The sequence below is a fragment of the Arthrobacter sp. MDT1-48-3 genome (genome assembly GCF_054511015.1).
The window spans coordinates 448,267-505,937 of record NZ_JBTNDL010000001.1 but is presented as its reverse complement, the minus strand read 5'-3'; the positions used below and the strand labels follow the sequence as shown (position 1 = coordinate 505,937).

Below are 57,671 nucleotides of genomic sequence, written 5' to 3'. Positions count from 1 at the left end.
GTGTCGTCGAGGTCCCAGACGTAGTCGAGCGTCGCGGTCGCGCTGTCCTCGCCGGTCTCCTCGACGCCTGCGACCGTCACCTTCGGCGCTCCGGGCCCGAACCCCTCGGTGATCGTGGCGAGCTCGCCGGTCACCTCGGACGCCTCCACCGACGTGAACGCGGACTGCCCCACGTCGAGCCGGGCCAGTCCCTCGGCGAGCGTGCGCGCCGCGTCCTCCGCGGTCGGGCGGTCATCCGTGCAGGCCGCGAGCGCGAGGGTGAGGGCGGCGGTGGTCAGGACGGCGGTGACGCGGCGGAATTTCCCCATAGGGGCCATTATGTCCGAGATAACAGCGGGCTCCGGAAGCCGCACTGTGCCGGGCGGCCCCGGCGCCGCCGCAGTCGTCCCTTCCCGCTCTGCCAGGGGCGAAGCGGGGAAATATCTTTCCTGGCTCGAAAGTTGAGTCGAGTACACTCAATGCAAGACCTACGTCAGGACGGAAAGGAACCGCGCGTGGACACGAATTTCACCACCAAGAGCCGCGAGGTGCTGTCAGCTGCCGCCATGAACGCCTCCACGGCGGGGAATGCGCAGATCGATACGCCGCACTTCCTCAAGGCCCTCCTGGACCAGCGGGACGGCATCGCCGTCGCGCTCCTCAAGGCGGCCGGCGCCGATCCCGACACCGTGAGCGTGCAGGCGAGCACGGCGATCAAGGCCCTGCCGTCGTCGTCGGGCTCCTCGGTGGCGCAGCCGCAGTTCTCCCGCGGTGCCCTCCAGATGATCAACGCGGCCCAGCAGGAAGCGGAGACCCTCGGTGACCAGTTCGTGTCCACCGAGCACATCCTGCTCGCCCTGGCGGCGGACAACGGAGCGGCCGGCGGCATCCTGCGCTCCGTCGGGCTCACGCGCGAGGCACTCGCGTCGGCCCTGCCGGGCGTGCGCGGTGACCGGCGCGTGACCACGCCCGATCCGGAGAACACCTTCCAGGCGCTCGAGAAGTTCGGGGTGGACCTCACCGAGGTGGCGCGGAGCGGCAAGCTGGACCCGGTCATCGGGCGCGATGCGGAGATCCGCCGCGTGGTGCAGGTGCTCAGCCGCCGCACCAAGAACAACCCGGTGCTCATCGGCGAGCCCGGCGTGGGCAAGACGGCCGTCGTCGAGGGGCTCGCCCAGCGCATGGTCGCGGGTGACGTGCCCGAGTCGCTGCGGGGGAAGACCCTCATCAGCCTCGACCTCGGGTCGATGATCGCCGGCGCCAAGTACCGCGGCGAGTTCGAGGAACGGCTGAAGGCCGTGCTCGACGAGATCCGCTCGTCCGGCGGCCAGGTGGTGACCTTCATCGACGAACTCCACACCGTCGTCGGAGCGGGTGCCTCGGAGGGGTCGATGGACGCCGGCAACATGCTCAAGCCCATGCTGGCGCGCGGTGAGCTCCGGCTCATCGGTGCGACGACGCTCGACGAGTACCGGGAGAACGTCGAGAAGGACCCGGCGCTGGAGCGCAGGTTCCAGCAGGTCTACGTGGGCGAGCCGTCCGTGAACGATACCGTCGGCATCCTCCGCGGGCTGAAGCAGCGCTACGAGGCGCACCACAAGGTCTCGATCGCGGACTCCGCCCTGGTCGCCGCGGCCACCCTGTCCCACCGCTACATCCCGGGCCGCCAGCTCCCGGACAAGGCGATCGACCTCGTGGACGAGGCCGCCTCGCGCCTGCGCATGGAGATCGACTCCGCACCGGTGGAGATCGACGAGCTGCGCCGTTCCCTCGAGCGGATGCACATGGAGGAGATGGCACTCTCCCGGGAGAAGGACGAGGCATCGCTGGAGCGGCTGGACGCCCTGCGTGCCGAGATGGCCGACCGCCAGGAGGAGCTCGACGGGCTCAACGCCCGGTGGGAGGCCGAGAAGGCCGGCCTCAACCGCGTGGGCGACCTGAAGGCCTCCCTCGACGACCTGCGCTCGCAGGCCGATCGCGCCCAGCGCGAGGGTGATCTCGAGGCGGCGTCGCGCATCCTCTACGGGGACATCCCGCAGCTGGAGCGCGAGCTGCGGGAGGCCCAGGCCGCCGAGGAGCAGACCACCAATGCTCCCGACCTGATGGTCGCGGAGGAGGTGACCGCGAACGACATCGCCGAGGTCATCTCCGCCTGGACGGGTATCCCCGCCGGGCGCATGCTGCAGGGTGAGAGCGAGAAGCTGCTCGCCATGGAGGACGTCATCGGCGCGCGCCTGATCGGACAGCAGCGGGCCGTGTCCGCGGTGTCCGACGCCGTCCGCCGTGCCCGCGCCGGGGTGTCCGACCCGAACCGCCCCACCGGTTCCTTCCTGTTCCTCGGACCCACGGGCGTGGGCAAGACCGAGCTCGCGAAGGCGCTCGCGGACTTCCTGTTCGACGACGAGCGCGCCATGATCCGGATCGACATGTCGGAGTACTCGGAGAAGCACTCGGTGGCGCGCCTCGTCGGCGCCCCGCCGGGATACGTGGGCTACGAGGAGGGCGGCCAGCTCACCGAGGCGGTGCGGCGCCGGCCCTACAGCGTGGTGCTGTTCGACGAGGTGGAGAAGGCGCACCCCGAGGTGTTCGACCTGCTCCTGCAGGTGCTCGACGACGGGCGGCTCACCGACGGGCAGGGCCGCACGGTGGACTTCCGCAACGTCATCCTCGTGCTGACGTCGAACCTCGGGTCCCAGTTCCTCGTGGATCCGTCGCTCGACGACGCGGCGAAGCGCTCCGCCGTGATGGCCGCCGTCAACGCGAACTTCCGGCCGGAGTTCCTGAACCGGCTCGACGACGTCGTCGTCTTCGACCCGCTGAGCCTCGACGAGCTCTCGAGGATCGTGGACCTGCAGGTTCGGGCGCTCGGGGACCGGCTCCGCGACCGCCGCCTCGAACTCGAGGTCAGCGCTGCGGCCAGCGAATGGCTCGCCCTCACCGGCTTCGACCCGGCATACGGCGCACGTCCGCTGCGCAGGCTCGTCCAGCGTGAGATCGGCGACCGGCTGGCGAAAGGCATCCTGGCCGGTGAGATCGTCGACGGCGACACCGTGGTCGTCGACCGCCAGGAGCCGGACGCCGCCGCGCTGGCCGACGGCAGCCTCGACGCGGGGGGCCTGCTGGTGCACGCCGCGCGGTAGCCGGGCCCGGCACACGAGAGGAATCGCAGGTTGCTTCCTCTCCCGCCTGCGGGCCCGGGTCCGTCAGGAGGTGAGCAGGCTCCGGCTCATCGTGTCGCCGTCCTCGACGACGGCGAAGCAGTCCACCCGGCGGTCGCCGTCGGCCCAGGTCTGGCTGGTCGGGGTCGCGCGGAGCAGCGTGATCCGGAGGTCGTCCGTCACCGCGTCCGGGTCGATGGCCGCGGAGGCCGCCGCGCAGGCCTCCTCGGCCCGCAGCCCGAGCTGCTCGCGTCCGGGGAACTCCGCGTCCTCCGGGTAGTTCTCGCTCGCCACCAGTTGTGCGTTGTGGGCTTCGCCGCAGTCCACCGGGACCGCGTCCTCGGTGATGCCCGTGAAGTCGGCGAGGCAGTCGCCGGCGGCGACCGACGACGGATCCACCCGCTCCTCGTCCTCCGCCCCGCCGAAGAGCGAGACGAGCAGCCAGACGAGCAGGCCGAGCAGGACGACGACGCCGCCGACGATCAGCAGCAGCGGCAGGTTGCTGCTGCGGGCCCTCGACCGGTCCCGCTTCGGCTCCGGGTCCGTCGCCTCCGGGTCGGTTCCGGCTGCCCCCGGGGCCCACGCGGCCGCGGTCGCGCCGCGCGACCCCGGGGAAGGGTCCACCGGGGAAGCCGGTGCTGCCGGGCCGATCGACGCCGGATCCGTGCCGGGGTAGAGGCCCGGGTGGCCGAGGCCCTGCTCGCCGCCCTCGGGCGGGAAGGCGTACGGACCGCCGGCAGGAACGTCGTCGCCGGTGCCCGCCGCCGGCACGCCGGCCCCGTCGGCCGTGTCCGCGGCCGTGTCCGCGGCTGGGTCCGCGTCCGCCGCCGCGTCCCCTGCGACACCTCCGGCGGGAGCCGTGCCGTCCGGGGCCGCCTGGACGACCGGGGCGCCCGCCGGCAGGGGACCACCTACCAGTGTCCCTGCCTTCTCCGCTTCGGCGGCCACGGCGCGGGCCTCCGCCGCGGCGTCCTCGAGGGAGGCCGCTTCCGCCGTGTCCCTGCTGATCTCCGCCGGCCCGAGGGCGGGCTCGGGCAGGTCGAGGCTGTCCGGCGACACCGACAGCTCGGGTTCCAGCGCCCCGGGAGGTAGCGTGCCGTCGTCGAGCACGACGCCGTCGGGATCGACCACGTCGGGGCCGTCGGGCCGGTCGGGTTCGTTCCCGCCCGGACCGTGCCCGGGATCCCTGGGTGCCTGCTCCTCGTTGCTCATGGTGGGCCGCTGTCTCCTTGCATTCCTGGTGTCTCGTGGCCGGCGCTCCGACGTGATTTCGACTCTAGCCAAGATCGTCGCCGGAAGGGTCGGGACGCGGCTGGAGCAGGCTCGGGCACCGGGGGCGGCTTCGCGTCCATGCTTTGCAGGAGGCGGGGACACCCGCGCTCGGATGCACCCGAAAGCATGTAACCTGTACATACGACAAACTGACCAAATACTCCGGGGCCTCGCTGCAGCCTTGGGCCTCGTGCCCCAGTGACCACCTCCGGATCGACGCACAAAGGGGGTCACGCCATGGGGCGCGGCCGTCAAAAGGCAAAAGCTACCAAGCAGGCCAGGGACATGAAGTACTTCAGCCCGGCCACTGATTATTCGGCACTGCAGCGAGAGCTCACAGGCCCGGGTAGTCGTGCTTCCACTCGACGTACCGAACCTCTCGAGCCGGTCGAACCCGACTACTCGGAGTACGCGGACAAGTACGCCGACGAACTCGACGACGACGGCGAGGAGAGCGGCTCCCGCCGCACCGGCTGACCTCCCGGTCCGCCGTCCTCCGGGACACCACAACCGGCGCATCAGGCCCCTTGCGGGACGATGCGCCGTTTCGTGTGCCCGGATCCCGGAACCGGCGAGCCGCCGCGCTCGCGACGCCCCGACTCGCGCGGTGGACAGGTCGGGACTGCCCGTCCGCGGTCGGTCCGTTCCTAGTGTGGGGAGGCGAGGAGTGGCTGCAGGGCGAGTTCTGCCGCCCCGACCAGCAGGAGCTCCGGCCCGAGCGTCGCCCGCCGCACGTCGACGCCCCCCGCCAGGGATCCGGTGTTCACGGCATGGGTCAGCCGGTCACCGTGGAAGCCGAACAGGGAGCCGAGGAAACCGCCGAGCACGATCCGCGTGGGATCGAAGATGTTGACGAAGTTCACCAGTGCCACGGCCAGGAGGTCGAGCTGGCGCTCGGCCTCCTGCTGGACAGCGGGCCCGGGATCGTCGGACAGCACGTCCTCGAGTGCCTCGATCCCGCCGCCCGCGAGGCCGGCCGCGTCGAGCAGGCGCTCCAGGCGGACCTCCGCGTCCAGGCATCCGGACCGGCCGCAGTGGCAGGGCGACCCGCCGGCACGGACGAGGGTGTGGCCCAGTTCCCCGGCGTAGCCGCGACTGCCGACCAGTTGGGCGCCTCCTGTCACGATGCCGCCACCGATACCGCTCGCGCTGCCGTTCAGGTACACGGCGTCCTCCACACCGAGCGCCGCACCGAAGATGCTCTCGGCCATCGAGCCGAGTGAGGCATCGTTCGCGGCGACCGCAGGCAGCCCGAGCGCCCTGCTGAAGGGCCCGGTGAGGTCGGCCGCGCGCCAGCCGAGGTGCGGTGCCACGAGGACGCGGCCCGTCCCGGCGTTGACGAGTCCCGGCAGCGCGATCCCGACACCGAGCACCCGGTCGAGCCCGGCCAGGACGGGGTGGAGGTCGGCCACGATGTCGCGGGTGAGCCGCACGGCGTCGTCGAGGGAGGGCACCCCGTCGGTCTCGCGGCGCACCCGCCGGTGGACGTGGCCGCCGAGTCCGACGACGCCGGCCGTCAGCGCGTCGATGTCGGGATTCACCGCGATCACGGCGACGCCGGGGTTGGCATGCACGATCGGGCTGGGGCGCCCCACCTTGCCCCCGACCGCCGGTTCCGTCTCGTGGACGAGCTGCTTCTCGGCGAGGGCGGACACGAGGGCCCCGACGGTCGAGCGGTTGAAGCCGCTGCGCCGCGTGAGCTCCGAACGGGACAGCGGTCCGTCCCGGTGCACCATCGTCAGGATCTGGGAGAGGTTCTGTGCGCGAAGGCCTTCGGTGCCGTTGACCGCTCCGGGTAGTGTGCGCACGGCCCTGGGTTCTCCTTCGTCCTGCAGGAGCCCTCTGTGCGCCTGGTGTGGCCCTATCGTATCCAGAAGCGCAGGGTGGGCCCGGCGGCCGCTCAGGCCCGCTGCCCTGCGGGACTCGGCGCAGTCTCGGCGGGGACGGGCGGTGCGGACGTGCTCTGGCGCACCACCAGGCTGGTGGCGAGGTCGAGCCGGAGGATGTTGGGCCGCTCGCCGTCGCGCAGGCGCAGGACCATGCGCGTGGCCTCTTCCGCCATCTGGATGAGCGGCTGGTGGACGGTGGTCAGGGCGGGGCTCGACCACTGCGCGAGCTGGAGGTCGTCGTATCCCACGATCGAGAGTTCGTCGGGGACGCGCAGCCCGATCTGGCGGGCGGCGTCGAGGACGCCGAGCGCCTGCAGGTCGCTGCCCGCGAAGATCGCCGTCGGAGGCTCGGCGCTGCGCAGGAGCGAGAAGGCGTGGTCGCGCCCGCCGTCGACGTGGAAGTTGCCGTAGCGGATGAACTCCGGGTCGATGGACAGGTTCGCCATGCTCATCGCCGATCGGTAGCCATCGATGCGCGCGAGGGAACACATCATGTCCTCGGGTCCGCTGATGGCTGCGATGCGGGTGTGGCCGAGGTCGATCAGGTGCCGCGTGGCCATCATGCCGCCCGACCAGTTCGCGGACCCGACGGACGGGACGTCGGGCGCGGGATCCCCGGCGGGATCGATGATGACGAACGGGATGGCGCGCGCGTCGAGTTTCTGGCGGAAGTCCTGCGGCATGTCCGAGAAGACCAGGACCACTCCGGCGGGCCGCCTGGCCATGACGCCTTCGATCCACTCCGAGCCCGGGGCATGCCGCGTGCCGGTCTCGGTCAGCACGACGCTCATCCCGTGCTCGCGCGCCACGTTCTCGACCCCGCGGATGAGCTCGAGCGCCCAAGCGCTCTCCAGTTCATGGAAGACGAGTTCCACGAGGGCCGCCCGGGCCGCCGACACCTTGCGCCGGCGGTACCCGTGCTCCTCCAGGAGCTCCTCAACTTTCGCCCGGGTTTTCGGAGACACGTCGGCGCGGCCGTTGAGCACCTTGGATATCGTTGAGAGGGATACGCCCGCCGCCGTCGCGAGCTGGGCGAGGGTGACGCGCGGTTCGTCCGCCGAAATCGACATGCGGCCAGCTTACATGCGGGCTCCAGTGCGGCCCGGCGGGCGTCGGACACGATTTGTGACCGCCCACACATCGGATGTTGCAAAAGCGGGCGAGCGCTACATACACTCATCCCACTACATAACTTTCGATATTATTATCGAAACTTTCGAGAGGCGTTCAACGATGAACAACCGAACCTGGATGTCCCGCAGTCTTGCAGGCACCGCGGTCATGATGCTGGGCCTCACCCTGGCAGGGTGCGGCGGAGGCGGCGGCGACGCGTCGAGCCGGCCCGAGAACGAGCTGCACCTGGCCGTCTACGGCGATGCCAGCAACAAGGTCGAGCAGGCCATGGTGGACAAGTTCAACGAGACCTCCGACGTCAAGATCGTGCTCGACACGATCCCCGGCGCGGACTACCAGACCAAGCTGCAGACCATCATCGACACCGATTCCGCTCCGGACATCTTCTTCAACTGGGGCGGTGGCAGCATCGCGAACTTCGTGAAGGCCGATCTGCTGATGCCCCTCGACGACTTCATCGAGGAGGACCCGCAGCTGAAGGACGCCTTCCTGCCCTCGGTGTTCGAGACGGCCGTCATCGACGACAAGAGCTACGGCATCCCGATGCGCGGCACGCAGCCCGTCATGCTCTTCAACAACTCCGAGGTGCTCAAGCAGGCCGGCATCGATGCTCCTCCCGCCACCTGGGACGAACTGCTGGAGGCCGTCGAGAAGCTGAAGGCGGCCGGCGTCACCCCGATCGCTCTCGGCGGCGCCGACCAGTGGCCCACCCAGATGTGGTTCCAGTACGTCTTCGACCGCGTCGCCGGCGAGGACCTGTTCCAGTCGGCGCTCGACGGCGACACGGAGGTGTGGGACTCCGAGGAGAGCCGTGAGGCCCTCGGCAAGCTGCGCGAACTGATCGACGCGGGTGCCTTCGGCACCAACTTCGACTCGGTCAAGTTCACCGACGGCGGGTCCCCCACGCTGCTCTCCAGCGGCCGGGCAGGCTTCGAGCTCATGGGCTCGTGGGCCTACGCGACGCACCTGGATGCCAATCCCGAGTTCGCGGAGAACGTGCTCGGCTACAGCGAGTTCCCCGCGATCGAGGGCGGCGAGGGCGATCCCGACAACCTCGCCGGCAACACGAACAACTTCTACTCGGTCCACAAGGACACCCGCTACCCCGAAGAGGCCGGCGAGTTCCTGAAGCTCATGTACTCGGACGAGTTCGTGCAGGAGCAGATCGCCATCGGCAACCTGCCCACCACCACCAACACGGAGGAGTTCCTCGGCGAGGCCTCCAACCCCGAGTACGCGAAGTACCAGTTCGACCTCGTGAAGGAAGCGCCCCACTTCCAGCTCTCCTGGGACCAGGCGTACCCGCCCGAGGCGACGGTGACCATCCACACCGCCGTGGCCCAGTTCTTCAGCGGCCAGATCGATGAAGACGGCTTCATCAAGGCCATGCAGAGTCTCTAGGACATTCCCATGACAACGCTTGCAACGCGCAGGCAGGCAGCGCCGGGCGGCTCCACTCCGAGCCGCCCGGCCCGCTCGGGCGCCTCCTCCGTGGGGCGTCCGGGCTTCGCCTGGGCCCTGCCCGCCACCATCTTCTTCGCGCTCTTCGCCCTCGTGCCGCTGGCCGCGGTCGCCGTCCTGTCCTTCACCTCGTGGAGTGGCCTCGGTGACCCGGAGTTCGTGGGACTCGAGAACTGGGAGACGCTCGTCTCCGATCCGGTGATGGTCAAGAGCCTCTGGCTCAGCCTGCTCTTCATCGTCCTCGGGGTGGTCACCCAGACACCGCTGAGCATCCTGCTCGGCGTCTGGGCCGCGGGCAACCAGCGCAACCGCGCCGTCCTCAGTGCCATCTACTTCATCCCCCTGCTGCTGTCCTCGGCCGCCATCTCCGTGCTGTGGCGTGCCCTGCTCGATCCGAACTTCGGTATTCCGGGACAGCTCTCGTGGCTCTTCGGTGACGGGAACCTGCTCGGCACCCAGTCCGGTGCGATCGGTGTCCTCATCTTCGTGGGCATGTGGCAGTTCACCCCGTTCCACACCCTGATCTACCAGGGCGCGGCGAAGGGCATCCCCAACGTCCTGTACCAGGCGGCGTCGATCGACGGTGCCGGCATGGTGCGCCAGTTCTTCTCCATCACGCTGCCCCAGCTGCGCAACACGGCCATCACCTCGATCATCCTGATGGTGGTCGGCGGCCTGACGACGTTCGAGACGGTGCTCATCCTGACCAACGGCGGGCCCGGCACCGACACCACCATCACCGCCTTCTACATGTACCAGGAGGCGTTCCAGAGCTTCGACTTCGGCGTCGGCAGCGCGATCGCCCTGGTGCTCGTCGTCGTCGCCACCCTGATCTCCCTCGTGGTGGTCAAGGTGTCCGGCTACGACAAGATGAACAGCTCGCTGGAAGGACTCTGATGAAGACCCGCCCCAACTACTTCGCCGGCATCGGCTCCTTCGTCTGGCTGCTGATCGTCGCGATCCCGCTGTACGTGATGCTGTCGGGTACCTTCCAGACGCGTGAGGAGTTCGGGGACAACGGCCCGCTGTCCTTCCCCACGAGCTTCACGCTGCAGAACTACGTCGATGCGATCACGAGCGGCTTCGGCCGATACTTCCTCAACACCGTCGTCGTGACGGTCGGAGTCGTCGTGATCGTGCTCCTGCTCGTGCCCCCGCTCAGCTATGCGATCGTGCGCAGCCAGAGCCGGGCGGCGTCGTTCGTGTTCCGCTTCTTCCTGCTGGGCCTCGCGATCCCGGCGCAGGCCGTGATCGTGCCCGTGTTCTACCTGATCAACACCGTCGGCCTGTACGACAACCTGATCGGCGTCATCCTGCCCACCGCGGCCTTCGCGCTGCCCATCTGCACGCTGATCCTCAGCGGCACCATGCGCGACATCACGGGGGAGCTGTACGAGGCCATGGCCATGGACGGAGCGAGCCCGGCGCGGGCCTTCTTCCGGCTGGTCCTGCCGCTGTCCAAGGGTGGCATCTCCACGATCGCCGTCTTCTCCGCCCTCCAGGCGTGGAACGGATTCCTCTTCCCTCTCATCCTCACGCAGTCCGAGAGCACCCGCGTGGTGACCCTCGGCCTCTTCAACTTCCAGACGCAGTACGGCATCAACATCCCGGGCCTGCTCGCCGCGGTCACCCTGTCGATGGTGCCCGTCCTGCTCGTCTACCTGTTCGCGCGCCGCGCGCTTGTCCAGGGCCTCATGGGCGCTGGCGGAAAGTAACCATGACTGAGACAACACTGAACGACGCCCCCTGGCGGGACACCGCCGCCGCACCCGAGGACCGGGTGGAGACCCTCATCCAGGCGATGACGCCGCGCGAGAAGGTCGCCCAGCTGGTCGGCGTCTGGGTCGGCGCCAACACCGAGGGCGGCGAGGTGGCCCCCCACCAGCACGAGATGAACGAGGCCGTGGACCTCGACGAACTCCTGCCGCACGGACTCGGCCAGCTCACCCGCCCCTTCGGCACCGCCCCCGTGGAACCGGGACTCGGAGCCCTGTCGCTGCAGCGCACCCAGGAGCGCATCACGGCGGCGAACCGCTTCGGCATCCCCGCCCTCGTCCACGAGGAATGCCTCGCCGGGTTCGCGGCGTGGAAGGCCACGGCCTACCCGGTCCCCCTCGCCTGGGGCGCCACCTTCAACCCCGACCTCGTCCGGACCATGTCCTCGGCCATCGGCGCGGACCTCCGCTCCGTCGGCGTCCACCAGGGGCTCGCCCCGGTGCTCGACGTCGTGCGCGACGCCCGCTGGGGCCGCGTGGAGGAGACCATCGGCGAGGATCCGTACCTGATCGGGACCATCGCGACGGCATACGTGCAGGGACTCGAGCGCGGTGGGATCGTCGCCACGCTCAAGCACTTCGTCGGCTACTCGGCGTCGAAGGCCGGCCGCAACCTCGCGCCCGTCTCCATCGGGGAACGCGAGCGGGCGGACGTCCTCCTGCCGCCGTTCGAGATGGCGATCCGGGAATCCGGCGTCCGGTCGGTCATGCACGCCTACACCGACATCGACGGCGTACCGACGGCAGCGGACGCCTCGCTCCTCACCGCGCTCCTGCGGGACACCTGGGGCTTCGACGGCACCGTGGTGGCCGACTACTTCGGCATCGCCTTCCTCAAGGAGCTGCACCGCGTGGCCGCGACCCTCGGTGAGGCGGCGGCCGCGGCGCTGACCGCAGGGGTCGACGTCGAACTGCCGACCGTGCACACCTTCGGCGAGCACCTCCTCGCCGAGATCGACGGCGGGCGGCTGGACGAAGGGCTCGTCGACCGCGCGCTCCGGCGCGTCCTCCGGCAGAAGCTGGACCTGGGCCTGCTGGACCCCGAGTGGTCGCCGATCCCACCGGCCCTCGAACGGGCCGACGCCGGGACACCCGTCGTCGACCTCGATTCCCCGGGCAACCGGGACATCGCCCGCGAACTCGCGGAGCAGTCCATCGTCCTCGTCAGGAACAGCGGGATCCTGCCGCTCGCCGCCGCGCCGCGCATCGCCCTCATCGGCCCCAACGCGGACACGCACCGCGCGTTCCTCGGCTGCTACTCCTTCCCCGCGCACGTCGGCGAGCAGCACCCCGACGTTGAGATCGGCCTCGCCATCCCGACGGTCGCCGAAGCACTCCAGCGCGAGTTCGGCGCGAGCGACATCACGATCGCGGCCGGGTGCACGATCGACGGCTCCGCGACCACCGGGTTCGACGAGGCCCTCGCGGTCGCCGGCGGAGCCGACGTCGTCGTCGCGGTCCTCGGTGACCGGGCGGGGCTCTTCGGGCGCGGCACCAGCGGCGAGGGATGCGACGCCGAATCACTGGCCCTCCCGGGCGTGCAGCAGCAGCTCCTCGACGAACTGCTCGCCACCGGCAAGCCCGTCGTCGTCGTGCTGCTGACCGGCCGCCCGTACGCCCTCGGGTCCGCGATCACCGACGCCGCCGCGATCGTCCAGGGGTTCTTCCCCGGCGAGGAGGGTGCGGCCGCCGTGGCCGGCGTCCTCAGCGGACGGATCAACCCCGCCGGGCGACTGCCCGTCAGCATCCCCGGGACGCCGGGCGCCCAGCCGTCCACCTACCTGGCCGCACCGCTGGCGCAGTCGAACGGCGTCTCGAACATCGATCCGACAGCGGCCTTCGCCTTCGGCCACGGACTCGGCTACACCGAGTTCCAGTGGCAGGGCGCGGGAGCGACGGCGGGAACGGCACCGACCGACGGCGAGGTCGCCGTGCACGTGACGGTGACCAACGCGGGGGAGCGCGACGGCGTCGAGGTGGTGCAGCTCTACCTGCACGACCCGGTGGCATCCGTCGTCCGCCCGGTCCAGCGTCTCATCGGGTACGCGCGCGTCTCCCTGGCGGCGGGGTCCTCCGCGAGGGTCGCGTTCACCGTGCCCGCCGACGTCACCTCCTTCACGGGGCGGGACGGGCAGCGCATCGTCGAACCCGGGGAGCTGGAGCTGCGCCTCGGCGCATCGAGCAGTGACATCCGGGCGACCGTGCCCCTCACCCTCACGGGCGAGGTGCGGCGCGTGGACCACACCCGGCGGCTCCACTGCGACGTGCGGGTGCACGCCGTCTAGCACCCGCCCGCAGGCCGTCGGAACCCGTCGCAACCCGTCCCCGCTCAGCAGGGGGCGGGTTGCGTCGTTCCCGGGACCACCCGGTCGGGACCGTCCGCGGCCGTGGCTGGTGCATTCCCTGTCGGCAGCTGCCTCGGGGAGCCGGGATCCCTGCAGGGACCGTCCCTGCACGCCGGAAGATGCATGCCGGGGATGCACGCCGGAAGATGCACGCCGTGCAGAAGAACGTGCTTGCGCGCGGAGCCCCCGCGCGTCACGGTAGTAAGCAGACTGATCTTCCGGTTACGGAGCCTCCCGCAGTCCGGACCCGGCAGGATCAACCATCCCTACCGAGGAGGCACCAGCATCATGGCACGAGACGACACATCAGGCGCGAGCACCCCGAGGAGCCGGCGCAACGACGTCGTCGCCGCGGAGAAGGAGCGGTTCGGCGGCATCAAGTGGGGGTCGGCGTTCTTCGGGTGGCTGACGGCGATCGGCCTCACCGTCATCCTCAGTGCGCTGGCGACGGCGATCGGCGTCGGCATCGGAGCGGCCAACACGGGCACCGCGTCCGACGCCGCCGACCAGGCACAGGAGAACGCCCAGACCATCGGCATCGCCAGCGGTATCGTCCTGGCCGTCATCCTGTTCGTCGCCTACTACTGCGGCGGGTACGTCGCCGGTCGCATGGCACGCTTCGACGGCGTCAAGCAGGGCGTCGCCGTCTGGCTGTGGGGCATCGTCGTCGCGATCGTCCTGGCGATCCTCGCCGCCGTCGCGGGCAGCCAGTTCAACGTCCTCGCGCAGGTGCAGGGCCAGCCCAACATCCCCGTCGACGGCAGTGCCCTGACGGCCGGCGGACTCATCGGACTGGCCATAGCGATCCTCGTGCCCCTTCTCGGCGCGATCCTCGGGGGCAAGGCCGGGATGCGCTTCCACCGCAAGGTGGACCAGGTGGGCATCGACCACCAGGCAGGCCTCTGACCGGGCGACGCCGCACCACCCACGACGACGAGAGGCACCACCCCGCGGGGTGGTGCCTCTCGTCGTGGGTGCGGGACCGGCTAGAACGCCACGGACGCCACCGCGGCCCGGTACTGCGTCCGGATGACGGGCCGGTGGTCGGACGCGCGATCCTCGAGCGTCTCCACCGACCACTGCGGCCGGGAGCCGGCCAGGACCCACGCGGCCTGTACGGCGGCCCCCCGCGCGACGTACTCGCCCGGAGCGGGGATGCGCACGGGCAGGTCGAACACCTGGGCGGCGACCTCCTGGACCGCCGCGTTCTGTGCGGCCCCGCCGATCAGCAGCAGGTGGCGCGGCGTGACACCGGCGGCCCGCACCGCGTCGAGGGCGTCGGCCAGTCCGCACAGCATGCCCTCGATCGCCGCACGGGCGATGTTGGCGCGCGTCGAGGAGGCGATGCTGAGGTTGTGGAAGCTGGCCTTCGCCGTCGGCAGGTTGGGCGTGCGCTCACCCTCGAAGTAGGGCACCAGGACCACACCGTCCGACCCCGGGGCTGCATCGCGGGCCAGGTCGGCGAAGCCGTCGTGGTCCACGCCGAGGATGCCGGCCACCGATGACAGCACGCGGGCGGCGTTGAGGGTCGCCACCAGCGGCAGGAACAGTCCGCTGGCATCGGCGAACCCCGCCACCGTTCCGGAGCGGTCGGCCACCGCCTGCGGGGCGACGGCGAAGACCGTACCGCTCGTCCCGAGGGACACGACGACGTCCCCCTCCTCCGCGCCCAGTCCGAGGGCGGCACCCGCATTGTCGCCGGCACCGGATCCCAGGACGATCCGGCGGTCTCCCGACAGGAACGAGGGATGCACGGTCCCTGCGGAGGACTCCGCAGGGAGGACCCGGGGGAGCACGACCTGGTCCGGCTCGCCCTCCGGCTGTCCGGCTTCACGCGCCGGGCGGCCGAGGATGTCCTCGAAGAGGGCGAGGTCGTACGCGTTCGTGGCAGGGTTCCAGTAGCCCGTGCCGCTCGCATCGGAGCGGTCCGTGACGAGTTCCTCCAGCACCGGCCCGAGCGGGGCATCCCCCTCGGGCCCGAAGCCGCGCAGGCGCCACGTCAGCCAGTCGTGCGGCAGCGCCACGGCCGCGATGGCCGGGACGACGTCCGGTTCGGCGTCGCGCACCCAGCGCACCTTGGTGCTGGTGAAGGACGCCACGGGGGCGGAGCCCGTCCGCTCCACGAGGCCGTCGACGCCCAGTTCACCGATCAGGTCCCGGGCGGCACCGGCGGACCGGGTGTCGTTCCAGAGCAGGGCGTCGCGGAGGACCCGCCCCTCGCGGTCCAGCAGCACCATTCCGTGCTGCTGGCCCGCGACGGCGAGCCCGTCGACGTCGTCGCCGAGTCCGTCAGCGGCGTCGAGCGCTGACAGCAGGGCCTTCCACCAGGCGCCGGGGTCGACCTCCGTGCCCTCCGGGTGGAGGGCACGGCCGGTCCGGACTTCCGCGCCCGTCCCGGTGTCGACGACGACGACCTTGCAACTCTGCGTCGACGAGTCGACGCCGGCAACGAGGGCCATGGATCAGCGGGCGCCGAGCAGGTGCTCGATGAAGAGCTGCTGCAGCTTCACGAAGCCGAAGCCCTTGCCGTTGAAGTAGGCGTCCGTGTCGAACTCCTCGTAGGACGCGCGGTCCGCGCGGAGCGCGTCGTAGCCCTCGCCCTCGTTGAGCGTGGGCACGTTGATCTCGGAGACGCGGGATGCTTCCAGTGCGGCCTGGACCTCGGGGTCCGCGCGGAAGGCCGCGGCACGCTCCTTGAGCAGCAGGTACGTCTGCATGTTCGCTGCGGCCGAGTCCCAGACGCCGTCCATGTCCTCGGTGCGGCTCGGCTTGTAGTCGAAGTGGCGGGGGCCGTCGTAGGACGGACCGCCCGCGGGGCCGCCGTTCTCCAGCAGGTCCACGAGCGAGAAGGCGTTCTGCAGGTCGCCGTGCCCGAACACGAGGTCCTGGTCGAACTTGATGCTGCGCTGGCCGTTGAGGTCGATGTGGAACAGCTTGCCCTGGTAGAGGGCCTGCGCGATGCCGTGGGTGAAGTTCAGCCCGGCCATCTGCTCGTGGCCCGTCTCCGGGTTGATGCCCACGAGTTCGGGGCGCTCCAGCGTCTCGATGAACGCCATCGCGTGACCGAGGGTCGGCAGGAGGATGTCGCCGCGGGGTTCGTTGGGCTTGGGCTCGATCGCGAAGCGGATGTCGTATCCCTTGTCGGTGACGTAGTCGCCGAGCAGGTTGACGGCCTCGCGGTAGCGCTCGAGGGCGCCGCGGATGTCCTTGGCGGCGTCGTACTCGCTGCCTTCGCGTCCGCCCCACATGACGAACGTCTTCGCGCCGAGCTCTGCCGCGAGGTCGATGTTGTCCAGCACCTTGCGCAGGGCGAACCGGCGCACGCCGCGGTCGTTGCTCGTGAAGCCGCCGTCCTTGAAGACCGGGTGGCTGAAGAGGTTGGTGGTGACCATGGGCACGATCAGCCCGGTGGACTTCAGTGCGCCCTTCAGGCGGTCGATCTCGCGCTGGCGGTCCGCCGGGGAGGATCCGAAGGGGAAGAGGTCGTCGTCGTGGAAGGTGATGCCGTACGCGCCGAGGTCGCTCAGGCGGTTGACCGCCTCGACGACGTCGAGGGGTGCACGGGTCGCGGATCCGAACTGGTCCTGGGCTTCCCAGCCCACCGTCCAGAGTCCGAAGGAGAATTTGTCGTCGCGGGTGGGCTCGATCGCCATTGAGTGCTCCAGGAAGTGTGTGTGACTAATATGTTGCCGTTACAAACATATTAGGTTTACCGCCAGAGTCAAGCCCGGATCACGAGCCGGTGCCCATGCCAGGGATGCTGGACACGCGTCAGGCGCCGAGTGCTCCCACGCTCGCCCGGGTGACCAGCCGGGTGGACAGCTCGATCCGTGGACTGTCGACGGCGTCGCCGGCGATCAGCCGCACGAGGGTGCGGGCCGCGAGCGCCCCCATCTCCGAGAGCGGCTGCCGGACCGTCGTCAACGGAGGGGACGCCCACCCCGCCTCGGGCAGGTCGTCGAAGCCGATGACGCTGAGGTCGTCAGGAATGCGCAGTCCCTGCTGACGGGCCGCCTCGTACACGCCGAGGGCCATCTGGTCACTGGCCGCGAAGACCGCGGTGGGCCGGTCGGCGCGCCCGAGGAGTTCCATCCCTGCCGCGAACCCCGAGGCGTAGTCGAAGTCCCCACTGATCACGAGGGCGGGATCGAAGGCGATGCCCGCGGCGTCGAGCCCGGCCCGGTAGCCGTCGAGGCGCGCACGGCTGCACCACAGCCCCGGGCGTCCGGCGACGAACCCGATGCGGCGGTGGTTCTGCTGGGTGAGATGTTCCGTTGCGGTGACCGCACCGGTCCAATTGGTCGCCCCGATCGTCGGCACCTCGAGATCCGGCACGCCGGCGGGATCGACGACCACCACCGGGACGTTGAGCCGCTGCAGCTCGGCGTGCAGGAACGAGTCGAGGTCCGTCGTGACCAGGATGGCGCCGTCGCTGGTCCTGGCTCCGAGGGTGTCGAGCCACTTGCGCGTCGAGTCGGCGCTGCCCCGCCGGTGGATGGCGGACACCACCACGGACATGCCCTCGGTGTTCAGGGCCTCCTCGACGCCGCGGATGATCTCCACCGCCCAGGGGCTGTCGAGGTCGTTGAAGACGAGGTCCACCAGCCCGGAGGGGGCTGACGGGGCCGTGCCGCGGCGGCGGTACCCGTAGTCGCGGAGCAGAGCCTCCACGCGTTCCCGCGTCGCGGGAGCGACGTCGGACCGGCCGTTGAGGACGCGCGACACCGTGGGGACCGAGACTCCGGCGGCCGAGGCGATCGCCGAGATCGTCACGGCGGGTTGGGTGTTGTCGTGCACAAATCCTCCTCGGGGCGCCTGGAGCAACGTCGAGGTCTCCCGGAACTGTTTTCGCTTCCGCCCTTGACCTCTCCTGCGCGGTGTTCCTAACCTACAGCAACGGCATTTCCGGAAAGTTCCGGAAAAGTTCCGAAGAAAGTTTCGGACAACCGCACCTCAGGTACCTCAAAGGAGAGCTCATGAAGGTCCACCACTCACTCGCTGCCGCAGTCCTCGCTTCGGCAATGATCCTTCCCACCGCCGCACCCGCGCTCGCAGCACAGCACCAGGCCCCCCGTCCGCCCGGGATCGAGAAGCAGGACACCCTCCGCTGGGTCGCCCCGAACGATCTCAAGATCGGCACCGCCGTCGCAGGCGGCGGCCACCACGAGACCCAGCCCTATCCGGCCCCATTCCCCAACGACCGGGAGTACCTGCAGCACCTCGCCGCCGAGTTCAGCTCCGTGTCGCCCGAGAACCAGCTCAAGTGGGAGTTCGTGCACCCCGAGCGCGACACCTACCGCTTCGCCGAGATGGACGCCATCGTCGAGTTCGCGCAGGAGAACAAGCAGGTGGTCCGCGGCCACACCCTGTTCTGGCACAGCCAGAATCCCGCCTGGCTGGAGGAGGGCGATTTCTCCAAGGAGGAGCTGCGCGCCATCCTCAAGGACCACATCCAGACCGTCGTCGGGCGGTACGCCGGCAAGATCCAGCAGTGGGACGTGGCCAACGAGATCTTCAACGACAACGGCACCCTGCGCACCACGGACAACATCTGGATCCGCGAACTCGGCCCGGAGATCATCGCCGACGCGTTCCGCTGGGCCCACGAGGCGGATCCGAAGGCGAAGCTCTTCTTCAACGACTACGGCGTGGAGAGCGTCAACGCGAAGAGCAACGCCTACCTCGAGCTCATCCCGCGGCTGCAGGCCCAGGGCGTCCCCGTGGACGGCTTCGCCATCCAGGGGCACCTGAGCACGCGCTACGGCTTCCCGGGCGATCTCCGGACCAACCTCCAGCGCTTCGACGACCTTGGGCTGGAGACCGCGATCACCGAGATCGACGTCCGGATGGACGTCGCAGCGGGGACCCAGCCCACCGCGGCGCAGCTCGAGAAGCAGGCGAGCTACTACCAGCGGGCACTCGACGCCTGCATCGCCGTGGAGGAGTGCAACTCCTTCACGATCTGGGGCTTCACCGACAAGTACTCCTGGGTGCCGGTGTTCTTCTCCGGTGAGGGGGAGGCGACCGTCATGTGGAACGACTTCACCCGCAAGCCGGCCTACTACGCACTGCAGGAGAGCCTCGAGCAGGCGTCCCCGGGGCGCGGTAACCGCTAGGCAGCACCAGCACGACAACCAGCACGACAACCAGCACGACCACCCCCAGCAGTCGGTGGCCCGCCCCTCCACGGGCGGGCCACACCATCAAGGAGAACCATGAGACAAGGACGTCTGATCGCAGGCGCCACGGCATTCGGCCTGATCACGGGAGCCGGCGTGCTGACGCTGCCGGCCGCCCAGGCGGACGAACCGTCGGTGCTGCTGAACGAGGATTTCGAGGACGGCAGCTTCAGTCCGCTGGCGCAGAACGGCGGGCCCACGCTGTCGGTCGTCGACGCCGACGGCGACAAGGCCCTGCTGGTGAAGGGCCGGGTCAACGACTACGACGGCATCAAGACGCCGGCCGACCTCCTGCAGGCCGGCGGGACCTACACGTTCTCCGCGCAGGTGAAACTCTCGGCGCCGGCAGGAACGACGACGTCGGCGCGCTTCGTCGTGGAACCCGCCTACAGCTGGGTGGGCAACACCACGGTGTCCGCGGATGCCTGGACCACGGTGACCGGCACCTTCAACGCCCCGGCAGGAGCCGACCCGGCGACGCTGCGGGCCTACCTCGGAACGGGAGACCTGGGTGCACCCTACGACTACCTCGTGGACGACGTCGTGATCACCGGGACGGCCGGGCCCGCCGACGGCGGAGCCTGGCAACCCACCCCCGACGCGTCCTTCGTGCCGGGAGGCGCAGCGAACCCCACGAGCACCCCCCTCGCCGCGGCGCGGGGCACCGGGAACACCGTCGCCCTGACGTTCGACGACGGGCCGAACCCGGGTGAGACCGCAGCGATCCTCGACTTCCTGCGGGACAAGGGCATCACCGCGACGTTCTGCATCATCGGGCAGAACGTCCAGGCTCCCGGTGGCGACGACCTGCTGCGGCAGATCGTCGCCGACGGCCACACGCTCTGCAACCACGGCACGTCCTACGCGGACATGAGCTCCTGGTCGCAGACCCAGGTCGAGACCGACCTGAAGGAGAACCTGCGCATCATCCGGGCCGCCGTCGGTGATCCGTCCCTGCAGGTGCCCTACTTCCGTGCACCGAACGGCAGCTGGGGTGCCACCGGGGAAGTGGCCGCGGCGCTCGGCATGCAGCCGCTCGGCCTCGGCAACGTCATCTTCGACTGGGACGGCAACGACCTCAGCGAGGCGACCCTGACCGCCAACCTCCGCGCGGCCTTCACCCCCGGCGCCGTGGTCCTCGCCCACGACGGCGGCGGCGACCGCTCCAACACGGTCCGGGCCGTCACGACGGTGGTGAGCGAGAAGCTCGCCGAGGGATGGACCTTCACCCTGCCGCAGGGCGGCGCGGGAGCGGCACCCGTCGAGGTCACCTCCGGCTTCGAGACCGGCACCGACGGCTGGACGGCCCGGGGCGACGGCGTCTCCGTCGCCACGAGCAGCGATGCCCGCACCGGCACCGGCAGCCTGCTCGTCACGAACCGCACCCAGCCCTGGCACGGTGCCGCGCTCGACGTCACGGCGGGCCTGCCCGTCGGGACCGCCGTGCAGGTATCGGTGTGGGCGACGCTCGCTCCCGGCGAGGCCCCGGCCTCGCTCAAGGTGTCCGTGCAGCGTGACAACGGCGGCGGAAGCGCGTACGACGGCGTCGCCGGCGCCAGTGCCTCCGTGACGGCCGACGGCTGGGTCCAGCTCAAGGGCACCTACACGCTCGGTGCGGCCGCGGACAAGGCCCAGGTGTACGTCGAGGGACCGGTGGGGACGGACTTCCTGCTGGATGACTTCAGCCTCGCCCCGATCGTCGAGAAGCCCATCCAGTCGGACGTCCCCGGACTGAAGGACGTGCTCGGCGCGGACGGCATCGAGCACGTCGGTGTCGCCATCGATGCCCGGGAGACCGTGGGAACGGCCGCCGACCTCGTGCGGAAGCACTTCAACGCCTTCACACCGGAGAACGCGGGCAAGCCGGAGAGCGTCCAGCCGGTCGAGGGCCAGTTCGCCTTCACGCAGCTGGACCAGTTGCTGGACTTCGCGGATGCCAACAATGTGCAGGTCTACGGACACGTCCTCGCCTGGCACTCGCAGACCCCGGCGTGGTTCTTCAAGGACGGCACTCGCGACCTCACCGACAGCCCCGCCGACCAGGCGTTGCTCAAGGCCCGCATGGAAGCGCACATCAAGGGCATCGCCGACCACATCGACGCCCGCTACCCCGAGGGGGACAGCCCCATCTGGGCCTGGGACGTGGTCAACGAGGTCATCGCGGACGGCGACACGGGGAACCCGCACGACATGCGCGACAGCCGCTGGTTCCAGGTCCTCGGCGAGGGCTTCGTGGACGAGGCCTTCCGCCTGGCGGACCGCTACTTCCCCGAGGCGGCCCTGTTCATCAACGACTACAACACGGAGATGCCGGAGAAGCGGGCCGACTACCTCGACCTGATCCGTGCGCTGAAGGCCCGGGCCGTGCCGATCGACGGCGTGGGCCACCAGGCCCACGTGGACGTCGCCCGGCCCGTGCAGTGGCTCGAGGACTCCATCGAGGCCGTCGAGGCGCTGGACCCCGCGCTCCTGCAGGCCATCACGGAACTCGACGTCAACGCCTCCACGGAGAACCAGGGCGCCGATGTCAGTGGCGCTCCGGCGGATCCGTACAGCCCGGCGTTCGAGGACGACGCGGACGCCGCAGCGGAGGTCGGCTACTACTACCGCGACCTCTTCGCGATGCTGCGCGAGCACAACGCGTCCGTGGACTCAGTGACCTTCTGGGGGATCAGCAATGCCCGCACCTGGCTGCGGACCTGGCCCATGGCCCGACCCTGGGAGCAGCCGCTGCCCTTCGACGACGAGCTGCAGGTCACGCCGGCCTACTGGGGCATCGTGGATCCGTCCAGGCTGCCCGCCCGGCCCGCCGATGTGCTGCCGCCGCGGATCGCCGACCAGTCGGACATCACCGCCGTCTCCAACGGGGCCAGCGGCGCCAAGGTCAGCTACGTCTCGCCGTCGGCCATCGACACGCTCGACGGCGTCGTGCCGATCACGTGCCTCCCCGCACCGGGCGGCCGGTTCCCCGTCGGTACCACGACGGTCACGTGCACGGCGACGGACGAGGCCGGCAACACCCGGATCAGCTCGTTCGACGTCGTCGTGACCCGCAAGCAGGCGGGCAAGCACTGACCGGCCTGCACCGACCACGACGAAGCCCCTGTCCTCTCCGGAGGGCAGGGGCTTCGTCGTGGAGTCCGATGCTGGGCGTGCTCGGCGGGGTGGCTCGCTCCTCCCGTTCGCCGTCGTCCGGTGGGCATGTTCGAACATGCCCACTGTCCGGGCTCGATCAGGAGGAGGATCCGGACCTGCCGTGCTCCGGCAGCGGTGCTGTGGACGTTCCGGGTCAGGCGTAGGCGCCGAGCAGCCGCACCGAGCCGCCGTCCACGCCCTTGGCGCCCTGGACGTAGTCCGGCCCGTCGGTGCTCCCGTTCCCGGCCACCTGCACGCTGCCCATGATCCAGGAGGGGACACCTGCCGCGGTGAGCTGGGCGAGGGCGGCGTCCGCGCCCTCGGCCCCGACGATCGCGACCATCCCGACCCCGAGGTTGAGGGTGCGCTCGAGATCCGGCAGCGGGACGGAACCGAGCTGCGCGACGAGCGTGAAGACCGGGGGCAGTTCCCACGTGGAGCGGTCCACCGTTGCTTCCAGCCCGCGGGGCAGCACGCGGGCGAGGTTCGCCGCGAGCCCGCCGCCGGTGACATGACTGAAGCCGTGGACCTGCGCGCCGTCGTTCCGGGCCAGCGCCAGGCAGTCGGCCGCGTAGATCCGGGTGGGCTCGAGCAGCTCCTCGCCGAGCGTCCGCCCGAGCTCGGAGACCTGGCGGTCCAGCGCCCAGCCGGCCTGGTTGATGACGCGCCGCACCAGCGAGTACCCGTTCGAGTGCAGGCCCGAGGACGCCATGCCGATCACGACGTCGCCCTCGCGGACGCGCTCGGGACCGAGGACCCGATCGGCCTCGACCACGCCGGTCGCGGCGCCCGCCACGTCGTACTCGTGCTCACCGAGCAGGCCTGGGTGTTCGGCGGTCTCGCCGCCCACGAGGGCCGTGCCGGCGGCCGAGCAGCCGGCCGCGATGCCGCGCACGATGTCCGCGATGCGCTCGGGGACCACCTTCCCGCACGCGATGTAGTCGGTCATGAAGAGCGGCTCCGCGCCGACCACCACGATGTCGTCGACCACCATGCCCACCAGGTCGAACCCGATGGTGTCGTGGATGTCCATGGCCTGCGCGATGGCCACCTTGGTGCCCACGCCGTCGGTGGACGTCGCGAGCAGCGGCCGCGTGTAGGTGAGGAGGCGGGACACGTCGAAGAGCCCGGCGAAACCGCCCACCCCGCCGAGAACCTGCTCGCCGTGCGTCGCCCGCACGGCGTCCTTCATGAGCTCGACGGCGCGGTCACCCGCTTCGACGTCCACTCCTGCGCTGGCGTACGTGATGGGGTTGGACGCGCTCATACCCGCTCTTTCTTGTCTTCGTCGGTCAGTACGGCTTCGAACTCTGCGTCCGGTCCGGGATCGCATCCCGTGGCCCCGGACTTGTCGGCGGGGTTGGTGCGCTCGAGCAGGTTCTTGCCCAGGCGGTCGTCGTCGGGCAGTTCGATCGGGTACGTGCCGGTGAAGCATGCCGTGCAGAGGCGCTCACGGGGCTGCTGCGTCGCGTCGATCATGCCGTCCTCGGAGATGTACGCGAGGCTGTCCGCGCCGATGGACTTGCTGATCTCGTCGATCGCGGCGCCGTTGGCGATGAGCTCCGCTCGGGAGGCGAAGTCGATCCCGTAGAAGCAGGGCCAGCGCACGGGCGGCGAGGAGATCTTCACGTGGACCTCGGCCGCGCCCGCCTCGCGCAGCATGCGGACGACGGCGCGCTGGGTGTTGCCGCGCACGATCGAGTCGTCGACGACGATGATGCGCTTGCCCCGGATGACCGACTCGAGGGCGTTGAGCTTGAGCCGGATGCCGAGCTGGCGCAGGGTCTGGCTGGGCTGGATGAACGTGCGGCCCACGTAGGCGTTCTTCACGAAGCCGTGGGCGAAGGGGATGCCGGACTCCTCCGCGAAGCCCACGGCGGCCGGGGTGCCGGACTCGGGGACCGGGATGACGATGTCCGCGGCGGCGGAGTTCTCGCGGGCGAGCTGCCGGCCCATCTCCACGCGGGACTCGTACACGGAGCGGCCGGCGATCGCGGCGTCGGGCCGCGCGAGGTAGACGTATTCGAACACGCAGCCCGCGGCGGTCGGGGCGGCGAAGCGGCTGCTGCGCACCCCGTCCTCGTCGATGGCGATGAACTCGCCGGGCTCGATCTCGCGGATGTAGCTCGCGCCGACGGTCGCGAGGGCCGCCTGCTCCGAGGCGACCACCCAGCCGCGCTCGAGGCGGCCGAGGACGAGGGGACGGACACCGTAGGCGTCGCGCGCCGCGTACAGGGTTCCTTCGTCCATGAAGACGAAGCAGAATGCGCCGCGGATGCTCGGCAGCAGGTCCATGGCCGTCTGCTCCAGCGAGCGGCCGTCGTTCCCGGCGAGCAGCGCGGTCACGAGGGCGGTGTCGGTGGTGTTGCCCTGCGCGAGTTCGCCGGCGCGGGGCTTGCCGTGGCGGTCGAGGACCATCTGGTACAGCTCGGCGGAGTTCGTGAGGTTGCCGTTGTGCGCGAGGGCGACCGTGCCGGCAGCGGTGGCGCCGAGCGTGGGCTGCGCGTTGGCCCAGTGGGATGACCCGGTGGTGGAGTAGCGGCAGTGCCCGACGGCGATGTGGCCGGTCAGGGTGTTGAGCGTCGCCTCGTCGAAGACCTGGGACACGAGGCCCATGTCCTTGTAGACGTTGATCCGCTGGCCGTCGCTCGTCGCGATACCGGCGGATTCCTGGCCCCGGTGCTGCAGCGCGTACAGCCCGTAGTAGGTGAGCTTGGCTACTTCCTCACCGGGCGCCCAGACCCCGAAGACGCCGCAGGCGTCCTGGGGTCCTTTTTCGCCGGGGAGAAGATCGTGGGAGAGTTGTCCGTCGCCGCGCACCATGCGCCCATTCTCTCACGGCAGGCAATGGCGGCCGCGCGATGGGCGGCGTCGGGCCGCTGGCCCGGGACGCGCGGCCGCGACGACGCCCGTCACACGGCCGGGACGTGCGGCGTACCCGCGATCCTTCCGATCAGCCGCTCCATCCGTGCGAGGCCCACGAAGCGGCCCGCGTTGTCCGTGACGAGGAGGGGAGCGAAGCGGGCACCGCTGTCCCGGGTGATGGCGCGGGACAGCGCCTCGCCGATGGGGGTGTCCACGTTGACGACCAGCCCGGCCGTGACGACACCGAGCCGCGCCGCCTCCTCGGGCAGGACGGCGACGGGCCGGCGGCCGTCGAGGAGCACGACGTCGGCGAGGAACGGGTTCGCTGCGAACAGTGCTGCGGCCTGCGCCGGGGACGGGGCCGTGGCGGCGGGCTCGACGACGCCGCGCACGGTCTGCGACGACGTCGAGCGCGGGGAGGCGGACAGCCGCAGCGCCAGATCGACGTCGAGGGTGGACCACGGGGGTGCCGGACGGCCCAGCAGGTACCCCTGGACGAGGGGTACCCCGAGGGCGGCCAGGGCGTCGAGTTCCTCGACCCTTTCGATGCCCTCCGCGAGGAGCCACGCATCGACCCTTCCCGCGAAGAGCCCGAGCATCTCGATCAGGGCGCGCTTGGCCTCGTCCGTGTCGATCCCGCGGACCAGTTCCCGGTCCACCTTGATCATGGCGGGTCGGAGCGCGAGGAGGTGCTGCAGGCCCGCGTACCCCGACCCGGCGTCGTCGACCGCGATCAGGGCGCCCGCGGACCGCAGCGCGTCCAGATGGGGTTCCAGCTGCAGGTACGAGTCGATGGGAGTCTGTTCCGTGAGCTCAACGATCACGCCGCCCAGGTTGCCCTGCTCCGCCCAGACGTCCCGGACCACGGGGGAGGGCAGCAGGTGGGGCGACACGTTGACGGTGAGGAAGCAGTTGCCCGGCAGGCCCGCGCGGTGCGCGAAGGCGCTGCGCAGGGCTGCCGCCTCGAGTTCGGCGTCCCGGCCCTCCCGGCGTGCCCGGGCGAACCATGCCTCGGGGTTCTTCTCCTCGTACCCGGGAAAACGCACGAGGGCTTCGTAGCCGACCACCGAGCCGCGGACGGTGTCGATGATGGGCTGGTACGCCGAGGAGATGCCCTCGCCGCGGCATGCGGCGTCCAGCTCGGTGGCCTCGCGGGAAGCCTGGTCCTGCCCGAGGGCGTGCATCGGGGCCGGCGGCGTCAGGCGGCGACGATGCGGGTGCGCACGGCCCCGACGAGCTCGGGTGCGAGATCCGTCAGTCCGTGGACGGCGGCGGCGTGCTCGCCGACGCGGGCGAGGATCTCATCCTCGGAACTGCAGACCCAGCGGGCTTCACACCCCGGTACGACATCTCCACATGCGAATGCCTTCATGAAAAACTCCCTCTTCCGCGGCCCGCGGACCAGCCTGATCGATTGCCCCCACCCCTACTGTCGTCAGGTCGGGAGGCACCGTTAGCCGAACCGCCGCATCCGATCAGGAGCGGTGGGGGCGCCGTCGGGAGGCCTAGGCGGAATCGTCGTCGTACGTGCGCTCGGCGCGGGCGCGCTCGGCGCGCCGGACGCTGCGACGGTCGACGACGAGCACCACCAGGGCCGCGAGGAGCAGTCCCGGCAGGGCGAACGCCACGGTGAAGAAGCCGAGGACGGACTCGCGCGTGAGGGTGGGATCGGCGGGCCCGGTGTAGGCGACCACGAGTGCCGCGAGGAAGCCGAGGATCGCCCCGATGGCCATGAAGGGGATGAATTTCGGGGCTCTCCGGACGGTCACCTCCCGGACGGCCGGGGCATCGGGTGCGGGGACAGCCGTGACGGGCTCCTGCGTGCCCTCCCGGTCGGCGGGCGCCGGCTGCCCGTCCGCAGGCACCGCGCCGCGCGTATCGGGCTGCTCGGGGGTGCTGTTCGGCGGGGGCTGCTCGGCGGTCATGGTTTAAGGCTACCGGGCATCAGCGTCCCAGCTCGACGAGCTGGTAGCCCGCCTCGTCGAACACCAGGGTGTAGTCGGTCCCGGGGAAGCGCTGCTCCGCATGGGCCTCCGCGTCGCTCGGCCGGACAGGGCCCCAGCTCCAGTCCTCCGCGTCGACGACGAGGTAGTCCGGCGCCGGATTGGGGTTGCCGAGCCAGTACACCCGGGTCTCGGGGACGAGGTAGGCCATCAGCACCACCCCGCTCTCCACGCTGGACCCAGCGGGGATGAGGTCCATCATGCGGTGGGCCGCGTCCCAGCGGTCCGACGGTCGGTAGGTCTCCGGTTCTGCGAGGGCGGCGAACTTCTGGCCCGGCAGCAGGACCAGGCAGGCCAGCACCGCGGCGGGGACGCCGACCAGGGCGGTGGTGCGCACCCAGGTGCGGCGGTGCCTCCGCAGGGTCCGCACGCCGTCCACCAGTGCGAGGAAGAGCACGGGCATCAGGACCGCGCTGTAGTGCCACTCCGGCCCCCAGTACCCCTCCTGGCCGGAGGCGAACCGCCACAGGATCGTCGGCAGCAGGACGAGGCTGAGCGAGGAACGGAGGAACAGGACACCACCGGCGAGCAGGAGCAGCAGCAGCGTCTCGTGTTTCGCGGTCCCGGAGACGAGGTCGACGACGGCGCCGGCGGGGTCCGCGATCATGCCACCCACGTCGATGCGGTCCGAGTAGTCGTACTGGCCGGAGGTGTTGAGTGCCGGGAGGATCACGCGTACCGAGACGATGAGCCACACGGCCCCCCACAGGGAGAGCCACAGTCCGGCGATGGTGCGGAGGCGCCATGCGAGGACCAGTCCCAGGGCGATGACGGTGAGCCCCAGATCCTCCTTGACGAAGACGAGGAGCCCGCCCCACACCACGGCGGGCAGCACGCGGCGCAGCAGCACCGCCTCGAGGCTGAGCGCGAGGAGGGGGACGGCGAACGCTATCTCGTGGAACTGCGCCGCCACCGCGGACTGCAGGCCCCAGGACAGGGCGTAGGCGATCCCCACCCCGATCCCCGCGGCGCGCCCGAGCAGCGTCATCCCCGTCCGCGCCACCACCGCCACGGACAGGCCGAACAGCAGGCCCTGCACGACCAGGAGGGTGAGGCCCGACGGCGCGAGGGCGTAGGCCGGTCCGAGCAGTACGAGCAGCGGATGGAAATGGTCGCCCAGCAGGTTGAAGTCCTCGCCCTTGATCGGGACGATCGGGGCGCCGGGCGCTGCGTAGGCCTTCGCGAGCTGCGTGAAGATCCCGAGGTCCCAGGACGGTGAGTCCAGCCGGTACCACTGCGTGACGGAGAAGAGGGTGTAGAGGAGGGTGGCCGCGAGGCCGGTCGCCCACGCCCCGGCGGGCCGGCTCCGGAGTGCCGCGACGAGGTTCTTGCGCCGGGCACCCGGGCGGTCCCCGGCACGGGGAGGCACGTCCCTCGCGGTGGACGCCGTCGTGTCCGTGCCGTCCATGCTCATGTGCGGCGTCCGAAGAGGGGGAGCCAGGCACCGAGGTCGGCGCGCTGGCCCGACGCCGCGACCTTGCCCGCGGCGAGGGCCTCGGGCCAGGTCGTCGTTCCCGTGACGAGGGCGAGCCAAGTGGCGGCGTCCGTCTCGACGACGTTGGGCGGGGTGCCGCGGGTGTGGCGCGGCCCTTCGACGCACTGCGTGACGCCGAAGGGCGGCACACGGACCTCGACGCTGTTGCCGGGCGCCAGTCCGGCGAGCTCCTCCAGCGTGAACCGGACGGCGGTCGCGAGTTCGGGTCGGCCGGCCGAGCCCTCGGCCACGCGTATGAGGGCCCGGTGGCCGTCCTCTGCGGAGATGCGTCGTCGCGCCATGGTCGGGCGGGCCCTAGTCGAGCAGGGCCAGGACCGGGGCGGCGAGCCGCATGCTGCCGACCGGACGTCCGCCGCCGAGGACCGGTGGGACGACCTTCTCGAGGACCGCGCCGACCTTCTCGGCGTCGATCGCCCCCGATGCGGCGAACAGCGTCAGGCCGACGAGGGTCGCCGCACGGGCATTGCCGTCGAGGACCTTCAGGGCCAGGGATGCACCGTTCCGCGCGCCGAGGACGAGGACACCCTCGGCCCCGCTCTTGGCGAGGACGCCGAGGTCCTCCATGACCACCGAGTTCTCCATGCCGTTGCCGTGCACGGCCCACGGGTAGTCGAGCATCGCCGTGGCGATCGTCGCCGCACGCGCGTCGGCGTGCTTGTCCGACGGCGCCTTCGCGATCCTGCCGATGCCGCGGGCGAGCCCCTTCAGCGACACCGCGGCGACGGGGGCGCCGCAGCCGTCGATGCCCCATGCCGCCACGGACTCCTCAGTGTACTCCTCGATGACCGACGCCACGGAGCGCTGGAGCGGGTGCGTGGGCTCGAGGTAGGTGGCCGTGTCCCAGCCGTTCTCGGTGCAGGCCCACAGGAAGGCGGCGTGCTTCCCCGAGCAGTTGAAGGCGATGCGCTGCTTGCCCTTGCCGCTGCGCACGAGGTCGTTGCGGGCCTCCTCGTCCTGCGGCCAGTCCTCGGGGCACTGGAGGTCGTCCTCGGTGACGCCCGCGGCGTCGAGCATGGTGCGCACCACGTCCATGTGCTCGTTGCTCGCGACGTGGCTCGCGGCGGCGAGGGCCACCTGGGGGCCGCGCAGCGGTACGCCCGCCTTCATGCTGGCGAGCGCCTGGAACGGCTTGAGCGTCGAGCGGGGGAAGACCGGGCTGTCGATGTCGCCGAGTCCGGTGACCACGGAACCGTCCGCCGCGAGGACGACGGCTGCACCGACGTGGCGGGATTCGATGAAGCCGTTGCGTTCGAGGACGGCGAAGTCGACGGCGTCAGCCGTGGTGAAGGTGGAGGGCATGGTCCCAGTATTCCCCATCAGGGGCCGTCGTCCCGGTACGACTGCGCCCACCGCAGGGGACGGTCATCCGGTGGGTGCGGGCCCCGGAGCCTTCCGTGCATCGGAGGCCTACTTGACCGTGAACTGCACCGACTGCCAGCCCGAGGCGCCGTTCGGCACGGTGTCCGCGCGCTGGTCGGTCTGGAGGCCGTCGGCGGCGTCGGTGGCCCGAGCCCGTACGGTGTGGAGTCCGGGCTCGAGATCAACGCCGTACGACCATTGCCGCCACGTGTCCACGGATGCCTCGGCCGCGAGATCCACGGCTTCCCAGTCGCCGCCGTCCACGGAGACCTCCACCGCGGTGATCCCCCGCTGCTGCGACCAGGCCACACCGCCGATCATGACCGTGCCGGCATCCACCGATGCGAAGGACTGCGGCACCTCCACGCGGGCCATCGTCTTGATGGGGCCTTCCTCGGACCAGCCGCGGTCCGTCCAGTAGGCGGTCCTGTCGGCGAAGCGGGTGACCTCCAGGTCCACCACCCACTTGGTGGCGGACACGTAGCCGTAGAGCCCGGGGACCACCATGCGGACGGGGAATCCGTGCTCCACCGGCAGCGGCTCACCGTTCATGGCGACGGCGAGGATGGCGTCGCGGTCGTCCTGCAGGACGGGCAGGGGGGTGGAGGCACTGAAGCCGTCCGAACTGGTGGACAGGACCATGTCGGCGCCGTCGAGCGGCCTGGCACGCGCCAGTACCTCCCGCAGGGGGTAGCCCAGCCACTTCGCGGTGCCGGCGAGGTAGCCGCCCACGGGATTGGACACGCAGGTCAGGGTGATGTGGCGTTCGATCAGGTCCGCGTCGAGGAGATCCTGGAAGGACAGCTCGAACTCCTCCTCGACCATGCCGTGCACGCGGAGCACCCAGTCGTCCGTGGTGAGCTGCGGGACGCTGAGCGCGGTGTCGATGCGGTAGAAGTCTCCGTTCGGGGTGACGAACGGTGTCACGCCCGGGACGGGGGACTGCACGCCGGCGGGGAGGACCGGCGCGGGGCTGGCGGGCGCCGGGAACTGCAGGCTGTCGCGGAGGGCGGCGATGTTGTTGCGCGCTCCGGACAGCAGCCGCCCACCGCCGGCGGCGGCCGCAGCGATCACGGCGGTGGCCCCGGCGGCGGCGAAGAAGCCGCGGCGGGAGGTGGTACCGCCGGGCTTCGCGGCCGTGGCTGCCGACCGGCCGCCGGACGGGTGGACGACGCCGTCCGTCGTGTCGATGGGGGAGCCGGTTCCCGTGATCCCCGCAGGAGCGGGTGTCCCGGAATCGGCGGCGGGGACGACGGCGGCGTGGCGGAGACGGGCGATGAGCAGGCGCAGGGCGAGCAGCCCCGCGACGGTGCCGACCACCGAGGGGACGGCGTCGGGAAGGGAGGCGCCGGCACGTGTGAGGACGCACGCCACGATGATCGCGCCCATGAGGATCACCCCGGCGGCACCGAGTGCCCAGCGCCGGTAGGCGACCACGCCGAGGACGGCTGCCAGGATCGCGATGGTGACAGCCATGCCAACGAGCAGCGCCAGCTTGTCATGGGTGCCGAAGGTGGCGATCGCGAAGTCCTTCAGCCACGGCGGGGTGAAGTCGATGAAGGTGGAGCCCATCGCGATGACGGGGGTGGCACTGGCCCGGAAGAAGGCGCCGGCGAGTTCGGCGGCACCGAGCACCACGCCGGCGGCGATGATCCCGGCGAGGGCGGCGAGGAGGGCGATGCCGCGGCGGGGCACGGTCGAGTTGCTCATGCGAAGTATTCGGAGAAGGCCGCGAAGGGTATGGGTAGGGCCCCGCGTAACAGGGCCCGCACGCTGGGAGGGCGCGGGCCCCTCCAGTACGCTGTCCTACTGTGAAGGTACTTGTGCTGGGCCCCGGAGGCCGCGAACATGCCATCGTCCGGGCCTTGCTGGCCGACCCGTTCGTCGGCGAGGTGCATGCGGCCCCCGGCAATGCCGGTATCGCGGCGGACGTGCCGACCCACGACATCGACGCGAACGATCCCGCCGTCGTGACGGACCTGGCCCGACGGCTCGGTTCGGACCTCGTGGTGATCGGCCCCGAGGCCCCGCTCGCCGCCGGCGTCGCCGACGCCCTGCTCGACGCCGGGATCCCCGTTTTCGGGCCCACGAAGGCTGCTGCCCAGCTCGAGGCGTCCAAGGCGTTCGCCAAGCAGGTCATGGCGTCCGCAGGGGTTCCGACGGCGATGGCACGGGTCGCCGCCACGGACGAGGAGGCGAACGAGGCGCTCTGCACCTTCGGGGCTCCCTATGTGGTGAAGGACGACGGACTCGCCGCGGGCAAGGGCGTCGTCGTCACGGACGACCTCGACGAGGCCCGCGCCCACGCCTCGGCGTGCTTCCGGGCCGGCGGCACCGTGGTCGTCGAGGAGTACCTCGACGGGCCCGAGGTCTCCCTGTTCGTCCTGTCCGACGGGCGCACCGTGGTCCCGCTCGCACCGGCGCAGGACTTCAAGCGCATCGCCGACGGCGACCGGGGTCCGAACACCGGTGGCATGGGCGCCTACTCGCCGCTCGAATGGGTTCCCGCCGGCCTCGTGGACGAGGTCGTGTCCCGCGTGGCGCAACCCGTGATCGACGAGATGGCACACCGCGGCACGCCCTTCGCGGGCGTCCTCTACGTCGGCCTCGCCCTCACCTCGCGCGGCATGCGCGTCATCGAGTTCAACGCACGGTTCGGCGACCCCGAGACGCAGGCGGTGCTCGCCCGGCTGTCCACACCGCTCGGGGGGGTGCTGCTCGCTGCCGCGAAGGGAACCCTCGACCAGGTGGACCAGCTCAAGTGGTCGCCCAGGACCGCCGTCGCGGTCGTGCTCGCGTCCGAAAACTACCCCGATGCTCCCGCGACCGGTCGCCGTGTCCGCGGCCTCAGGAAGGCCGCGAAGGTCGACGGAGCGCACGTGCTGCATGCCGGCACGGCGCTCCGCGACGGCAAGGTGGTCAGCGCCGGCGGCCGCGTGCTCGCCGTCGTCGGGCTCGGGGATTCGCTGGCGGACGCGCGGACCACCGCCTACGACAGCCTCTCGCTGATCGAACTCGAGGGCGGCCAGTTCCGCACGGACATCGCGCTCAGGGCCTCCCGCTCCGAAGTCACCGTCACGGGACCCGCGGCGGCACCGGCATGAGCACCTTCGCCCCGGCACACGTCGAGCTCCCGGGCTGGCGGCACGTCTACTCCGGCAAGGTCCGGGACCTCTACGAACCGGAGGACGGACGCGACGACGTGGTCCTCGTGGTCGCGAGCGACCGCATCAGCGCCTACGACCACGTCCTGTCCTCCGAGATCCCGGACAAGGGACGCGTCCTGACGCAGCTCAGCCTGTGGTGGTTCGAACGCCTCGCCGGGATCCCCAACCACGTGCTCGCCTCCGACGTGGCAGGCGGCGTCCCCGCGGCCGTCGAGGGGCGTGCCATGATCTGCCGGAAACTCGCCATGTACCCGATCGAGTGCATCGCACGCGGCTACCTGACCGGGAGCGGACTGCTCGAGTACCGGGAGTCACGGACCGTCTGCTCCCTGCCGCTGCCCGCCGGGCTCGTGGACGGATCACGCCTCGAACCGGCGCTCTTCACGCCGTCCGCCAAGGCCGAGGTGGGCGAGCACGACGAGAACATCACCTACGACGCCGTGGTCATGACCGTGGGCGACGACGCCGCCGCGGAACTGCGGTCGCTCACGCTCGACATCTACACCCGCGCGGAGGCGATCGCCCGGGAGCGCGGGATCATCCTCGCGGACACCAAGGTGGAGTTCGGCCTCGATCCGGCGACGGGCCGCATCACGCTGGGCGACGAGGTGCTGACGCCCGACTCCTCGCGGTTCTGGGACGCCGCCCTCTACGCGCCGGGGCAGACGCAGCCGTCCTTCGACAAGCAGTTCGTGCGCGACTGGCTGACCTCGGACGCCTCGGGCTGGGACAGGCGGTCCACACCACCGGCCCTGCCCGACGACGTCGTCGAGCGCACGCGCACCCGGTACATCGAGGCCTACGAACGCCTGACCGGCCGCACCTTCGCCTGACGCGTCCGCTCCGCCCGGGGCTCAGCGCCGCGCCGGACGGCTCCCCGTCGGCGCCTCGCGCGCAGGGGCGGGACCGACCGGCGTCGTCGGCGACCGCGTGTCCCCGGGCACCGGGGACGGATCGGGCGGCGTCGTCGCCGACCGCGTGTCCCCGGGTGCCGTCGCATTCGTCGGGGCCACGGCGAGGACGAGCAGCGCTGCGCCGATGATGCCCAGGCCCGTCCAGCCCAGGGCCGGGAGGCGTTCCCCGACGACGACCACGGCGAGGATCGCGGCGACCGCGGGTTCCGTGAGGGTGACCGTGGTCGCGGTGCTCGCCGAGACCCGTGCGAGGCCGAAGCCGAACAGCAGGTAGCCGAGGAACATGGGCACGAGCGCCATGTAGGCGGCGACCAGGAACGCTTCGCGGGTGGCGACGAGCGGGGCTCCCGTGATGAGGAGGACCGGCATCAGGAGCAGACCGCCGCCGCCGAACACCGAACCCATCGAGGCTGCCCGGCTGATCCGCCGGGCCATGAGGCGGTGGACGGCCCACGAGTACGTGGCATAGGTGGCCCCTGCCACCAGGCCGAGGCCCGTGCCGAGGATGGTCGATGAAGCGTCGGCGGCGGGGCCCTGCACCTTCGACAGACACAGCAGGACGCTGCCCAGCACGCCGAGACCGGCGGCGAGCATCCACCACCTGCTCAAAGGGTGGCGGTCGATGAGCCGTTCGAGGACTCCCGAGGCCAGGGGCGCCGAGGCGAGGGACACCACGGAGCCGACCGCGACGCCGGCATGGTGCATGGAGCTGTAGAACGCGAGGGGATAGATCCCGACGGCGACAGCGCCGAGGAGGACGGCGGGGAGGTTCGCCCGCAGCGCGGCGCGGGCCGCCGCCAGCGCCGGGACGGCGATCAGGGCCTGCAGCAGTCCGCCGATGCCCAGTGCCGCTGCGCCGATCGCCAACGGGCCGGCCGAGGGGGCGAAGGTCGCTGCGGTTCCCGTGGTCCCCCACAGCAGGGAGGTGGCGGTGATCGCACCGAGGCCGACGATCCGGTCCCGGTTCACAGGGCGTCCGCCTCCTGGACGGTGCTACCGGCCGGCGATGCCGCGGCCGCGTACTCCGGGTGTGCCTCGTGCACGCCACTTCCCTTCGAACGGCGGTGCGACGTGCACCGCGGTGACGGGCTCCGGCGGCTCCGCACTGGTAGACCAGAGTACCGGGAGACAGGCCGGGCGGTCCTTCACCGGGCGATCCGGGGACGATGGTCGCAACCGGAGCGTTATGGTTACGGCCCGTTCAGTTCAGGCCGGCACCGGGGCCCGGCCGCAGTTCACGATGATCGACGATCCCTTCCGACACAGCGCTGTGCGGAACCCGTGGAGGGCCGCTCCAGCGCCGGACCAACGAGGAGCACAGAGTGAGAACCACCACCAGGACCACATCCCATCCGTCGGCCTCCCGGCGGGGCACCGTACGCGCCGCCGCCGCCGTCCTCGCCATCGGCGCTCTCCTGCTGCCGGCCGCGGGGGCCGTCGCTGCACCGCCGTCGCCCGGACCGTCGTCGCAGAGCGCGTCGCACAGGCAGCAGGGCCTCAGCATCCCGTTGCCCGGCGCGTCGTCGGCCGAGGGGATCGCGGCGGGCAGGGGATCCACGTTCTACGCGGGCGACCTCGGCCTCGGGGACATCTTCCGCGGCGACATCCGCCGCGGAACGGCGGAACTGTTCATCGACGCGCCGGAGGGCAGGGCGGCCGTCGGCCTGAAGGCGGATGTGAGGAACGACCTGCTGTTCGTCGCGGGTGGCGGAACCGGCCATGCGTACGTCTACGACACGCGGACCGGAGCCACGGTGGCCGACGTCGAGCTGACCACGGGCAGCGCGTTCATCAACGACGTCACACTCACGAAGGACGGCGCCTACTTCACGAACTCGCGCAGCGCCGAACTCTACTTCCTCCCGGTCGGGAAGAAGGGAGCGCTCGGAGAGCCGCGCACCCTGCAGCTCAGCGGGCCGGCAGCGGAGGTCGCACCGGCACCGGCCTTCAACCTCAACGGGATCACCTCGGTGGACCGCGGCAGGACGCTGATCGTGGCGCACTCGGCCAACCAGGCGATCTACACCGTGGACCCGGAGACCGGGGCCAGCGCCGTCATCACGACAGCACCGCTGCCGAACGTCGACGGCATCCTCGCGAAGGGCGACACCGTCTACGCCGTCCAGAACCGGATCAACCAGGTCAGCAGGATCGACCTGGCGAAGGACCTCTCCGCCGGCGAGGTCGAGGAGGTCATCACGAGTCCGCTGTTCGACGTCCCCACCACGGTGGCGCTCTTCGGCAGCACCCTGGCGCTCGCCAACGCGAAGTTCGGGGCAGTGGATCCCGACGGGTACGAGGTCGTGACGGTCGGCGCACGCTGAACCGGGACCACGACGAGAAGGGCCCGCCGGCTTCCGCCGACGGGCCCTTCTGTGGTGACTACGGTCGGGGTGACAGGATTTGAACCTGCGACCTCGTCGTCCCGAACGACGCGCGCTACCAAGCTGCGCCACACCCCGGTGTCGCGGACGGAAGGCGGGAACCTCCCGAACAGCAACTGTCCAAGAATAGCCGAGGATGCGCGGCGAGGAAAACCGGGACCGCAGCCGCGGCCGGCTCCTCAGACGAGCGAGTCCTTCCAGGCCGCGTGCAGGGTCGCGAACCGGCCCGTACCGCCGATGAGTTCCGCGGGAGTCCCGTCCTCCACGACACGGCCGTCGTGCACCACGAGCACGCGGTCGGCGATCGCCACGGTGGACAGGCGATGCGCGATGATCAGCGCCGTCCGGTTGCCGAGGAGCTTCTGCAGGCCCTCCTGCACCAGTCGCTCGCTGGGGATGTCCAGCGAGGACGTCGCCTCGTCGAGGATGAGGACCGCGGGATCCGCGAGGAACGCCCGGGCGAAGCTGATGAGCTGGCGCTGGCCCGCGGACACGCGGCCGCCGCGCTTGTTGACATCGGTGTCGAAGCCCTCGGGGAGTTCGAGGATGAAGTCCTCCGCGCCCACGGCCCGGGCCGCCGCGACGATCTCCTCCCGCGTGGCCTCGGGCTTGCCGAGGGCGATGTTGTCCGCCACCGAGCCGCTGAAGAGGAACGCCTCCTGCGTCACCATGACGACGGCTCGCCGCAGGTCCTTCGGCGCGAGGTCCCGCAGGTCCACGCCGTCGAGCGTGAGTTCGCCCTCGGACACGTCGTAGAAGCGGGCGATGAGCTTCGCCAGCGTGGACTTGCCCGCACCCGTCTGTCCGACGAGCGCGACCGTCTGTCCGGCGCGGATGGACAGGTCCATGGTGGGCAGCACCACGGGTCCGGTCCCGTACCGGAACGCGACCTTCCGGAAGTCGATCGCACCGCGCGGATGCGGGAGCGCCACCGGGTTCTTCGGCGGGCGGACGGTCGGTACCTCCTCGAGCAGGCCGGAGACCTTCTCGAGCGCCGCGGCGGCCGACTGGAAGGAGTTGTAGAACATGGCCATCTGGTCCACCGGCTGGAAGAACCGCTTGCTGTAGAGCAGCAGGGCGAGCAGGGCGCCCACCTCGAGGGTGCCGCCGAGCACCCGGAAACCACCGAACACCAGCACGACGGCGACCGTCACATTGCCGATCAGCACGAGTCCGGGCTGGAAGACGCCGTTGAGGTTGATGGACCGGACGGTGACCCTGCGGTAATCCTCGGCCAGTTCGTCGTAGCGCCTCCCGTTGACCGCTTCGCGGCGGAAGGCCTTGACGGCGCGGATGCCGGTCATGGTCTCGATGAAGTGGACGATCAGCTTCGCCGAGACCACGCGGGACTCCCGGTACGCGATCTGGGAGTGTTTCTGGTACCAGCGGGCCAGGAGGAACATGGGGACGGCGGCCGCCAGGATCAGGAGGCCCGTCCGCCAGTCGAGGGCGAAGATGGTGGCCGCGGTGAACAGCATGAAGATGGCGCCCGAGGCGAGGGAGCTCACGCCCGAGTCGAGCAGTTCGCGCAGCGCCTCGAGATCGGAGGTCTGCCGCGAGATGATGCGTCCCGACGTGTACTTCTCGTGGAACTCGAGGCTCAGTCGCTGGGTGTGGCGGAACACGCGCACTCGGAGGTCCAGCAGCATGGCCTGGCTGAGCTGTGCGGTGGCCCGGACGTAGCCGGCCGTGAGGACGGAGGCGAGGACGGCGGCCAGCAGGTAGGTGCCGCCGGCGACCCAGAGCAGGAGCGGGTCGCCGTCGATCAGGGCCGGCAGCGCCCGGTCGATGCCGAAGGCGATGATGGCCGGGCCGGCCACCCGGGCGGCCTGCGAGATGACCACGAGCAGCACGGTCCAGACGAACTGGCGTCGGTTCGGCCGGATCAGGGACCCGAGCAGCCGGAAGGACCTCGAGCGGACCGATCTGCTCTGCGCGCGGTCGAGGAGGACGTCGTCCTCGTTGAGGACTCCGGCGGAGGTGGCGCCCTTCCCGTCCCTGGGCGGATCGCCCCCGGGGGTCGTCGTGGTGCGGCTCATGCCAGTGCCTCCTCGTCGTCGTGGTCGGACAGGACCGACCGTCCGAGCTGTGCGATCTCCTCGTCGTCGAGGCTTGCGATGACGTAGCGGTAGTGGTCGCTGCGCGCGAGGAGCTCCGAGTGGGTGCCGACGTCGGTGATGCGCCCGTCCTGCAGCAGGGCCACGCGGTCCGCCAGCGCGACCGTCGACGGCCGGTGCGCCACGATGAGCGTCGTGGTGGAGCCGAGGACGGCGCGCAGCCCCTCCTCGACGCGTTCCTCCGTGGCGACGTCGAGTGCCGAGAGCGGATCGTCGAGCACCAGCACGGTGGGCCGGGCCGCGATGGCCCGGGCGAGGGCGATCCGCTGGCGCTGGCCGCCGGACAGGCTGAGGCCCTCCTCGCCGATGAGGGTGTCGAGCCCCTCGGGCAGGTCGTAGGCGAACTGCGCCTGGGCGACCTCGAGTGCCTCGGCGAGCACGCTGTCGGCCTCCGTGCCCGTAGTGTCGGAGCCCATCAGGACGTTGTCGCGGACGGAGTTCGAGAAGAGCGTCGTGTCCTCGAAGGCCACCGCCACGAGGGTACGCAGCTCGGCGAGGGTGAGCTCGCGGAGGTCGACACCGTCGATGCTGATACTGCCGCCCGTGACGTCGTAGAGCCGGGGGACGAGCTGGAGGAGGGTGCTCTTCCCGCAGCCCGTGACGCCGACCAGTGCCATCGTCTCCCCGGCCCGCAGCGTCAGGTCGATGCCGTCCAGGACATCACCGGTGCCGTCCTGCGCGTCGGGGTAGCGGAAGTGGACGGCGTCGAACACCACGTCCCCCCGCGGCGCCTCGAGGTGTACCGGCTCGGCGGGATCGGTGATGGTGTTCTCGGACTCCATGACCTCGTAGTGCCGGTCGATCGCCGTCTTGGCCGTGAAGGTCATGGCGAGCAGCGGACCTATGAACTCGACGGGTCCGGCCACGGCGGCCGCCGTCGCGAAGAAGGCGACGAGCGCGCCGATGGACACGTCGCCGCTCGCGGCCAGCGTCACGCCCACCACCAGGGAGGCGCCGAGGGCGAGCTCGGGCAGCAGGGTGACCACCATGGAGAAGTTGGCGAGCGATCTCGCCTTGAAGATCTCCGTGCGGCGCAGCTCCTCGGCCTGCTCCTCGAAGTCCTCCAGCGCTTCACGGCTGCGCCCGAAGGCCTTGAGGACGCGGATGCCGTGGACGGATTCCTCGACCGTCGTGGCGAGGTCCCCGGCCTGGTCCTGGCTCTTGCGGGAGACGCGGCTGTAGGAGGTGCGGAAGCGGTAGCCGTACACCATGAGCGGCACGGCGGCTGCGACGAAGATCAGTGCCAGGGCCCAGCTGGTCAGGAACATGACGACCACGCCCATGACCACGGTCAGGGAGGTGACCACCAGCATGATGAGGCCGAAGGCCATCCACCGACGCATCAGGTTGAGGTCGCTCATCGCGCGGGAGAGCAGCTGCCCGCTGCCCCACCGGTCGTGGAACTCGATCGTCAGGTCCTGCAGGTGGCGGTAGAAGGACGTCCGCATGTTCGTCTCGACCGTCGTCGCCGGGGCGATGACGAACTGCCGGCGCAACGCGACGAACGTGGCTTCGAGGACGCCGAGGAGCAGGACGACGCCGGAGGCGATCCAGACGGTCCGGGCCGATCCTCCCTCCGCCAGCGCGTCATTGATGAGGACGCGCAGCACCTGGGGGATGGCGAGCGCCATGACGCTCGCCCCGAGGGCGCAGAGCAGGCCGAGGAGCAGCCGGGGGATGATGGGCCGGACGTGCGGATAGAGCCGTCCGAGCGATTCCCACAGTGTGTTCTGGTTCGTCATGCCAACTCTTCGGTGATCGGTGCTTGTTGGTGTCCTTCAGCAACCATCCTAGGCCAGGAGGGCTGTAACCCAGCTCACACGTCGGGAAGAAGCCGGCAGGATGCCGGGGCTAGCGGGCCGTCCGGGGAGTCAGCGTCAGCAGCACGGCTTCCGGCTTGCAGGCGAAGCGGACCGGAGCGAAGCGTGAGGTCCCGATGCCGGCCGACACGTTCAGTGGCACGGTGCGGCCGTCGGAGTCCCACTGGGTGAGACCGCGGGCACGCCAGGTGGGCAGATCACAGTTGCTGACGAGCGCCCCGTAGCCCGGGATGCACACCTGCCCGCCGTGCGTGTGGCCGGCCAGCATGAGATCGGCGCCGCCGGCGGTGAAGTAGTCCAGGACGCGCTGGTAGGGCGAGTGAGCGACGGCCACCCGGATGTGGGGAGCGTCCGCCGAGGTGCTGCTGCCCGGGGGGTAGGGCGCGTACCTGTCCCGGTCGAGGTGTGGATCGTCGACCCCCGTGAAGTCGATCCGCAGGTTCCCGAAGCCGACGGACTGGGACCTGTTGGTGAGGTCCACCCAGCCGGCTGCACCGAAGGCGCTGAACATGTCGGCCCAGGGCAGATCCTGCGCCTTCGACTTCTTCGGAGGGATCGACGGTCCCGCGAAGTACCGCAGCGGGTTCTTGAGGACCGGCGCGTAGTAGTCGTTGGATCCGGGTACGAACACGCCCGGGACCTTCAGGAGGGGCTCGAGCGCCTCGAGCAGCGGGCCGACGGCCTTCTTGGAACTGAGGTTGTCGCCCGTGTTGACCACGAGATCGGGATTCAGGCCGGCGAGGCTGTGCAGCCAGTCGGCCTTCGACTTCTGGCCGGGCACCATGTGGATGTCCGAGAGATGGAGGACCCGCAGGGGAGCGGCGCCCGGCGGCAGGATGGGTACCGTCTCCTCCCGGAGCTGGTACAGCGTGCGCTCGACAGCCGAGGCGTAGGCGAGGGTTGCGGCCGCGGCGGTCAGGGTGAGGCCTGCCATCCAGCCGAGCGGTGCCCCGCTCCGGGTTGTCTGAGTCGATTCCACGCTAGCCGTTGCCTCCGTTGCCGCTGTTGCCCGCTTGTCCTCCAGTGGTACCACCGGTGGTACCGCCAGTGCCAGTGCCACCGTTGTTGGTGCCGTTGTTGTTGCCCGAGTTCCGGCCGGGGTTCGTCGAGCGCTGGCCACTGATCATCCCGGCGGGCGGGTTGGCGAACGGCGCCCCCACGTACAGGCCGGGGATCTGCTGCATGAAACGCGCCCAGGACGGGGCCGCGATGAGCGAGCCGTCGATCTCCGGGTACACCTGCCCGCCGATCTCGAGTCCGCCGAGCGAACTGGTGTCTCCCTCGCCCTGCCAGTTGCCGACCCAGCTCGCGGTCACCATTCCGGAGTTGTAGCCCATGAACCAGGTCTGCGAACGCGCATCGTTGGTGCCGGTCTTGCCCGCCATGGGGATGTCCCCGTACTCCAGGAGCTGCCCGGAGCCGTTGGTCATGACGCGCTGCGTCGCGTAGTTCACGCCACGCGCCACGTCCGCGGCGATCTTGCGTTCGCAGGACACGGCGGGGACGGGGTAGCTCGTCCCGTCGATGGCCGTCACCTCGGTGAGGGCACGGGGATCGCAGACCACGCCTTCGTTGGCGAAGCCGGAGTAGGCCTTGGCCATGGACATGGGCGCGGCCTCACCGCCACCACCGATGAGCGAGGACGGCCCGAAGCCGAACGGGACCTCCTCACCCTCGGAGCTCTTCGCCTGGTGCACGCCGAGGTCGTAGCCGATGTCCCGGATGCGGCACAGGTCCAGCTGCTTGGCGCTCGCCATGGTGATGGTGTTCAGCGACTGGGCGAGACCGTCCAGCACGGTGGTGAACCGGTAGTTGATGTCGCCGTAGTTCTGCGGCGTGTAGCCGTCCTCCTCCTGGATCAGGAACTCCCCGCCCTGCGCGCAGCTCGCCTTCCACTTGTCGAACTGGCGGTAGGTCTTCTTGGTGCCGTCGAGGACCTGGTTGAGGCTCTTGCCGTTCTCGACCCAGGCCGCGACCGTGAAGGGCTTGTAGGTCGAACCGGGCTGGAAGCCGCCGCCGCCGCCCAGGCTCTTGCTCGGGTCCCCGCCGTCGAACTGGTCGACGTTGAAGTTGAGCACCGTGTTGCCCTGGGCCGCCTCGGGGTTGTAGCGGGTGTTCTGCGCCATCGACAGGATGTTGCCGGTCTTCGGATCCAGGCTCAGCATGGTGTGCCCCACCTTGCCGTCCGTGGTGTCGGGGTTCGCGGTCTCGGTCACGGCGGTCTGCGCGGCGTTCTGCACGCGGGGGTCCAGCGTGGTCTTGATGGTCAGGCCCGAGCGGTACAGGACCTTCCGGCGGGCATCCTCCGTGTCGCCGTAGGCGGGATCATTGAGGATCAGGTGCGTGACGTAGTCGCAGAAGTACGGAGCCTGCGCTGCGCCGACGCATCCGCTGAGGGTCGGGGAGATGGCGAGGCCGAGGTCCGTGGCGATGGCCGCGTCGTGTTCCTCCTGCGTGATCTTCCCGCGGGTGAGCATGGCGTCGATGACGAGGTTCCGGCGCTGCAGCGCACCCTCGGGGTTGGACTCGGGGCTGTACGCGCTCGGACCGTTGACGAGGCCGGCCAGCATCGCACTCTGCTGGATGTTGAGGTCCTTGGCGTCCACGTTGAAGAAGTATCGCGACGCCGCCTGCACGCCGTAGGTGGTGCCGCTGAACGGCACGATGTTGAGGTAGCCCTCGAGGATCTCGTCCTTGCTGAGCTCCTTCTCGACGGCGATGGCGAGCTTCATCTCGCGCAGCTTGTCGCCCACGGTCTTCCCGCCGCCGCTCAGCGTGATGGCTCCACCGTTCTGGCGGGCGGTGTCGATCAGGACGTTGTTGACGAACTGCTGCGTGATGGTCGACGCGCCACGGGAGGTGCCGTTCGAGACGTTGCTGGCGATCGCACCCAGGATGCCCTCGAGGTCGACGCCGCCGTGCTCGTAGTACCGGTAGTCCTCGATCGCGACCAGCGCGTCCTGCATGGTCGGCGAGACCTGGTCGAGCGTGACCGGCTGGCGGTTCTCCTCGTACAGGGTCGCGATCAGGGACCCGTCGGAGGCCACGATCTTCGTCGGCTGAGCGAGCGCCTCGCGCTCGAGCTCGGCCGGCAGTTCCTCGAAGAACTGGATGGACGCGGAAGCCCCCGTTCCTGCGGCAGCGGCCACGGGCACCAGGAGGCCCGCGGCGAGCACACCGGCGAGCGCACTGATCCCGAGGAATGCAATGATCTTGCCGAGGGTGGTTGCCGTGTCGAACAGGGGTGATTTGCGCGCAGCCATTATTCCAGTTTACAAGCACGCGCTAGGCTTTCCTCATGAAGAAATGGGAGTACTCTACGATTCCGCTCATCATCCACGCAACGAAGCAGATCCTCGACCAGTGGGGCGATGACGGATGGGAGCTCGTGCAGGTGGTTCCCGGACCCGACGGAAACGGTCTCGTGGCGTACCTCAAGAGGGAGAAGAGCTAGCAGTGTCCGCTGGAAATACCGCGGTTTCGGCGGTGGAGGCGCGCCTGGCGGACCTCGGGATCGCCCTTCCCGACGTGGTCCCGCCCGTGGCCACCTACGTCCCCGCCGTCGTCACGGGCAGCCATGTGTACACCTCCGGCCAGCTGCCCTTTATTGGGGGCAAACTTACAGCTTCGGGCAAGGTCGGTGCTGCTGACGGCGTCGACGCGGAGACCGCGGCCTCCCTCGCCGCCACCTGCGCGGTCAACGCCCTGGCCGCCATCAAGAGCCAGATCGGCGACCTGGACCGCATCACGCGGATCGTCAAGGTCGTGGGATTCGTGGCGTCCGATCCGTCCTTCACCGGCCAGCCCGGCGTCATCAACGGCGCCTCGGAGCTGCTCGGAGCAGTCCTCGGAGACGCAGGCGTCCACGCCCGGTCCGCCGTCGGCGTGGCCGTCCTCCCTCTCGACTCGCCCGTCGAGGTCGAGGTCATCGCGGAGTTCGTCTAGGCCGTGGACCGTCTCAGCACCCGGCTCTTCCCCGTCCATCCGGACCAGCGCACCGCGGCGGAGAGCTGGATCGAGCACGGGGAGCGCACGCCCCTGAAGGCCCGGCCGGCGTCGTCGGTGGTCCTCCTGCGCGACAGCGCGATCGGTACGGAGACCTACCTCTCCTATCGTCGCGGGCAGTCGCCCCTGGGCGTCATCGGGTTCCCGGGCGGGAGCATCGAGGAGTCCGACGACGACGACCTCCCGTGGTTCGGCCCTCCACCCTCGATGTGGGCGAAGACCCTCGGCGTCGACGACCACCGGATGGCCCGCCGGCACGTGCTGTGCGCCATCCGTGAACTGTTCGAGGAGACCGGGGTGCTGCTCGCCGGACCCGATGCCTCGTCGCTGGTGGAGGGTACGCAGGCCAAGGAGTGGATGAAGGCGCGCGAGGCGATCAACGAGGGCGAGTGCCGCTTCTCGGAGATCCTCACCCGACGGGGACTGGGCGTGCGCACCGACCTCATCAAGCCGCTCTCGCACTGGCTGACTCCGGACTTCGCGCACCGTCGCTTCGACACCCACTACTTCGCGGCGGCCCAGCCGGTGAACCAGGAGCCGAGCATCCTCGCGAGCAAAGGCGTCTGGGGCCAGTGGCGCTGGGCCGCGCAGGAGGTCGCGGACCGCGACACCACGAGGCTCGGCGACGAGGTGGGCCAGCCCAACACGGTGAACCGCACGCTCAGTGAACTAGCGGTGCCCGCGGTGGAGATCATCCTCGAGAAGATCGGTTCCTCCCGCGGCTGCATCGCCTACCTGTCGCACAAGCGCCCGGTGAAGATCTACCACCCGCAGCTCGCCGAACACGACGGCGACCTCATGCTGCAGGTCGAGTGCCCGAAGCTCAGCGAGGGCGGGTCCGTCCAGCGCGGGCGCTGACCGCCCGTCCGATGCACGACGAAGGCACCTGCCCGTGGGCAGGTGCCTTCGTCGTGCGGAGCCTTTTCCGTGCGGAGAGGTGATCAGCGGCTGCGCTGGCGCAGGCGCTGGATGTCCAGGATGACGACGGCGCGCGCCTCGAGGCGGAGCCAACCGCGCTGGACGAACTCCGCCAGGGCCTTGTTGACGGTCTCGCGCGACGCCCCGACGAGCTGTGCCAGTTCCTCCTGCGTGAGTTCGTGCGCGACGAGGATGCCGTCGGTCGCCGGGCGGCCGAAGCGGTCCGCCAGGTCGAGCAGGGCCTTGGCCACACGACCGGGGACGTCGGAGAACACGAGGTCCGCGAGCGATTCGTTGGTGCGGCGGAGGCGGCGCGCAAGGGCCTGCAGGAGCTGGGCCGAGACCTCGGGACGGGTCTCGAGCAGCGTACGGAGGTTCTCGTTCTTCAGGCCGGCGAGGCGCGTCTCCGAGACGGCCGTGGCCGTCGCGGTGCGCGGGCTCGGATCGAAGAGGGCCATCTCGCCGAACAGCTCGCCCGGACCGAGGATCGCGAGGAGGTTCTCCCGGCCGTCCTGGGCGGTGCGGCCGAGCTTGATCTTGCCGGAGACGATGAAGTACAGCTGGTCGCCCTGGTCGCCCTCGCGGAACACCGACGAACCGCGGGGGAGGTCCACCTCGATCAGCTCGTCCGTGAGTGCGGCGAAGACGTCGTCCCCCAGCGAAGCGAAGAGGGGCGCCCTGCGCAGTACCTCGATATCCATTGATTCTCCTGATGCGTCTCTTGTACGTCGTCCATGCGGCGGTCCGCGCTGTCCTCCGCCCTCCATCTTGCCGTACCGAAGCGGATGTGACGACTGATACACGCTCCGGTGACCCGTATTCCGGCTGGAGCACCCCGGTTCCCACGGTCCTCCCATGCTGCGCCGCTAGAATCGCTCGGAGCGTCGTGAGGAACGTAGCCCTCCGTCCACCATAGCCAGGGGAGAATATACGTGCCGGACTTCAGCCTCGCCGGGTTCACCCTCCTCGACGTCGTCCTGGTGCTGGTCCTCCTCGGTTACCTGGTGACGGGGCTCCGGAACGGGTTCCTCGTCACGCTCGGCGGCATCGCCGGATTCGTCGCAGGCGCGGTGGCCGCCTTCTTCGCAGTGCCCCTCGTCAGCGCCTGGGTGCCGGACAACCCCTGGCGCCTGATCGCGGTCATCGCCACCGTGATCGTCCTCATCATCGTGGGCCAGGCCGTCGGCTCCGCGCTCGGCGCCTCGATCCGCCGCTGGTCCGACTTCCCGCCGCTGCGGATCGTCGACCGCCTCCTCGGGGGCGTCGTGAACGTGGTCGTCGCCGCACTGGTCCTGTCGATGCTGGCCTTCAGCGTCGGGACGCTCGGCGTCCCGTTCCTGTCCCAGCAGCTGGCGTCCTCCCAGGTGATCCGCGGCATCGACACGGCGACGCCGGGGCCGGTGCGCTCGTGGCTGGCGCAGCTGCGGACCATCGCGGTCGACGACGGGATCCCCACCATCCTGGAGAGCGTCGGGCCCGTGACCCCGGCGGATGTGCCCGATGCGTCCGTCGATACTCCCGAGCTCGCTGCGGCCGCCGGTTCGGTGGTCCGGATCACCGGTACGGCCTTCCAGTGCGGCCAGAACCAGACCGGATCGGGTTTCGTCGTCGCGCCCGACCGGGTGGTCACGAACGCGCATGTCGTCGCCGGGGTGGACGAGCCCGTCGTCGAGGTCCCGGGCGCGGGAGCGCTGCCCGGTCGGGTGGTGCAGCTCGACACGGCCCGCGACATCGCCGTGATCGCCGTCGACGGCCTCGATGCCGCCGCGCTGCCGCTCGGCGACGACCTGGCCAACGGGACGACGGCGGCCTTCGCGGGCTACCCGGCGGGTGGCCCGTACCGGATCCAGCCCGCGAGCATCCAGGGACTCACCCCCGTCCTGGTGAACGACATCTACGGCGCGAATCCCCGGCCCCTGCAGGTGTACAGCCTCGCCGCGAACGTCCAGCAGGGGAACTCGGGAGGTCCGCTGCTCGACCTGCAGGGCCGGGTCACCGGCGTGGTCTTCGCGAAGTCCACCGCCGACGCGCCCGTCGGCTATGCGCTCTCGCTCGCGGAACTGCGTCCCATCGTCGAGAGCGCCGAGGGACTGCAGGACGCCGTCTCCGCAGGACAGTGCACGAGGGCCGACCAGGCCCGCTGATACGCTGACAGCCACACGTCGCTCTTCGACCAGGGGGGAACCGGTATGGCCAGCGAACGGGGTGCCCGCACCGGGCCGGCGCGCACGAAGACCCCACCGGTGTTCATGTACCACTCCATCAGCCCGTCGGACCAGCCGGATCCGTACCGGCTGCGGGTGCACCCGGACCGGCTGGACCGGCACCTGCGGTTGCTGCGGCGGTCGGGCCTGCGGGGAGTGTCCCTGTCGGAGCTGCTGAGGGCGGCGGACCGGGGGGAGGCGCGCGGCCTTGTCGGGCTCACCTTCGACGACGGCTACACCGACTACCTGGAGCACGCCCTCCCGATCCTCCAGCGGCACGGGATGACCAGCACCCTCTATGCGGTGGCCGGTCGCCTCGGTGGCGGCAACGAGTGGGACGACGGCCCGCGGCTCGGCCTGATGGATGCCGACCGTCTGCGCACCGTCGCCGCCGCCGGCCACGAGGTCGGCAGCCACACCATGACCCACCCCCACCTGCCCGGGGCCGATGCGGAGTCCCTGGCCGCGGAGATCGGCGGCAGCAGGACGGTCCTGCAGGACATCCTGCAGGCCGACGTCGTGAGTTTCTGCTATCCCTACGGCGAGTTCGACGACGCCGCCGCGGATGCCGTCCGTGCCGCCGGCTACGACCACGGCTGCGTGATCGGCGACTACGACCCGGGTGACCGGTTCACCCTGCCGCGCTGCTACGTCAGCCCTCGTGACACGGGCGCGCATCTGGTGGCACGCATGGCGCGGCACGCGGTGCGCCTGCGCCTGCGCTGACGACGTCCCTCCGGGCTACAGCCACTCGATGGACTGCCCGTGCGGTCCGGTGCGCGCGATCGTGACGCCGTTGTGCTGCAGCACGAACCGTCCGTCCTCCTCACCGGGCGCCTTCTCCATCGCGTCGGGCACACCGGCGAGTGTGCCGTAGCCCTCGTGCGACAGCCAGTGCACCGGACGCTCCCGGTGCGCGGCGAGCCGCATCATCGTGTCCCGGAAGCGGTCCCGCCCCGCCCGGTCGAGGTAGGCGAGCACGGCGCTGTGGAACACGACGACGACGGCGTCCGACGGTGCACGGGCGACGAGCGGCAGGATCTGCTCGTTCAGGTCCCCGCGGATGAGCAGCGGCGGTTCCGCCCGGACGACGCCGAGGGCCGCGCGGAGGCGTTCGGCACGGAAGCGGTGCTCCGGCCAGACGAGTGCCTCGAGCCAGCGGACGTCGTCGTCGTCCCCCGCATCGAGCGGATTCAGGTCGATCCCCGCCCGCCAGACGACCTCGGGCAGCGACGACGGCACGGGCACGGGGCCTGCCACCGTGCAGTCCAGCGGCGGTACCGGGGACCCGCCGGGCGGCTGCAGGGAGGGCCCGGGGGAGTAGGAGTAGGCGTAGCGGTCGGGGTACAGGCAGGCTCCGGCGGAGGCGCCGACCTCGACCAGAGCGAGCGGCCTGCCCTCGTCGGCGCTGATCGCCGCCAGGGACGGCAGCAGGACAGCGCACCTGCCGGCCTCGTTGGTCTGGGTGGCACGCGTCTCCATCACGGAGCGGATGGCGTCCCAGGAATCGAGCACGAAGGACCGGAAGGCGGCGTAGTCCCCGAGCGGGACGCCGACGAATCGCGCTGCTCCGAGGAACAGGACGGGCTGGCGGCGTGCCGGAGGGAGCGTGTCCAGCAGGGCGAGGAGTTCGCCGTCGCCGCTGACGCCCATGCACCACGCGTCGTACAGCGGCGAGTAGCCCCGCGTCTCGACCTCCGCGAAGCTGCGATAACGCACGGATGTTGCAGTATCTGTTCCAGCCATCGGTCCTCCGGTTTCAGGCACGTTTCGCGCGGGTATCGCCGGTCCGGTCCGTCGCACGCGATGCCAAATCGTAACCACCGATGCTCCCGAAATGCCGCCGGCGGCCCCGCCGGAAGTTAGGCTCGTCACACGGATCAGCGCGTTCGCCGCTGTGGTCCCCATGGATACCGGTCACATCCGGTAGGAATCACTCGTTCACCAGGGAGCAACACATGTCCAACCGAGGCACATCCGTGCGCGGCGCAGGTTTCGCGAGGAAACGCGCTGCGCTCACCGCAGGATTCTCCATCGCCGCACTCCTCCTGACCGGCTGCGTCCAGAGCCAGCGCGAGGAGAACACCGGCACCGAGGGCGAGGCCGCCGTCGACTCCACCTTCGTCTTCGCCGCGTCCTCCGATCCCAAGTCGCTCGATCCCGCCTTCGCCAGCGATGGCGAGTCCTTCCGCGTCAGCCGCCAGATCTTCGAGGGCCTGGTCGGCGTCGAGCCGGGCACCGCCGACCCCGCTCCGCTGCTCGCTGAGTCCTGGGAGACGGCCGAGGACGGCCTGTCCACGGTGTTCCAGCTCAAGGAAGGCGTCACCTTCCACGACGGCACGCCCTTCAACGCGGAAGCCGTGTGCTTCAACTTCGACCGCTGGTACAACTGGACCGGCATCCAGCAGGCCGAGACGACGTCGTACTACTACGGTTCCCTGTTCCGCGGGTTCGCGGACAGCCCCGAGAACGCCGTCTACGAGTCCTGCGAGGCCAACGGGGACAATGAAGTCACCGTCAACCTGGCCAAGCCGTTCGCCGGATTCATCGCCGCGCTGTCGCTGCCGGCCTTCGCCATGCAGAGCCCGACCGCTCTCGAGGAGTTCACCGCCGACGAGATCGGCGGCACCGCGGAGGCTCCCTCGCTGAGCGAGTACGCCCTCGGCCACCCCGTGGGAACCGGGCCGTTCAAGTTCGACTCCTGGGACGTCGGACAGCAGCTCGAGATCTCGATCTTCGACGACTACTGGGGCGAGAAGGGCCAGATCACCAAGACGATCTTCCGCATCATCGACGACCCCCAGGCACGCCGCCAGGCACTCGAGGCCGGTGACATCGACGGCTACGACCTCGTGGCTCCCGCCGACACGCAGTCGCTCAAGGACGCCGGCTACAACATCACGCCGCGCGATCCGTTCACCATCCTCTACCTGGGCATGAACCAGGCCGTCCCCGAGCTGAAGGATCCGAAGGTCCGCGAGGCCATCGCCCACGCGATCGACAAGGATGCCCTCGTCTCGCAGACGCTGCCCGAGGGAACGAAGGTCGCCACCCAGTTCATCCCCGAGGTCGTCGACGGCTACAACGAGGACGTCACGACGTACGACTACGATCCCGAGCGTGCGAAGGAACTCCTGGCCGAGGCCGGCTTCCCCGACGGCTTCGACGTCACCTTCAACTACCCGACGAACGTCTCCCGCCCGTACATGCCCACGCCCGAGCAGGTCTTCACCAACCTGCAGGCACAGCTGAGCGAGGTCGGCATCACGGTCAACCCGGCGCCCGCCGCCTGGTCGCCCGACTACCTGAACCAGGTCCAGGGCACCCCGGACCACGGCCTGCACCTGCTGGGGTGGACCGGCGACTACAACGACACCGACAACTTCATCGGCGTCTTCTTCGGCCAGGAGAAGCTGGAATTCGGCTTCGACAACCCCGAGCTGTTCGCGGCCCTCGACGAAGCCCGTGGCACCAGCGACCGCGACCAGCAGACGGAGATGTACAAGGAGATCAACGAGCAGATCGCCGAGTTCAACCCGGCCATCCCGCTCGCCCACCCCGCTCCCTCGCTGGCCTTCGCGCCCCGCGTCACCTCCTACCCGGCGAGCCCCGTCAATGACGAGGTCTTCACCGACATCGAGCTGAGCGAGTAGCAGCAGTACCCGTGTGGAGCCGGTCCCGGTGTCGGGGCCGGCTCCACACTGCTGTACTACCCCTGTCCGGCTGAAGCCGGTCCACCCGGAAGGATCCTGAGTGTTACGCGTCATCGGTAAGCGGCTAGCCCTGCTCGTACCCACCCTGTTCGGACTGTCCATCCTCCTGTTCCTGTGGGTACGCAGCCTCCCCGGCGGTCCGGCCACCGCCCTGCTCGGCGAGAAGGCGACGCCCGAGGCCATCGCCCGCGTCAACGAGCTGTACGGCTTCGACCGCCCCCTGCTCACCCAGTACCTCACTTACATGGGCAGGCTGCTCCGGGGCGACTTCGGCGTCTCCATCAACACCGGGCGCCCGGTGCTCGAGGAGTTCGCCACCCGCTTCCCCGCGACGCTCGAACTCACCGTCATCGCACTCATCTTCGCGATCGGCGTCGGTGTCCCGCTCGGCTACCTGGCCGCGCGGTACTACGGCCGGTTCCTCGACCACAGCTCCGTGGTCCTGAGCCTCATCGGCATCACCGTGCCCGTCTTCTTCCTGGCCTTCATCCTCAAGTACCTGTTCGCCATCCAGTGGTCCCTGCTGCCGCCCGACGGCCGGCAGGACCCGCGCATCGACGCGACGCACTACACACAGTTCTACGTGCTCGACGGACTGCTCACGGGCGAGTACGACGCCGCGTGGGACGCGTTCCTGCACCTCATCCTGCCGGGGCTGGCCCTCGGGACCATCCCGCTGGCGATCATCGTCCGCATCACGCGCGCCTCGGTCCTCGAGGTGCAGAACGCGGACTACGTCCGCACGGCCCGCGCCAAGGGCCTGATGGAACGCACCATCCGCGGCAGCTTCATCCTGCGGAACGCCATGCTCCCCGTCGTGACGACCATCGGCCTGCAGTTGGGCCTGCTCATCTCGGGGGCGGTCCTGACGGAGACGGTCTTCGCCTTCAACGGCATCGGCCGGTTCCTGCGCGACGCGATCTTCGGCCTGGACTACCCCGTGCTTCAGGGCTTCATCATCTTCATCGCGATCCTGTACGCCCTGATCAACCTGATCGTCGACCTGTCCTACTCCGTCATCGACCCGAGGGTGCGTGTGCAATGAGTACCATCCTGCCTCCCGCCGCCGGCGGTTCAGCGGCCCCGAACGATCCCGCCATCGACACCGGTCGGGGCACCGGCCTGTGGAAGGACGCCTTCCTCCGCCTGCGCAGGAACCCGCAGGCGATCGTCGGTGCCGTCATCATCGGCCTCTTCCTGCTCGTGGCCGTCCTCGCGCCCATCCTGGCGCCGTACGGCGGCGACGAGCTGCCGGGTCGCACCTCCATCACGCCCACCACCATCCCCGGTCCCGGTGAGATCGACGGCTTCCCGCTGGGCCTCGACCGGTTCGGCGGGGACGTGCTCAGCAAGCTCATCTGGGGCGCCCAGGCGTCACTGCTGATCGGTGTCGTCTCGACGGCGCTCGGCCTGGCGGGCGGCATGCTGCTCGGCGTCCTGGCCGGCGGGCTCGGTGGCTGGGTGGACAACGTCATCATGCGCTTCGTGGACATCCTGCTGTCCGTCCCCAACCTGCTGCTCGCCGTCAGCATCGCCGCGGTGCTCGGCCAGAGTTCCTACGCCATCATGATCGCGATCGGCGTCTCGCAGATCCCGATCTTCGCGAGGCTCCTGCGGTCCTCCATGCTGTCGCAGCGGGGGGCGGACTACATCCTGGCGGCCCAGACCCTCGGGCTCAGCCGCCGGACCATCACCATGAGCCACCTCCTGCCGAACAGCATGGGACCGGTGATCGTGCAGGCGACGCTCACGCTCGCGACGGCCGTGATCGACGCGGCGGCGCTGTCGTTCCTGGGCCTCGGTGGCGGCCTGCCCCAGGCCGCCGAGTGGGGGCGCATGCTCACCTACGCCCAGGCGGAACTCGCGGTAGCTCCGCAGCTCGCCTTCCTGCCCGGTGCATGCATCGCCATCACGGCACTGGGCTTCACCCTTCTGGGGGAATCGCTGCGCGAGGCCCTCGATCCGAAGACCCGGAGGAAGTAGCGACCGCTTCCCGGTGCATCAGCGGCCATCACCCCTCGGGGCGGTGGCCGCTGCCGGTTCCGGGGCAGGCGGGCCAAAGGCCCTCCTAGCGGGCGTGCCGGTCCAGTCGGTGCGGGTCGATGAGCAGGTCGGGGTCCCACCCACCTGTGGCCGCCGCGGCCCGGTAGGTGGCCCGCAGGAACCGCAGCAGCGTGGCATCCGGGTCCTCGCTGGTGCGCACGGCCTCGTAGGGCAGCAGGAACTGGCGGAACTCGGTGCTGTAGTAGGCGCCGTCGACGTCGATGACGGCATCGCGGTACCCCTCGGGCTCGGGGTAGGCATAGGAGTAGAAGGCGCCCTCCTCGCCGCCGCCGGGCCAGAACCCGCAGCTGGAGAGCTCGTGCGAGTAGCCCTCCTGCATGACCCAGTCGGCGCAGTTCGGCGCACCGCCCGGATGGATGGGGGCAGGACGTCCGGTGAAGCGCGTGCAGGCAAGGTCCATGGCACCCCAGAAGAAGTGCACGGGGCTCACCTTGCCGAGGAACTCGGCGCGGAAGCGCGTGAGGACCCGTTCCGCCTGGATGAGCTGCCGCCAGAACGCGTTCACCGCCGCTGCGTCGTAGGACGCGTGGTGGTGGTCCTCGGCGAAGGGTACGGCGGGATCCACCTCCGTGGGCACGGCCCGGATCGGTGCGTCGATGCCGAGCTCGGCCAGTGCCGCCATGGTCCGTGCGTGGAACTCCGCCACCGACTGCGGCTCGAGCGGCACGCTGCGGTCCCCGCCGGAACTGCTGCGCACCACCAGGCGGTGCGCCACGACGTCGGCCTCGATGTCGAACATCCCGTCCCCGTAGGGGACGGCGGAGGTGCCGAGCCCGCGCGGCGTCACGTAGAGCGGCACCTGCCACCAGTGGTTGACCAGCGGGGCGTGCGCCATGCGGATCTTGCCGACCACCTGGAGCCACATGTGCAGTGTCGCCTGCGTGTCCTGCCAGTCCGCGACGCGTAGCGCCGGCCAACCCGACGCCGTCGTCGTTCCCGTGATCACCTGGTCGCTCATGCTGCTCCTCCGCCTCGTCGTGTGCGGCCAATCTATGCGCCCTACCCGCGCTGGTACAGGCCATGACGGTTCGTGGCGCTTGCTAGGGTGGCATCCGACGGATCCCGGCCGAGGCGGAACACGTACGCAGTGCGCGTTCCTCTCCGGGGTCACCCCGGGGCACGCAGACCGACCAGCACAGGGCGCCTCAGGCGCCTGACTGCGCTCCGCGCAGCTCAGCGCCCGAACAGAAGGACAGGTCGGCCGGGATCCGTCGCGCTGTCGCACACCGGTGCGGCGACGCCCAGGCGGAGGGGGAGCCATGGACGACACCGAATCCCTGCCGGACGACGGCGGATCCTTCCCTGCCCGGGGCGGCCCGGACCGGGCCAGCCGTGGGACGGCGGCGGCCAGGACGCTCGCACGGACGCCTGCGCCCGGCGGTCCGGGACTCGCGTTCCTCCTCGCGGGGGCATTCCTGACCGCGCCCGCCTGGCAGCGCGAGGACCTCCTGGACGCCGGTGCCGCCGTCCTCGGGAGCCGGCGGCGCTGGTTGGGGCCGCTCGTCCGCGCCGTGCTCGCCGGCTACCCGCGGCGGCCCGACGGCGCTCCGCGTGAGCTCGCCCGCTGGATCCGCGCCCAGCCGGTCTTCACGGACGCGATCGGGCGAGCGGCCGCGAGGGGCGTTCCGATCACCCCGGCCCGGTACCTGACCGCAGGCGCCCCGGAGGAGGGGCACCGCCCATCCCGCGTGGACCTCGGGACGGGGGCGCCGGCAGCACCGGGCGCCGGGGACCTGGGTCGGCTCGCGCGGGAGCTCAGGCTGACACCGGGCGAGCTCGACTGGTTCGCCGACACCCGGTCCTGGAACCGGCGCGCACCGAGCCAGGCACTCCGCCACTACCGCTACGAGTGGCGTTCGCGCCCGGGACGTGTCCCGCGGCTCCTGGAGGTCCCCGGGATCCGCCTGCGCACCGTGCAGCGCCGGGTGCTCGGTCTCGTCCTCGCCCCGATCCCCCTGCACCCCGCCGCCCACGGGTTCGTCCCGGGACGCAGCGCGAGGACGGGTGCGGCCCTGCATGCCGGGATGGACGTCGTCATCTCCCTGGACCTCGTCTCCTTCTTCGCGCACGTGTCACCGGGCCGGATCTTCGGTGTGCTGCGGCAGGCGGGCTGCCCCGAGGCCACCGCGCACGTACTCACCGGACTCTGCACCCACTCCGTCCCCGAGGCTGTCCTGCGGGCCATGCCCGGCGGCGGCACTCCGGAGGAGCGCTTCGCACTCGCCCGGGCCCTGCGTGCCGCACACCTCCCGCAGGGCGCGCCGTCCTCACCCGCCCTCGCCAACCTCGCGGTGCGGCGGCTCGATTCCCGGCTGGCGGGCTGGGCGGAGGCAGCCGGTGGCACGTACACGCGCTACGCGGACGACCTCGCCTTCAGCGGCCCGGCCGGCCTCGCCCGCCGGGCGGACGCCTTTCTCCGGGGTGCCGAGCGCATCGTCGCGGCCGAGGGCCACGAGGTGAACAGGCACAAGACCCGCGTCCGCAGCGCGGCGACACGGCAGACCGTGACGGGCGTCGTCGTCAATGCGCATCCGAACGTGGCACGGGCCGACTACGACGCCCTCAAGGCGACCCTGTACAACTGCCTCGTCCACGGTCCGGAGTCGCAGCGACGCGGCCAGGCCGACTTCCGCGCACACCTCGGCGGGCGCATCTCCTGGGTGGAGTCCCTCAACCCGCTGCGCGGCCGCAAGCTCCGGGAGGCCTTCGACCGCATCGGCTGGTGACGGCTCTAGGAGGCCAGGTCCTCGTCGATGTTGAGCTCGTTGCCCGGGATGGAGGCAAGCAGCCTCCGGGTGTAGGGGTGGCGGGGGTTCTGGAAGACCTCTTCGGAGCTGGCGGCCTCCACGAGCTCGCCGTCCTTCATCACGCACACGTAGTCCGAGATGAGGCGGACGACGGCGAGGTCGTGGGAGATGAAGAGGTAGCTGAGGCCCAGTTCGGACTGCAGTTCGCCGAGGAGTTTCAGGATCTGTGCCTGCACCAGGACGTCGAGCGCGGAGACGGGCTCGTCGCAGACGATCAGCTCGGGCTGCAGGGCGAGGGCCCGTGCGATCGCCACACGCTGCCGCTGCCCGCCGGAGAGCTCCGCCGGGTAGCGCCGCAGGGCGTTCTGCGGGAGGGAGACCTGGTCCATCAGTTCGCGGACACGTGCCGCCCGCTCCTTCCGGGACCCGCGCTTGTACGCGTTGAGGGGTTCCTCGACGATGCGCTCGATCGTGAACATCGGGTTCAGCGAGGAGTAGGGGTCCTGGAAGATCGGCTGCACGCGCTGGCGGAAGTCGTTGAGCTGCGCCTTGTCGAGGGTGGCCACGTCCATGCCGTCGAACGTCATGGTCCCCGAGGTCGGCTCGATCAGCTTGAGGAGCATGCGCGCCGTCGTGGTCTTGCCCGAGCCCGATTCCCCGACGATCGCGACGGTCTGCCCGCGCGGGACATCGAGCGTGACGTTCTTCGCCGCGTAGAAGTCCTCCTTGCTGCCGCGGCGCTTGTAGATCTTCGTGAGGTCACGGATCTCGACGATGTTCGGGGGAGCTGCGGGGCCGGCGGGAGCCGCGTCGATCCCGGGTGCGGCCGGACGGTCCGAGGACGACGTCGCAGCATGCGCTCCGGCGGCAGCGCGGGGTGCGTCCTGGGCATGTCCATCACTCGTCGCGGAAAGGTGGTCGGAACCGTGGTCGGTGGGAACCCCGCCGTCGTGTCCTGCCTCGTGCTCCGCGAAGACGGCCTCGGCCAGCTTGAGCCGGCTCGCGGCGTCCGCCGTGAAGGCGCCGGGGCGCAGGCGGACGGCGGCGACGCTCGGGGCCGCCCGGACGAGGGACTGCGTGTAGGGGTGCTGCGGATCGTTGAGCAGCTGCTCGGCCGGTCCGGTCTCGACCACACGGCCGCGATGCATCACCACGAGCTGCGAGGCACGCTCGGCGGCCAGCCCGAGGTCGTGCGTGATGAGGAGGACCGACGTGCCGAGCTGTTCGGTCATCGTCTCGATCTGGTCGAGGATGGTGCGCTGCACGGTGACGTCCAGGGCCGACGTCGGCTCGTCGGCGATGAGCAGGCGGGGCTGGCAGGCGAGGCCGATCGCGATCAGGGCCCGCTGCCGCATGCCACCCGAGAACTCGTGCGGGTACTGCTTGGCGCGCTCGCCGGCGTCGGGCAGGCCGGCGGACGTCAGTACCTCGATGACGCGCTGCCTGACGTTCTTCTTGGTCGCCATGCCGTGGACGAGGAGTGTTTCGGCGACCTGCGTGCCGATCTTCGTCACCGGGTTCAGGTTGGACATCGGGTCCTGCGGTACGAGGCCGATCGCCCTGCCGCGG

General features: G+C 70.4%; 46 protein-coding genes and 1 tRNA gene (2 of these 47 only partly in view). 21 read left to right on the top strand and 26 right to left on the bottom strand.

Annotated features, from left to right (window positions below; genetic code table 11):
* Positions 1–308 carry the 5' end (the start) of a penicillin-binding transpeptidase domain-containing protein gene (locus ACX80L_RS02465; protein WP_459287459.1) on the bottom strand. 1,669 nt of this gene lie to the left of the window's left edge, so 308 of the gene's 1,977 nt are visible here — the first part of the coding sequence; it begins with the start codon at positions 306–308; the stop codon falls past the left edge of the window.
* Between the two features lie 186 nt (positions 309–494).
* Here ACX80L_RS02465 and clpB point away from each other — a divergent pair, with 186 nt between their 5' ends.
* Positions 495–3,119: an ATP-dependent chaperone ClpB gene (clpB, locus tag ACX80L_RS02460; protein WP_459287457.1), complete on the top strand. Its 2,625-nt coding sequence runs from the start codon at positions 495–497 to the stop codon at positions 3,117–3,119.
* A gap of 63 nt (positions 3,120–3,182) precedes the next feature.
* Here clpB and ACX80L_RS02455 read toward each other — a convergent pair whose 3' ends face one another.
* Complete coding sequence (locus tag ACX80L_RS02455) at positions 3,183–4,349, bottom strand: septum formation family protein (protein WP_459287455.1); 1,167 nt, start codon at positions 4,347–4,349, stop codon at positions 3,183–3,185.
* A 297-nt stretch (positions 4,350–4,646) separates the two neighbouring features.
* On the opposite strand from ACX80L_RS02455, the gene ACX80L_RS02450 reads away from it, so the two are divergent.
* Entirely contained in the window at positions 4,647–4,886 is a 240-nt protein-coding gene (locus tag ACX80L_RS02450) for a DUF3073 domain-containing protein (RefSeq protein WP_104167997.1), read from the top strand.
* Positions 4,887–5,056: 170 nt separating this feature from the next.
* Here ACX80L_RS02450 and ACX80L_RS02445 read toward each other — a convergent pair whose 3' ends face one another.
* Both ACX80L_RS02445 and ACX80L_RS02440 read right to left on the bottom strand, forming a co-directional pair.
* On the bottom strand, positions 5,057–6,217 hold the full coding sequence (locus ACX80L_RS02445) for an ROK family protein (protein ID WP_459287453.1): 1,161 nt from the start codon (positions 6,215–6,217) through the stop codon (positions 5,057–5,059).
* A gap of 92 nt (positions 6,218–6,309) precedes the next feature.
* A complete protein-coding gene (locus ACX80L_RS02440) occupies positions 6,310–7,368 on the bottom strand; it encodes a LacI family DNA-binding transcriptional regulator (RefSeq protein WP_459287451.1) in 1,059 nt (352 codons plus the stop codon).
* Between the two features lie 163 nt (positions 7,369–7,531).
* On the opposite strand from ACX80L_RS02440, the gene ACX80L_RS02435 reads away from it, so the two are divergent.
* From ACX80L_RS02435 to ACX80L_RS02415, 5 genes are all read left to right on the top strand, one after another.
* On the top strand, positions 7,532–8,833 hold the full coding sequence (locus ACX80L_RS02435; protein WP_133081223.1) for an extracellular solute-binding protein: 1,302 nt from the start codon (positions 7,532–7,534) through the stop codon (positions 8,831–8,833).
* 9 nt (positions 8,834–8,842) lie between these two features.
* Positions 8,843–9,790 (top strand): carbohydrate ABC transporter permease, encoded by a 948-nt coding sequence (locus tag ACX80L_RS02430; protein ID WP_133081222.1) that lies wholly within the window; start codon positions 8,843–8,845, stop codon positions 9,788–9,790.
* Positions 9,790–10,608, top strand: a complete 819-nt coding sequence (locus tag ACX80L_RS02425; protein WP_459287449.1) for a carbohydrate ABC transporter permease — start codon at positions 9,790–9,792, stop codon at positions 10,606–10,608. The genes ACX80L_RS02430 and ACX80L_RS02425 overlap by 1 nt, the downstream gene beginning before the upstream one ends.
* 2 nt (positions 10,609–10,610) lie before the next feature.
* Positions 10,611–12,953 carry a beta-xylosidase/alpha-l-arabinosidase gene (locus ACX80L_RS02420; protein ID WP_459287447.1) on the top strand — a complete coding sequence of 781 codons (2,343 nt, stop codon included), beginning with the start codon at positions 10,611–10,613 and terminating at the stop codon, positions 12,951–12,953.
* A 348-nt stretch (positions 12,954–13,301) separates the two neighbouring features.
* Entirely contained in the window at positions 13,302–13,919 is a 618-nt protein-coding gene (locus tag ACX80L_RS02415; protein ID WP_459287445.1) for a hypothetical protein, read from the top strand.
* 80 nt (positions 13,920–13,999) lie between these two features.
* Here the strand turns inward: ACX80L_RS02415 and ACX80L_RS02410 are convergent, their stop codons facing one another.
* The 3 genes from ACX80L_RS02410 to ACX80L_RS02400 all read right to left on the bottom strand — a co-directional run bounded on the left by ACX80L_RS02410 (position 14,000) and on the right by ACX80L_RS02400 (position 17,810).
* Positions 14,000–15,472, bottom strand: a complete 1,473-nt coding sequence (locus ACX80L_RS02410) for a xylulokinase (RefSeq protein WP_459287443.1) — start codon at positions 15,470–15,472, stop codon at positions 14,000–14,002.
* 3 nt (positions 15,473–15,475) lie between these two features.
* Positions 15,476–16,666 carry a xylose isomerase gene (gene xylA / locus ACX80L_RS02405; RefSeq protein WP_133081217.1) on the bottom strand — a complete coding sequence of 397 codons (1,191 nt, stop codon included), beginning with the start codon at positions 16,664–16,666 and terminating at the stop codon, positions 15,476–15,478.
* Positions 16,667–16,784: 118 nt separating this feature from the next.
* Positions 16,785–17,810, bottom strand: a complete 1,026-nt coding sequence (locus ACX80L_RS02400) for a substrate-binding domain-containing protein (protein WP_133081216.1) — start codon at positions 17,808–17,810, stop codon at positions 16,785–16,787.
* 179 nt (positions 17,811–17,989) lie between these two features.
* Between ACX80L_RS02400 and ACX80L_RS02395 the strand changes: the two genes are divergently transcribed.
* Positions 17,990–19,129 (top strand): endo-1,4-beta-xylanase, encoded by a 1,140-nt coding sequence (locus ACX80L_RS02395; RefSeq protein WP_459287441.1) that lies wholly within the window; start codon positions 17,990–17,992, stop codon positions 19,127–19,129.
* 99 nt (positions 19,130–19,228) lie between these two features.
* Positions 19,229–22,267, top strand: a complete 3,039-nt coding sequence (locus tag ACX80L_RS02390; protein ID WP_459287439.1) for an endo-1,4-beta-xylanase — start codon at positions 19,229–19,231, stop codon at positions 22,265–22,267.
* A 214-nt stretch (positions 22,268–22,481) separates the two neighbouring features.
* On the opposite strand, the gene purM is transcribed toward ACX80L_RS02390, so the two are convergent.
* From purM to ACX80L_RS02345, 9 genes are all read right to left on the bottom strand, one after another.
* Positions 22,482–23,594, bottom strand: a complete 1,113-nt coding sequence (purM, locus tag ACX80L_RS02385; RefSeq protein WP_459287437.1) for a phosphoribosylformylglycinamidine cyclo-ligase — start codon at positions 23,592–23,594, stop codon at positions 22,482–22,484.
* Positions 23,591–25,150 carry an amidophosphoribosyltransferase gene (gene purF, locus ACX80L_RS02380; RefSeq protein WP_133081212.1) on the bottom strand — a complete coding sequence of 520 codons (1,560 nt, stop codon included), beginning with the start codon at positions 25,148–25,150 and terminating at the stop codon, positions 23,591–23,593. The genes purM and purF overlap by 4 nt, the downstream gene beginning before the upstream one ends.
* A gap of 89 nt (positions 25,151–25,239) precedes the next feature.
* Positions 25,240–26,376: an EAL domain-containing protein gene (locus tag ACX80L_RS02375; protein WP_459287435.1), complete on the bottom strand. Its 1,137-nt coding sequence runs from the start codon at positions 26,374–26,376 to the stop codon at positions 25,240–25,242.
* 14 nt (positions 26,377–26,390) lie between these two features.
* On the bottom strand, positions 26,391–26,564 hold the full coding sequence (locus tag ACX80L_RS02370; protein ID WP_133081210.1) for a DUF1059 domain-containing protein: 174 nt from the start codon (positions 26,562–26,564) through the stop codon (positions 26,391–26,393).
* Between the two features lie 133 nt (positions 26,565–26,697).
* A complete protein-coding gene (locus ACX80L_RS02365) occupies positions 26,698–27,117 on the bottom strand; it encodes a hypothetical protein (protein WP_459287433.1) in 420 nt (139 codons plus the stop codon).
* A 19-nt stretch (positions 27,118–27,136) separates the two neighbouring features.
* On the bottom strand, positions 27,137–28,609 hold the full coding sequence (locus ACX80L_RS02360) for a DUF2079 domain-containing protein (protein ID WP_459287431.1): 1,473 nt from the start codon (positions 28,607–28,609) through the stop codon (positions 27,137–27,139).
* Entirely contained in the window at positions 28,606–28,971 is a 366-nt protein-coding gene (locus tag ACX80L_RS02355; protein ID WP_459287429.1) for a sterol carrier family protein, read from the bottom strand. Before ACX80L_RS02355 ends, ACX80L_RS02360 begins: the two co-directional genes overlap by 4 nt.
* Positions 28,972–28,984: 13 nt before the next feature.
* Positions 28,985–29,989 carry an asparaginase gene (locus ACX80L_RS02350; RefSeq protein ID WP_459287427.1) on the bottom strand — a complete coding sequence of 335 codons (1,005 nt, stop codon included), beginning with the start codon at positions 29,987–29,989 and terminating at the stop codon, positions 28,985–28,987.
* 108 nt (positions 29,990–30,097) lie between these two features.
* Complete coding sequence (locus ACX80L_RS02345; RefSeq protein ID WP_459287425.1) at positions 30,098–31,759, bottom strand: molybdopterin-dependent oxidoreductase; 1,662 nt, start codon at positions 31,757–31,759, stop codon at positions 30,098–30,100.
* A gap of 101 nt (positions 31,760–31,860) precedes the next feature.
* Here ACX80L_RS02345 and purD point away from each other — a divergent pair, with 101 nt between their 5' ends.
* A complete protein-coding gene (gene purD, locus ACX80L_RS02340; RefSeq protein ID WP_208739200.1) occupies positions 31,861–33,153 on the top strand; it encodes a phosphoribosylamine--glycine ligase in 1,293 nt (430 codons plus the stop codon).
* Positions 33,150–34,049, top strand: a complete 900-nt coding sequence (locus tag ACX80L_RS02335; protein WP_459287422.1) for a phosphoribosylaminoimidazolesuccinocarboxamide synthase — start codon at positions 33,150–33,152, stop codon at positions 34,047–34,049. Before purD ends, ACX80L_RS02335 begins: the two co-directional genes overlap by 4 nt.
* Before the next feature lie 21 nt (positions 34,050–34,070).
* On the opposite strand, the gene ACX80L_RS02330 is transcribed toward ACX80L_RS02335, so the two are convergent.
* Positions 34,071–35,099 (bottom strand): DMT family transporter, encoded by a 1,029-nt coding sequence (locus tag ACX80L_RS02330; protein ID WP_459287420.1) that lies wholly within the window; start codon positions 35,097–35,099, stop codon positions 34,071–34,073.
* 353 nt (positions 35,100–35,452) lie between these two features.
* Here ACX80L_RS02330 and ACX80L_RS02325 point away from each other — a divergent pair, with 353 nt between their 5' ends.
* Positions 35,453–36,454 carry an NHL repeat-containing protein gene (locus ACX80L_RS02325; protein ID WP_459287418.1) on the top strand — a complete coding sequence of 334 codons (1,002 nt, stop codon included), beginning with the start codon at positions 35,453–35,455 and terminating at the stop codon, positions 36,452–36,454.
* Positions 36,455–36,518: 64 nt separating this feature from the next.
* Here the strand turns inward: ACX80L_RS02325 and ACX80L_RS02320 are convergent.
* From ACX80L_RS02320 to ACX80L_RS02300, 5 genes are all read right to left on the bottom strand, one after another.
* Positions 36,519–36,592: transfer RNA gene (locus tag ACX80L_RS02320), tRNA-Pro, on the bottom strand.
* Positions 36,593–36,693: 101 nt separating this feature from the next.
* Positions 36,694–38,553: an ABC transporter transmembrane domain-containing protein gene (locus ACX80L_RS02315; protein WP_133081201.1), complete on the bottom strand. Its 1,860-nt coding sequence runs from the start codon at positions 38,551–38,553 to the stop codon at positions 36,694–36,696.
* A complete protein-coding gene (locus ACX80L_RS02310; RefSeq protein ID WP_459287416.1) occupies positions 38,550–40,373 on the bottom strand; it encodes an ABC transporter ATP-binding protein in 1,824 nt (607 codons plus the stop codon). The genes ACX80L_RS02315 and ACX80L_RS02310 overlap by 4 nt, the downstream gene beginning before the upstream one ends.
* 109 nt (positions 40,374–40,482) lie before the next feature.
* The gene (locus ACX80L_RS02305; protein WP_459288074.1) at positions 40,483–41,385 is read right to left on the bottom strand and encodes a metallophosphoesterase; all 903 of its coding nucleotides are present in this window, start codon (positions 41,383–41,385) and stop codon (positions 40,483–40,485) included.
* A gap of 46 nt (positions 41,386–41,431) precedes the next feature.
* Positions 41,432–43,714 (bottom strand): transglycosylase domain-containing protein, encoded by a 2,283-nt coding sequence (locus ACX80L_RS02300; protein ID WP_133081198.1) that lies wholly within the window; start codon positions 43,712–43,714, stop codon positions 41,432–41,434.
* 35 nt (positions 43,715–43,749) lie between these two features.
* Here ACX80L_RS02300 and ACX80L_RS02295 point away from each other — a divergent pair, with 35 nt between their 5' ends.
* Genes ACX80L_RS02295 through ACX80L_RS02285 form a run of 3 tightly spaced genes read left to right on the top strand, consistent with a single transcriptional unit; the run spans position 43,750 to position 45,314 of the window.
* Positions 43,750–43,905, top strand: coding sequence for a DUF4177 domain-containing protein (locus tag ACX80L_RS02295; RefSeq protein WP_087074509.1), 156 nt, complete (start codon positions 43,750–43,752; stop codon positions 43,903–43,905).
* Positions 43,906–43,907: 2 nt separating this feature from the next.
* Positions 43,908–44,396 carry a RidA family protein gene (locus tag ACX80L_RS02290; protein WP_459287414.1) on the top strand — a complete coding sequence of 163 codons (489 nt, stop codon included), beginning with the start codon at positions 43,908–43,910 and terminating at the stop codon, positions 44,394–44,396.
* Between the two features lie 3 nt (positions 44,397–44,399).
* Entirely contained in the window at positions 44,400–45,314 is a 915-nt protein-coding gene (locus ACX80L_RS02285) for an NUDIX hydrolase (RefSeq protein ID WP_133081196.1), read from the top strand.
* Positions 45,315–45,397: 83 nt separating this feature from the next.
* On the opposite strand, the gene ACX80L_RS02280 is transcribed toward ACX80L_RS02285, so the two are convergent.
* Positions 45,398–46,075, bottom strand: coding sequence for a Crp/Fnr family transcriptional regulator (locus ACX80L_RS02280; protein ID WP_087028341.1), 678 nt, complete (start codon positions 46,073–46,075; stop codon positions 45,398–45,400).
* 231 nt (positions 46,076–46,306) lie between these two features.
* Here ACX80L_RS02280 and ACX80L_RS02275 point away from each other — a divergent pair, with 231 nt between their 5' ends.
* Positions 46,307–47,518: a MarP family serine protease gene (locus ACX80L_RS02275; protein WP_133081195.1), complete on the top strand. Its 1,212-nt coding sequence runs from the start codon at positions 46,307–46,309 to the stop codon at positions 47,516–47,518.
* A gap of 45 nt (positions 47,519–47,563) precedes the next feature.
* The gene (locus tag ACX80L_RS02270; RefSeq protein WP_133081194.1) at positions 47,564–48,304 is read left to right on the top strand and encodes a polysaccharide deacetylase family protein; all 741 of its coding nucleotides are present in this window, start codon (positions 47,564–47,566) and stop codon (positions 48,302–48,304) included.
* A 15-nt stretch (positions 48,305–48,319) separates the two neighbouring features.
* Here the strand turns inward: ACX80L_RS02270 and ACX80L_RS02265 are convergent, their stop codons facing one another.
* Entirely contained in the window at positions 48,320–49,297 is a 978-nt protein-coding gene (locus tag ACX80L_RS02265) for a DUF2332 domain-containing protein (RefSeq protein WP_459287411.1), read from the bottom strand.
* Between the two features lie 239 nt (positions 49,298–49,536).
* Here ACX80L_RS02265 and ACX80L_RS02260 point away from each other — a divergent pair, with 239 nt between their 5' ends.
* From ACX80L_RS02260 to ACX80L_RS02250, 3 genes are all read left to right on the top strand, one after another.
* Positions 49,537–51,231 carry an ABC transporter substrate-binding protein gene (locus ACX80L_RS02260; protein ID WP_459287409.1) on the top strand — a complete coding sequence of 565 codons (1,695 nt, stop codon included), beginning with the start codon at positions 49,537–49,539 and terminating at the stop codon, positions 51,229–51,231.
* A gap of 100 nt (positions 51,232–51,331) precedes the next feature.
* A complete protein-coding gene (locus tag ACX80L_RS02255) occupies positions 51,332–52,336 on the top strand; it encodes an ABC transporter permease (protein ID WP_133081191.1) in 1,005 nt (334 codons plus the stop codon).
* Positions 52,333–53,274, top strand: a complete 942-nt coding sequence (locus ACX80L_RS02250) for an ABC transporter permease (protein WP_133081190.1) — start codon at positions 52,333–52,335, stop codon at positions 53,272–53,274. The genes ACX80L_RS02255 and ACX80L_RS02250 overlap by 4 nt, the downstream gene beginning before the upstream one ends.
* A gap of 85 nt (positions 53,275–53,359) precedes the next feature.
* Here the strand turns inward: ACX80L_RS02250 and ACX80L_RS02245 are convergent, their stop codons facing one another.
* Complete coding sequence (locus ACX80L_RS02245; protein WP_459287407.1) at positions 53,360–54,313, bottom strand: DUF5996 family protein; 954 nt, start codon at positions 54,311–54,313, stop codon at positions 53,360–53,362.
* 301 nt (positions 54,314–54,614) lie between these two features.
* Here ACX80L_RS02245 and ACX80L_RS02240 point away from each other — a divergent pair, with 301 nt between their 5' ends.
* Positions 54,615–56,081 carry a reverse transcriptase family protein gene (locus ACX80L_RS02240; RefSeq protein ID WP_459287405.1) on the top strand — a complete coding sequence of 489 codons (1,467 nt, stop codon included), beginning with the start codon at positions 54,615–54,617 and terminating at the stop codon, positions 56,079–56,081.
* A gap of 5 nt (positions 56,082–56,086) precedes the next feature.
* On the opposite strand, the gene ACX80L_RS02235 is transcribed toward ACX80L_RS02240, so the two are convergent.
* A protein-coding gene (locus ACX80L_RS02235) for a dipeptide ABC transporter ATP-binding protein (RefSeq protein ID WP_459287403.1) crosses the window boundary here: on the bottom strand, positions 56,087–57,671 show its 3' portion. 311 nt of this gene lie beyond the right edge of the window; only the last 1,585 of its 1,896 coding nucleotides appear in the window; its start codon lies beyond the right edge, outside the window; its stop codon occupies positions 56,087–56,089.

What these genes read in the sequence shown, in the direction of transcription:
- ACX80L_RS02455 (WP_459287455.1), bottom strand. Translation starts at nt 4,349, where the DNA reads ATGAGCAACGAGGAGCAGGCACCCAGGGATCCCGGGCACGGTCCGGGC.
- ACX80L_RS02450 (WP_104167997.1), top strand. Translation starts at nt 4,647, where the DNA reads ATGGGGCGCGGCCGTCAAAAGGCAAAAGCTACCAAGCAGGCCAGGGAC.
- ACX80L_RS02440 (WP_459287451.1), bottom strand. Translation starts at nt 7,368, where the DNA reads ATGTCGATTTCGGCGGACGAACCGCGCGTCACCCTCGCCCAGCTCGCG.
- ACX80L_RS02435 (WP_133081223.1), top strand. Translation starts at nt 7,532, where the DNA reads ATGAACAACCGAACCTGGATGTCCCGCAGTCTTGCAGGCACCGCGGTC.
- ACX80L_RS02430 (WP_133081222.1), top strand. Translation starts at nt 8,843, where the DNA reads ATGACAACGCTTGCAACGCGCAGGCAGGCAGCGCCGGGCGGCTCCACT.
- ACX80L_RS02425 (WP_459287449.1), top strand. Translation starts at nt 9,790, where the DNA reads ATGAAGACCCGCCCCAACTACTTCGCCGGCATCGGCTCCTTCGTCTGG.
- ACX80L_RS02420 (WP_459287447.1), top strand. Translation starts at nt 10,611, where the DNA reads ATGACTGAGACAACACTGAACGACGCCCCCTGGCGGGACACCGCCGCC.
- ACX80L_RS02415 (WP_459287445.1), top strand. Translation starts at nt 13,302, where the DNA reads ATGGCACGAGACGACACATCAGGCGCGAGCACCCCGAGGAGCCGGCGC.
- ACX80L_RS02410 (WP_459287443.1), bottom strand. Translation starts at nt 15,472, where the DNA reads ATGGCCCTCGTTGCCGGCGTCGACTCGTCGACGCAGAGTTGCAAGGTC.
- xylA (WP_133081217.1), bottom strand. Translation starts at nt 16,666, where the DNA reads ATGGCGATCGAGCCCACCCGCGACGACAAATTCTCCTTCGGACTCTGG.
- ACX80L_RS02395 (WP_459287441.1), top strand. Translation starts at nt 17,990, where the DNA reads ATGAAGGTCCACCACTCACTCGCTGCCGCAGTCCTCGCTTCGGCAATG.
- ACX80L_RS02390 (WP_459287439.1), top strand. Translation starts at nt 19,229, where the DNA reads ATGAGACAAGGACGTCTGATCGCAGGCGCCACGGCATTCGGCCTGATC.
- purM (WP_459287437.1), bottom strand. Translation starts at nt 23,594, where the DNA reads ATGAGCGCGTCCAACCCCATCACGTACGCCAGCGCAGGAGTGGACGTC.
- purF (WP_133081212.1), bottom strand. Translation starts at nt 25,150, where the DNA reads ATGGTGCGCGGCGACGGACAACTCTCCCACGATCTTCTCCCCGGCGAA.
- ACX80L_RS02375 (WP_459287435.1), bottom strand. Translation starts at nt 26,376, where the DNA reads ATGCACGCCCTCGGGCAGGACCAGGCTTCCCGCGAGGCCACCGAGCTG.
- ACX80L_RS02370 (WP_133081210.1), bottom strand. Translation starts at nt 26,564, where the DNA reads ATGAAGGCATTCGCATGTGGAGATGTCGTACCGGGGTGTGAAGCCCGC.
- ACX80L_RS02365 (WP_459287433.1), bottom strand. Translation starts at nt 27,117, where the DNA reads ATGACCGCCGAGCAGCCCCCGCCGAACAGCACCCCCGAGCAGCCCGAT.
- ACX80L_RS02360 (WP_459287431.1), bottom strand. Translation starts at nt 28,609, where the DNA reads ATGAGCATGGACGGCACGGACACGACGGCGTCCACCGCGAGGGACGTG.
- ACX80L_RS02355 (WP_459287429.1), bottom strand. Translation starts at nt 28,971, where the DNA reads ATGGCGCGACGACGCATCTCCGCAGAGGACGGCCACCGGGCCCTCATA.
- ACX80L_RS02350 (WP_459287427.1), bottom strand. Translation starts at nt 29,989, where the DNA reads ATGCCCTCCACCTTCACCACGGCTGACGCCGTCGACTTCGCCGTCCTC.
- ACX80L_RS02345 (WP_459287425.1), bottom strand. Translation starts at nt 31,759, where the DNA reads ATGAGCAACTCGACCGTGCCCCGCCGCGGCATCGCCCTCCTCGCCGCC.
- ACX80L_RS02335 (WP_459287422.1), top strand. Translation starts at nt 33,150, where the DNA reads ATGAGCACCTTCGCCCCGGCACACGTCGAGCTCCCGGGCTGGCGGCAC.
- ACX80L_RS02315 (WP_133081201.1), bottom strand. Translation starts at nt 38,553, where the DNA reads ATGAGCCGCACCACGACGACCCCCGGGGGCGATCCGCCCAGGGACGGG.
- ACX80L_RS02310 (WP_459287416.1), bottom strand. Translation starts at nt 40,373, where the DNA reads ATGACGAACCAGAACACACTGTGGGAATCGCTCGGACGGCTCTATCCG.
- ACX80L_RS02305 (WP_459288074.1), bottom strand. Translation starts at nt 41,385, where the DNA reads ATGGCAGGCCTCACCCTGACCGCCGCGGCCGCAACCCTCGCCTACGCC.
- ACX80L_RS02300 (WP_133081198.1), bottom strand. Translation starts at nt 43,714, where the DNA reads ATGGCTGCGCGCAAATCACCCCTGTTCGACACGGCAACCACCCTCGGC.
- ACX80L_RS02295 (WP_087074509.1), top strand. Translation starts at nt 43,750, where the DNA reads ATGAAGAAATGGGAGTACTCTACGATTCCGCTCATCATCCACGCAACG.
- ACX80L_RS02280 (WP_087028341.1), bottom strand. Translation starts at nt 46,075, where the DNA reads ATGGATATCGAGGTACTGCGCAGGGCGCCCCTCTTCGCTTCGCTGGGG.
- ACX80L_RS02270 (WP_133081194.1), top strand. Translation starts at nt 47,564, where the DNA reads ATGGCCAGCGAACGGGGTGCCCGCACCGGGCCGGCGCGCACGAAGACC.
- ACX80L_RS02260 (WP_459287409.1), top strand. Translation starts at nt 49,537, where the DNA reads ATGTCCAACCGAGGCACATCCGTGCGCGGCGCAGGTTTCGCGAGGAAA.
- ACX80L_RS02250 (WP_133081190.1), top strand. Translation starts at nt 52,333, where the DNA reads ATGAGTACCATCCTGCCTCCCGCCGCCGGCGGTTCAGCGGCCCCGAAC.
- ACX80L_RS02245 (WP_459287407.1), bottom strand. Translation starts at nt 54,313, where the DNA reads ATGAGCGACCAGGTGATCACGGGAACGACGACGGCGTCGGGTTGGCCG.
- ACX80L_RS02240 (WP_459287405.1), top strand. Translation starts at nt 54,615, where the DNA reads ATGGACGACACCGAATCCCTGCCGGACGACGGCGGATCCTTCCCTGCC.